Consider the following 57,671-nt stretch of genomic DNA (forward strand, 5'->3'; position numbering starts at 1 on the left):
GGGTCAAGGGCGACCGCCAGCGGGTGCTGCAGGTGCTGAAGAATTTGGTGGACAACGCGGTGAAGTTCACCATGCAAGGGCGCATTCAAGTGCGCGTACAGCCGGTAGGCGCAGGTGTTTTGTTTGAAATTGAAGACACCGGCATTGGCATTGCATCGGGTCGCCAAGCGCAAATTTTCAACCGCTTTGAACATGCCGATGTGCAAACCAACCGCCAATTTGGCGGCACGGGCTTAGGCCTGTCGATTTGCGAAAGTTTGGTCAAACTTCAAGGCGGGCTGATTGGCGTGCACAGCATTCAAGGGCAGGGTGCGCGTTTTTGGTTCCAGCTGCCCCTGCGCAGGGTGGCCGCGAAAGAGGGTCAGGCCGCGTTGGAAGTGGCACGCACGCTGGCCAGTCGCACCCTCAAGATCTTGTTGGTGGATGACAACGCCGTGAACTTGATGGTGGCGCGCTTGATGTTGAAAAAATGCTTTCCCAAATCCGACATCACCGAGGTGGCCAGCGGCGCAGCGGCCTTGGACCGTTTGCGCCAAAAGCCATTTGATGTGGTGCTGCTCGACATGGTGATGCCTGAGATGGATGGTTTGGACGTGGTGCGCACGATGCGCCGTGACTTTGCAGACCCCGTGCGCCAAATGCCTGTGCTGGGCCTGACCGCCAGCGCGAACCCGGTGGACCGCGACAAGTGTTTGGAGGCCGGCATGAACGACGTGCTCAACAAGCCCATCGACCAACAGTTGCTGATCGACAAACTGTCTGCACTTTTGGTCCTCACCGCGACAGGTCGTGCCGCATGACCACCACTTGGATTGAGCGGATTTTTCGTTGGGCCTTGCCGCTGCTGCCGCGACGCTTTCAAGAAGGCAAGTTGCCGTATCTGTATTTCTTGGTGTTGATCTTGATTGCTGCCATGGTGGTGCTGGCCATCGTGACGCCCTATCACAGCGGCATTCCCGTTCCTTTGGCGTTTGCATGTGTCTTGTTGCTTTTGCTCACGCTGTTCAGTTATGGGTTGGCGATCGAGGTTTGTGTCCACATTGCTGTGACCGCAGGCATGGTGCAAGTCTTGTATGCCGCGTGGGTGTCGGGCGGCATTTTCTCGCCGCGAATGGCTTGGATGGCGGTGATGCCGTTGGTGCCTTTTTATGCCATTGGGCGACGCGCCGGCATCATGTGGATGGGGATCGTGCTGGCCGTCGAATTGGGCATGACGGCCCTCAATGGGATGGGCTGGATGCCAGAAAAACTGGTGTTGGGATCGGCGCAAATTTGGTCGTCTTTTGCGACTTACACCGTGGTGGTGCTGATCATTGCCTCTGTGCCGTTTTTGTACGACAACCTGTATTTTCAAGCCTATCAGCAGCGCAAAAAACGCAACCAAGCGCTGGAAGAAAAGCGCCAAGAGTTGCTGCGCACCTCCGCCTTGCGCGAGCAATTCATCGCCACCGTGAGCCACGAATTGCGCACGCCCATGAACGCCATTCTGGGCTTCAATGCGGTGCTGCTCAAGCGTGTCAAAGATCGGCCTGAGGCGCTCAAAATTTTGAACCACACCCGCCAGTCGGCCGACCATTTGCTCACCGTCATCAACGATGTGCTGGACTACTCGCAGCTGCAAGCCGGTCAAATCAAAGTTCAGCCGGAGGTGTTTGCCTTGCGCGAGACGGTCAACACCGCCTTTGAGTTGTTTGGCCCGCGCGTGCACAGCATGCACCTGAGCTACAAGTGCGAGATTGACGCAGCCGTGCCCCATTGGGTGCGGGCTGATCGCCACCGGTTGATGCAAGTCTTGGTCAACTTGCTGGGCAACGCCATCAAGTTCACGCACCAAGGCCATGTCACCTTACGCGTTCAGCAACAGCCCTTGTGTGTGTTTTTCTCGGTCAAAGACAGCGGCATCGGCATCGCCGTTGAGCAGCAGCCGCATATCTTTCAGCGCTTTGTGCAGGCCGATGACGACATTCAGTCGCGCTATGGCGGCAACGGCTTGGGCTTGTCTATCACCCAGCGGTTGGTGACGCTCATGGGGGGGCGCATTGGTTTTGAAAGCACGCCCGGCAAAGGCTCCACCTTTTGGTTCACCTTGCCGCTGATCGAGGTCACGCCACCCAAGGTGGAACTGCCAGAGCCCGACTTGCCTTTGGCGCCCAGTGACAACAAGCTGCGTTTCCTGGTGGTGGACGACCATCCGATCAACCGACTGCTCGCCAAGCAAATCTTGAAAAATAGATGGAAAAACTGTGAATTGGTGGAGGCCGACAACGGCATCAAAGCGCTGGCCGCCTTGAAGGCACAAACCTTTGATGTGGTCCTGATGGACATGGTCATGCCCGACATGGACGGTATTGAAGCCACCATCGCCTTGCGTCAAACCTTTGACGACCCCGCCTGTCAAACGCCCGTGTTGGGTTTGACGGCCAACGTCAACCCGCAAGATTTAGAGCGCTTCAGCGCTGCCGGTGTGAACGCCGTGGAGCTCAAGCCGTTCGACGCGGTCAAGCTGTGTGACCACGTCGAGCAGCTGCTTACATTGAAAAAATCTTCCCAGGGTTCATGATGTTGTGCGGGTCCAAGGCCCGCTTGATGGTGCGCATCATGTCCACCGCACCTGCACCGGTTTCGGTCACCAAGAAGTCGATCTTGTGCAAACCAATGCCGTGCTCGCCCGTGCAAGTGCCGCCCAAGTTCAGCGCGCGGGTGACCAGTTTGTGGTTCAGTTCTTCAGCGGTTTCACGTTCGGCGGGAATGTTGGGGTCAATCAAATAACCAAAGTGGAAGTTGCCGTCGCCCACATGGCCGACCAAGAAATACGGAAGGCCGGAGGCGTCGGCCTCGACCACCGAGTCGAGCAAGCAATCGGCCAAACGGCTGATGGGCACGCAGGTGTCGGTGCTGATGGCGCGGCAGCCGGGCTTGCTTTGCAGCGCTGCGAAGTAGGCGTTGTGACGCGCGGTCCACAAGCGGGTGCGCTCTTCGGGGGTGGTGGCCCACTCGAACGATTGGCCGCCCAAGTCGGTGGCAATTTCTTGCACCGTTTCGGCCTGTTCTTTCACGCCGTTGGGCGAGCCGTGGAACTCCATCAACAACATGGGCGACTCAGCCAGTCCGAGCTTGGCGTAGGCGTTCACCATGCGCACGGTGTTCGTGTCGATCAGCTCCACACGCGCAATCGGCACGCCCATTTGGATGATGCTGATGGTGGCGTGCACCGCCGCTTCAATGCTGGGGAACGAGCAAATCGCCGCTGACACCGCTTCGGGCAGTGGGTACAAGCGCACCGTGATTTCGGTCATCACACCCAGCGTGCCTTCGCTGCCCACGAACAGGCGGGTCAAGTCGTAACCGGCGGATGATTTTTTGGCGCGGGTACCGGTGCGAATCACCTCACCGCTGGCCGTCACCACCTCGAGGGCCAACACGTTTTCACGCATGGTGCCGTAGCGCACGGCGTTGGTGCCGCTTGCGCGCGTGGCGCTCATGCCACCAATCGAGGCATCGGCACCGGGGTCGATCGGGAAGAACAAGCCTGTGCTTTTGATCTCATCGTTGAGTTGCTTACGCGTCACGCCAGGTTGTACCGTCACGGTCAAGTCTTCGGCGTTGATGCTCAACACCTTGTTCATGCGGCTCACGTCCACGCTGATGCCGCCTTGCACGGCCAACAAGTGGCCTTCCAGCGACGAGCCCACGCCAAAGGGAATCACAGGCACTTGGTACTGCGCGGCCAGCTTGATCGCGTCGGCCACGTCTTGCGTGTTTTCGGCAAACACCACGGCAGCGGGGGGCGGCACGGTGGTGAAGGCCGATTCGTCGCGGCCGTGTTGCTCGCGAATCACTTGGGCGGTGGAACAGTTCGCACCAAAGCGGGTTTGCAGCGCCGCGATCAAGGCCGCGGGCACCTCGCGTTGGGCAATGACGGGGGCCAAATGTTGGGGGGATGTGGGGGCGTTCATACGGGAATCTCCTAGGCTTTGTGCATTCTATGAACAACACGCCGTCCTTCAAGGCCGCGCGCGTGACAGGCACAATAAGTCCCTTCATTTGATGAGGGAACATTCATGGGCAATCGACTCACCCAAATCGCCACCCGCACTGGCGACGCGGGCACCACCGGATTGGGCAACAACCAACGGGTGTCTAAAAACAGTTTGCGTGTCCACGCCATGGGCGAGGTGGACGAGCTCAATTCCAACATTGGCGTGCTCTTGTGCGAAGACATGCCTGCTGATGTGCGCGATGTGCTGGTCGAGATCCAGCACCAGTTGTTCAACTTAGGGGGTGAGTTGTCCATCCCCGGTTTTGAGTTGCTGAAAGTTGAGGCGGTGCAAGCGCTGGACGATGCGCTCGAAACCTACAACGCGCAACTACCCAAACTCGAAGAATTCATTTTGCCCGCCGGCACCCGCGCTGCGTCTCTGGCGCACGTTTGCCGCACCGTGGCGAGGCGTGCCGAGCGTGCGGTGGTGGCTTTGGGTAACGAAGAAGCCATTCAAGAAACGCCGCGCCAGTACCTCAACCGCCTGAGCGACTTGATGTTCGTGTTGGCCCGTGTGTTGAACCGCCTCAACGGCGGTGACGATGTGTATTGGAAAAGCGAGCGCATGCAACGCACGGGAGCCTGAGCCATGTCTGTTAAGCCACCTTTCACCCCCCAAATTCGGCTGTACCAAAACTGGTTGCATGAAAACCGCGGCCTGAGCTTTGACAATTACGACGCGCTGTGGCGCTGGTCCACCACCGAGCTCGATGCGTTTTGGCAAAGCATTTGGGACTACTTCGACCTGCAGTCGCCCACCCCGCACCAAGGCGCGTTGGTGAAAAACGCCATGCCTGGCGGCCAGTGGTTCACCGGCGCGCAAGCCAACTACGCGCAGCAAGTATTCAGGCACGCCGATGCGGCGCATGCGGCAGGTTTTCCCGCCATCATCAGCGAGAACGAAAAGGGGCTGCACCGCGAACTCAGCTGGCCCGAACTCAAACGTCAAGTCGCCTCACTGGCGCTGCATTTGCAAGCCCAAGGCCTGCAACCCGGCGACCGCGTGGCGGCTTACTTGCCCAATATTCCCGAAGCCATGGTTGCCTTTTTGGCAGTGGTCAGCGTGGGCGGCGTGTGGAGCATTTGCGCCCCCGACATGGGCACCAACGCCGTGCTCGACCGCTTTGCCCAAATTGAGCCCAAGGTGTTGATTGCGTGCGACGGCGTGAGCTACGGCGGGCGCGACCACGACCGCCTGCAAGTGGTGGCCGACATGCGCGCCGCCTTGCCCAGCGTGCAGCATTTGGTGGTGTTGCGCAACCTCAACGACCAAGCCAGCCTGCCCGACAGCACCGACTTTGCAGACACCATTGCCCGCAACGATGCAGTCACCCAAAGCTTCGAGCCGATGTGGCTGGACTTCAACCACCCGCTGTGGATTGTCTATTCGAGCGGCACCACCGGTTTGCCCAAGCCCATCGTGCATGGCCACGGCGGCACGCTCATCGTGGCGCTGGCCTTGAAGGTCTTGCACAACGACATCGGTTGCAGCTACCACCCCAACAGCTTTGGCGAGCGTTACCACTGGTACAGCTCCACCGGTTGGGTCATGTGGAACGCGCAACTTAGCGGCCTGCTCAACGGCACCACCTGCGTCATTTACGACGGCAACCCTGGCGGCAGCAAAGACAAAACCGACTGGACCACCCTGTGGCGCTTTGCCGCCAACAACGGCGTGACCTTCTTCGGTGCCGGCGCAGCATTTTTTGCCAACTGCCTCAAAGCCAACATCGACCTCAGTGGTTTGCCGGGCCTGCAATCGGTGCGCGCCTTGGGCACCACCGGTTCGCCCCTGAGCGAAGACGCGCAGCGCTGGGGCACGCAGCAACTTGAGCGTTTGGGCACGCCCAACATTTGGTGGTGCAACATCTCTGGCGGCACTGACTTTGCGGGCGCTTTCATTGGCGGCAACCGCGAGCTGCCTTTGGTCCCCGGTGAAATGCAATGCCGCTTGCTCGGCTGTGCTGTGGAAGCGTGGAACGAGCAAGGCCAACCCGTGTTGGGCGATGTGGGCGAGTTGGTGTGCGCCCAACCCTTGCCGTCCATGCCTTTGTATTTTTGGGGCGACAAAGACAACGCCCGTTACCTCTCCAGCTACTTCGACATGTACCCCGCAGGCCACGGCCGACAGCCCGGCGGCGGCGATGGTCCTGCCAGCTTGGGCGGCGTGTGGCGACACGGTGATTGGCTCAAGATCAACCCGACCACCGGCTCTTGTGTCATTTACGGTCGCAGCGACGCCACCATCAACCGCCACGGCCTGCGCATGGGCACCAGTGAGTTATACAGCGCCGTCGAAGCCCTGCCCGAAGTGCTCGACAGCATGGTGGTCGACTTGGAGTACTTGGGCCGCGAAAGCTACATGCCCTTGTTTGTGGTGCTGCGCGACGGCGTCACCCTGGACGACGCCATGCAAGCCAAGCTCAACAACGCCATCAAAACCGCGCTCAGCCCGCGTTTTGTGCCTAACGAGATCTTTCAAGTGGCCGAGATTCCACGCACCTTGTCTGGCAAAAAACAAGAGCTGCCCATCAAAAAGCTCATGCTCGGCCAACCGCTTGAAAAGGTGGTCAACAAAGACGCCATGGCCAACCCCGCGTGTCTGGACTGGTACGTGGCTCTGGCGCACCGTCGCGCCGCGCAGCAGCCGGCTTAGGCTGCGCGCTCAATGACTTTTTCAAAGCCTTCCTCGGAAGGCTTTTTTTTCGGCAAATTGGCAAAGACATCAACTACTAAAAGTTACAAAATATTCGATTAAATTAGATTTTGTGATACTTAAGGTATATTTTTGTTCTTTTCTATATAAAATTTCATGAATCATCGTTTGGTCATTCGTCTACACCCCCCAAGGACGGCCGACGAAACCATCCCGATTTATGAACCGAACACTTGCTGCCCCCTTGCCCCCATTAATCCGACTCAGACGCTGGCTTGTCATGGGCGTGCTGACGTTCGGGGCGGTGTTTGGCGCATGGGCTCAGCAACAGCAGCCTGGGTTTGAGCGGGCTTTGGGGGTTGGCTACACCGCCCTCAAAGACCTGGCCCCTGAGCAAACGCGCTTGGTCTTTTATAGGCCCGAGGGCGATGGCTTGGGGGTCATCACCCTGCACATCGATGGGCGCTATCACACCTCCTTGCAAAACGGGGCCTTCTCCGCGCTGTGCTTAGAGCGCGCATCGGTCAACTTGCAAGCCCAGCCGGGTCGCAGTTGGGCACGGGCAGACCCTAATCGCGAGGTGTCACAAAACGTGGTCATGGTGGGCGGGCAAACCTTGTATGTTCGCTTGAGCGAAGCCTTGGCGACACGGCCTCGTTTGGATGTCGTTCCTGCCCATATCGGCGCACAAGAGGTGCAAATGACCCGTGAGCAAACGCACAGCGTGTCGCGTGTGTCTTTGGCTAAACCCTGTTTGCAAGTCACAGCACCCGCGTTGGCGTTTGCCCCTGAGGTGGTCACCCTCAGCGCGCAGAGTGCTCAAAATCCGGCCGAACTGGCGCAGTTGCTCAAGCGTCTGGAGGGGCAGTACCGCGGGTTCAAGTCTCTGGCCTTGCACATTGTTGGCCATGTGACGGACATGGACAGCGAGGCCAGCAACGAGCAACTGTCCAAAGAACTGGCTGGCGAGGTGCAGCGTTACTTTGCGGGCCATTCCACCCAGTTCAATCCCATCTCTGTTGAAGGCCGGGGTAGCAAAGATCGCCAAACAGCCCCCGGACAGCCCGCGCGTCGTGTGGAGCTGGGTTTGACCGTGTGGGAGCCTTGAGCATTTTTGAGTTCTAAAGTTAACAAAACTTAATACATGCATGTGGGTTATTTAGCAAGAATCGAATCAGGTCGAACATGGCGCCGCTTTTGAGGCGCCTTTTGAGAGTTACTTATGAACACGTCACACCTTAAAACAAGACCTCTAACCTCCCTCATGGTTGGGGTGCTGGTCGCGGTTCTGCTTGTCTTGGCCAGTTATTCAGCGCATGCCCAGTCCCAAGAGCGCTCGATTCTTCAGCCCTTGGGCGATCTTTACCGTTCGCCGCCACCTGCTCACCCGCAGTTGGCTCGGATTACCTTATACAGAGCGGAAAGCGCACTCGCCACAGGCGCTACCCGCGTGGTCATCAATGACCGTTACCAGGCTTCGCTTCAGCCCGGCGGCTTCACCGACTTGTGCATGAAGCCCTCGGTCGTCGATGTGGGCGTGAGCCTGCAAAAGTCAACACAAAACGCGCGTGAGTTGCCCGACAGTGCCCTGTTTGTCACCGCCAAGTCGGGGCAAGAGGTGTTCATTCGTGTGGTGGATTTGCCTCAAAACCGCTTGTCTTTGGTCAGCGTTCAACCCGAAGTGGCGTTTGTTGAGTTGCAAAAAACCCGTCGGCAAGTGCACTCCATCAGCCGCGTGCCGGGCGCGTCGGCCTGCGACCAAGTGACCGGCTCACCCGCCCCCAAAACGGTGGCCATCACGCTGAGCACCGATGCTTTGTTTGCCTACGGCCGCTCCGACCTCAGTGCCATCTTGCCTTTTGGTCGCGAACAACTCGACCGCTTGGCCGAGCGTCTGACCACCCGTTATGCCGATTTTGAGCAAAGCCAAATCCTAGTGGTGGGCCACGCCGACCCCGTTGGTTCGGTCGCCAGCAACCAACGCCTGTCCGAAGCGCGGGCCAAGACCGTGGCCGCTTATTTGGTGCGTGCAGGCGTCAGCGCCAACAAGATCAGCAGCGAAGGCCGTGGTTCCAGCGAGTTGGTTGACCGCGATTGCGCGCGGGTCGCGTCCCCCGTGAGCGTGGCCTGCAACAAAGTCAACCGGCGTGTGGTGGTTGAGTTGACGGTTCACGTGCGTTGACCCTCTAGGCTCAGGCGACGCAGCGAAGTCGCCTGAGTGGACGGCTAACCGTCAAAACGATAAATATTAAATTTAAGTACTCATTAATTGTTGATTTTGATGTTTACGATGTATTATCCAAATTGTAATTTATCCATCATAAGTACACACCATGTTAAGAAAATTAAACCAAGTCACATCGACTAAAGCGCCAAAGCGTACTTTTCGCAGTGTCCGCATTGATTTTTGAATGACCTTTAACAAAGCTTAATACAACGAATTGCCTCGTTTCGCAAGAATTTACGCCATTCGAGTCGTTTCACTTCTCTCTCATTTCTAGGCAGCCAAATCATGAGCACAACCTCCACTAACCTCTCCAGTACAAACCTCATTGCAGGCTTGTCTACAAGAGACTTGTTTGCGTTGGACAACCTGCGGGCTTTTTCCCCAGGTGTGGCCGTGTGCCAAGAAAGTGATGCCCGAACAAGCGGTGGTGCCATCAACGCGCAAGAAATACAAGACGGAACCGTGATAACGATCTCAGTGGCGGGCGGTGGTGCCAGAGTCGGCGACAGATTGCGAGTGGTCATTGACGGCAGCATTGCTGTCGATCACATCTTGACCGCCAACGACATCAACGGCATCAACGGCAGTTCGGCCTCCAAAGGCATCGCCAGAGTGACCGTGACTGCTGAGGTTTTGTTGGCTTTGTCGCAAGGCGCACATTACGTGACCTCACAAATCTCGTACCTCAGCGGTGCGTTTGCTGGCATGCACAGCAGAGTCAGCTTAGCCAGGGGTATTTTTAACATCGACACCGTTGGACCCGATGTGGTGGTCACCTCGTTGGGAGACGACCTCAAAACCGCAGCAGAAGCGACAGACCCCGCTGGCATCATGACCGTGCAAAGCGAGGCCAATGCCACCTCCACGGTCACCTTTGTGGGTCAAAACGGGCAAGTCATCAAAAACATCACCCACAACGGCACAGCCAAGCCTGTCGTGCTCACAGCCGCAGATTTGGTAACTTTGGGTAACGGCCCTGTTGAAGTGACCACCGTCACCAAAGACAAAGCCGGCAACATCATCACTAACCCCGACGTGGCAGATGGCGACTTCACGCTCGACACCATCGCTGCCGTTGCCGTGGCAGACGAGGTCAACGCCACAGAAGACGTGGTCAGCACAAGCGCCAACGTGGGCAGCAACGACACCAACAAAGACGGCTCAGAGACTTACAGCTTGGTCGGCAGCGCCACAGGCCTCTACGGCACGTTGGTGCTCGGTGCCAATGGCGCATACACCTACACCCGAACGGCTAACTTAGATGCCATTCAAGCCACCGTCACGGACACCTTCACCTACAAGGTCACGGATGCAGCGGGCAACACCACGCAAAGCACGCTCAAAATCAACATGGCCCCCGTCAACGACGCCGCGGTCATCAGTGGCAACGTGGCAGGTGCAGTGACTGAAGCAGGCGGCGTAGCCAACGCGATTGCTGGCACACCAACTGCTTCGGGCACATTGACCTCAACAGACGTCGACGGCACAGTCAATGCATTCACGGCAGTGGCATCGGGCACAGCCAGCACCAGTGGCTACGGCACTTACGCCATGACAGCAGGTGGCGTGTGGACCTACACGCTCAACAACGCCAACACGACAGTGCAAGCCTTGGCAGCAGCAGCCACGCTAACCGACACCTTCACAGTAACGGCAGCCGATGGCACGTCCAAGGTCATCGCCGTCACCATCACGGGAAGCAACGACACCGCCACCATCACCGGCACAGCGACAGGCGCAGTCACCGAAAACGCCGCCGTTAGCACCGTGGGCGGCACCCTGACCGTCTACGATGTGGACACAGGCCAAGCCGTCTTCCAAACGCCTGCCAGCTTGCTCGGGACCTACGGTTCATTCACCTTGAACACAACAACAGGTGTGTGGGCCTACACCTTGGACAACACCAAGCCAGCCGTGCAAGCGCTCATCGCTGGGCAACAAGTGACAGACAGTTTGTTGGTCAAGAGCCAAGACGGCACTGCCACACAAAACTTGCTCGTCACCATCACTGGCATCAACGATGCCACCCTCATCTCCGGCATCACCACAGGTGATGTGATCGAGGCTGGCGGTGTGGCCAACGCCATTGCAGGCACACCAACTTCCACGGGCACCTTGATCGGCACCGATGTGAATGGTCAAGGCCTAGCGTTCACTGCAGTGGCAGCAGGCACCACCAGCACGGGCGGCTACGGCACTTACAGCATGACCGCTGCAGGCGTGTGGGCTTATTCGCTCAACAACAGCAACACCGCTGTGCAGGCCTTAGCCACGGGTATCACACTCACCGACACCTTCACCGTCAGTGCGGTTGACGGTACGACCAAAGTCATCTCGGTCACCATCACTGGCACCAACGATGCCGCCATCATTTCTGGTGCCACAACGGGTGCCATCCTCGAAGGCGTTGTCAGCACATCCGGCACCCTCACATCCACTGACGTGGACGGCACCGCCAACGCGTTCACCGCAGTTGCAGCAGGAACTACCACCCTTGGCGGTTACGGCACTTACGCCTTGTCACCCGCGGGTGCGTGGACTTACAACCTGAACAACGCAAATGCCACCGTTCAAGCTCTCAGCCAAGGCGCGACATTGAACGATACGTTCACCGTGGCTGCTGCCGATGGCACGCAGCAAGTGGTGACTGTGACGATCACAGGCACCAACACAGCTGCAGTTATCTCGGGTACAACAACCGGATCAGTCATCGAAGCCGGTGGCGTGGCCAACGCGATTGCGGGCACGCCCACGGCCACAGGCACACTCACTTCCATAGACGTTGACGGGGTGAACAACGCCTTCACCGCTGTAACAACCAGCACCACCAGCACAAGCGGCTACGGTGCATTCACCATGACAGCTGCTGGTGTGTGGACCTACACGCTCGACAACAGCAACACCACCGTTCAAGCCTTGGCAGCCTCTGCCACGCTGACCGACACCTTCACCGTCACATCAGCAGACGGCACCGCCAAAGTGGTGACCGTGACCATCACCGGTGCCAACGACGCACCCGTGGTGGCTGCAGCCATCCCTGACCAAATCGCTGTTCTGGGTACTCCCTTCAGCTACACCCTGCCCGCAGGCACCTTCAGCGACCCTGAAGCCACGCTCACCTACACCGTCACACGCGGTGACGGCACGGCGTTGCCAACCTGGGTGACCTTTAATGCCGCCACACGCACCTTCAGCGGCACACCCACCGACACCATCGACTTCAACATCAAAGTCACTGCCAGCGATGGCACGGCCAGCATCAGCGACGCCTTCTTGGTGGGCATTGCCCCTGTGGCCAGCAGCGCGGCCATCACCAGCAGCACAGGGATTCAAAACAACTTCTTGAACGAGGGAGACACGGTCACCGCTACCGTTAACTTTGGTGAGAAGGTCTACATCACCGGCACGCCACAGATCACGCTCAACATGGGTGGCACGTTGGTTCAGGCCGACTACGTCAGTGGTTCGGGCACCAATGCCATTGCCTTTAGCTACACCATCTTGGCGGGGCAGACCGATGCCAACGGCATCAGCATCAATGCGAACTCGTTGGACTTGAATGGCGGCACGCTTAAGGACGCTGTTGGCAACAACGCCACCCAAAACTTTGCGTTGGTTGCCGACAACATCAGCTACAAAGTTGACACCTCGGCACCTGTGGCTGTGGCCGACGTCAACAGTGGCACAGAAGACATCACCACGTTGACGGGCAGCGTGGCCACGAACGACACCAGCAAAGACGGTAGCGAGACCTACGCGATGGTGGGCAGCGCTATGGGCACCAAAGGCAATTTGGTGCTTAACCCCAACGGCAGCTACACCTACACGCGCACAACCAGTGCGGATGAGATTTTGGCCAACCTTGATGAAACCTTCACTTACTCGGTGACGGATGCAGCAGGCAACACCACGCAAAGCACGCTCAAAATTACGCTGTCGCCGGTCAACGATGCGGCTGTCATCAGCGGAAACGTGGCCGGTGCTGTGACCGAAGCAGGCGGCGTGGCCAACGCCATCGCTGGCGCACCCACTGCTACTGGCACCTTAACCTCTGCCGATGTGGACGGCGTACCCAACTCGTTCATCGCAGCGCTCGCAGGCTCAGCGACCGCAGGCGGCTACGGCACCTACGCCATGACCGCTGCAGGCGTGTGGACTTACACGCTGAACAACGCCAACACGACCGTGCAAGCTTTGGCCGCAGGTGCAACCCTCAATGACACGTTCACCGTGAATGCCGCAGACGGCACGCCCAAGGTCGTCACCGTCACCATCACGGGCGCCAATGACGCTGCTGTCATTGCGGGAACCAGCACAGGTGCCATCACAGAAGATGCACCCACCAACACGGCCAGCGGCACACTGACAGTGACCGATGTGGATGCAGGCCAAGCGGCCTTTCAGACGCCTGCCTCACTCGTGGGCACCTACGGCACTTACACCTTAGACACCACAACGGGCGCTTGGGGCTACACACTGGACAACACCAAAGACTCGGTGCAAGCCTTGGCCGTTGGCCAGCAAGTGACAGACACTTTGGTGGTGAAAAGCCAAGACGGCACGGACACAAAAAACGTGGTGGTCACCATCACAGGCGTCAACGACGCCCCCATTGTCGCCAACCTGATCGCAGACACAGCTGGCCTTGAGGGCACAGCCCTGAGTTACACCGTGCCTGCCAACGCCTTCACCGACGTCGACAACCCCACGCTGTCCTACACCTTCGCTGTGGTTGACGCCAACGGCACAGCCCTCGCGACGCAGCCCACTTGGCTCTGCTTCAATGCGGCCACACGCACGTTCTCAGGCACGCCACCTGCGGGCGCCGCAGGCACGGTGTTCGTCAAAGTGACGGCCAGCGATGGCAGTCTGAGCGCCAACGACACGTTCAACATCGTGGTCACAGCACCCGACAACATCGCCCCCACCTTGGTCGGCAGCAACCCGAGTGACAACGGGTTCATGATGGCCGTGGGCAACAACATCATCCTCAACTTCAGCGAAGCTGTTGCCAAAGGCACAGGACTGATTCAGTTGTTCAAAGCCGATGGCACTTTGGTGCAAAGCTTTGATGCCGCCACCAGTCCATTGGTGACTGGATGGGGGGGGAGCAACCTGACCATCAACCCCACAGCCAGCTTGCTGGCCAGCACCGGCTACTACATCAAGGTCGCACCCACCGCCGTCAAAGACTTGGCAGGCAACGCTTATGCCGGCATTGCGGATGCGACCACGTTGAACTTCACCACAGCCGATGCGAGCGGTGCCATTGGGGTGCCTGCCAACGGCATCATGGCTATTGAAGACTTGTCCACCATCGGTGACTTCAACGGCGACGGCTACGACGACTTCATTGTGGGCGCAGGCATCAATGGCTCCTCAGAGGGTGCTGCTTTTGTGGTCTATGGCAATGCCAATGGCACCGTGCCTAACTTGAGTGCCGGCAGCATTGCCGCCAGTGCGGGCTTCAAAATTGTGTCGGGCCAGACGGGCGATTACTTGGGTATCGCGGTCAACAGTGCAGGCGACACCAACGGTGACGGCCTCGCCGATTTGGTGGTGACCGCGAAATATGGCGATGCGTCGTCTCGTGAATCGGCTTATGTGGTTTTTGGCAAAAGCAACGCCAGCACCGTGTTTGCGACAGGGTTGAACGTTGGCACGGGTTTCACAGCCAACATGGGTTACCAGATCAAAATCGATGAAAGCTATTGGGGGCATGCGGTCAGCAATGCAGGCGATGTCAACGGTGATGGCTTGAGCGATTTGCTAGTGACTTCTGATTTCAGTGCCTCACGGAATGTGTATGTCATTTACGGCAAAACAGGCAATCAATCCGTCACCCTGACGTCCTACACCCAGTTCACCCCCGACATGGGCTACAACGTTTTGAGCAGTAACGTGACGGATTTGGGGCAATCTGTCTATGGGGCAGGCGATGTCAACGGTGATGGTTTGGCTGACTTCATTGTGAGTGCGCCCAACAACGTGACCAATGGGCGTGGCATGGTCTATGTGGTGTATGGCAACAACACCGGCACGTCGGTTCAATTGAACGCCACCGATGGCATTGCAGCCAGCCAGGGTTACAGAATTTTGGGTGACACGGGCAACAACAGCTCGTATTCGCGTTTTGGTTTTGCCGTCTCCAGTGCCGGCGACGTCAACGGCGATGGCCTGGCCGATGTGATGGTCAGCTCACCATATCAACCCGGTACGGTCGGTGGTGCCGTGTATGTCGTGTACGGCAACAGCAGCGGCAACGTGTTGGACATTGACTTGGCCAACAACTCAGGCTTGCTTGCGGCTTCGCGCGGTTTCCAGATTTCCAGTGCACTGGTTGGTGACTTCCTCGGACCTTATGGCAAGGACATTGCCAGCGCGGGCGACATCAACGGTGATGGCTTGAGTGACATGATCATCAGTGGTCGTGACGACAACGGCAGCACCGCTGCCAGCACCTATGTGGTGTATGGCAACGCCAGCGGCACCAACGTGGCCATCGATGCCAGCGGCAACATCGCGGCCAGCAACGGCTTCAAGCTCAAAGGCGCCGTAGGTTTTGCCGTGGCCAGTGCGGGCGACATCAACGGCGATGGCTTGAATGACCTGTTGGTATCGGCCAGATTGGGCAGCACAGCCAGCTACAACGTGGTGCTGGGCGGCACGCAGTGGGTGACGGCTGCGCTGGACGGTGCAGGCGCCTTCGCGGGCACATCGGGCAGCGAAGCCTTGATCGGCTCTGCGGGCAACGACACCATCAACGGTGGTGGTGGTGTGGACCGTTTCTTTGCAGGCCGTGGCGACGACACCATCGTGCTGACGTCCAGCGACATCGCCAATTTGCAAAACAACAGCACGGGCCAGACCGCCAAGACCACGGTCAGTGGCGGCACAGGTTTTGACACGATTCGCCTGAGCGGTGGGGCCAGCCTGGACCTGCTCAAGGTCAGCAACGCGGCGGCCATGGGCATTGACGAGACCAGCCGCATCGAAGGCATTGAGCGCATTGACATGGCCACGGATACAGCGGCCAACGTGCTCAATATTTCAAACAAAGACGTCAACGACATGGCCGGGTTCAACCAAATTCGAATTGGCAGCGCCAGTGCGGACGGCAAGACCTGGATCAACTTGAACGGCGGCACGGCGCTGGCCGCGACCACGCGTTTTCATCAAATGGTGATCGACGGCGGCAGCAACGACACGGTGGCACTCACGGCCAATGGCGGCGCATGGTCCAACGTGGGCGTGGTCAGCAACGGCACGACCCAATACACCGTCTACCAAAACACCGCGACCAACTCGCAGTTGCTGGTGCAGCAGGGTGTGACGGTGGACACCCAAGCCCCAACCCTGTTGTGGAGCACGCCCGCCGACAACGACTATGTCAACACAGCCAATTTGGGCAACAACATCACGCTGCAGTTCAGCGAGAACGTGGTCAAGGGCAATGGCTTTATTCAGTTGTGGAACAAGACCACGGGCCAGCCCGTGCAAGCGTTTGACGTGAGCAGCAGCACGCTCGTCACCGGTTGGGGCACCAGCACCTTGACGATCAACCCCACAGCCAACTTGGCGGCTGCCACCGATTACTTCATCAAGATCAGTGACAACGCCATTCAAGACAGCGCAGGCTTGGCTTATTCGGGCATGAACAGCGACCTTCAGCTGAACTTCTCCACCCAATCTGCAAACAGCAGCTATGCAGTGCCTTCGTCCTTCACGAGTGCAGCTTCGACCGACGCGTATTTGCGCTCGGTGGGCACAGCCGGGGACTTCAATGGGGACGGTTACGACGACTTGCTGGTCGGTGTGGCGGGTTCAACGCAGTCGGGCGTGTATGTCATTTACGGCAATGCACTGGGTGAAGGCTTGAATCTGGACAAAGATCCGGTCATGAGCAACGGTGTGATTGCGGCCGACCAAGGCTTCAAAATTCATGGCGCTGATTACCTGGGCACATCGGTGTCTGGCATTGGCGACGTCAACGGCGACGGCTATGCCGACGTCTTGATCGGTGCCAGCTCAGACAGCCAGGGCGGTAGCAACGCCGGTGCGGCTTTTGTGGTGTACGGCAGTGCCGACCCTGCTGCGCTGAACCTCTCCAGTGGCACGATCGCCGCAGCGCGTGGCTTCAAGGTCACAGCAGGCTCCGCATACGGCACGCTGGGTGACAGCGTCTCTGGCGTGGGCGACGTGAACGGTGACGGTATCGGCGACTTCGTCATGGGCTATGCAGGTGCCAACGCCGGCGCTGGCAACGGCGCAGCTTATGTGGTGTACGGCAAAACCAATGCCACATCCTTGACCTTCGGCACTGATGGCAGCATTGCCGCGACAGATGGTTTCATGCTCACGGGGGCTGTGAGCGAGAATGCCGGCTTCTCGGTGTCGGGCGCCGGTGACGTGAACGGCGACGGCCTGGCCGATGTGATCGTCAGTGCCAACGGGGCATTGACGAATGCGGATGGCGCAACGTATGTGATTTTTGGCGGCGCAACGGGCGGCGACATGAGCGCGCTGGTTGCCGCAGGCAAAGGGTTCAAGATCGCGGGTTTAACCAACAGCACCGGCTACCAGTTGGGCACCAGCGTGTCCAGCGCCGGCGATGTCAACGGTGACGGTTATGCCGACTTGATCGTGGCCACCGACACGGACCAAAGCTACACCGCTGCCTATGTTGTTTACGGCGGCGCTGCCCCCACCAATGTGAGTCTGGCAGCCAGCACCATTGCCGCAGCAAAGGGCTTCCGCATTTTGGGCAACACCGCCAATGGCGCAGGTTTGGGCCAGGTCTCAGGTGCGGGCGACCTCAACGGCGACGGCTTTGCCGATGTGATCGTGGGTTCCACCAACGGTTCGTCTTATGTGGTCTACGGCAAAGCCACGGGTGCTGAAGTCAGTGTGAGCACGGGCATCATTGCCGCATCACAAGGCTTCAAGCTCACTTACTCGACCAACACCACCTCAACCACCGCCAAAGCGGTGTCGTTTGCGGGTGACTTTGATAGCGATGGCTTGACCGACTTGGTGATTGCCGATGCTACCGATTTTGGAAATTCTCAAACCTACAAAATCGTCTTCGGTGGCACGCAGTGGCTGACCACACCGGTCATCGGCAATGGCGCTGTCACAGGCACTGCAGCGTCTGAGGCCATCCTCGGCTCGACCGCCAACGACACCCTGACAGGCGGCGGCGGTGTGGACCGTTTCTTTGCGGGTAAGGGCGATGACACCATCGTGCTCTCCTTAAGCGATGCAGCCAACTTGGCTGACAACACCGTTGCAGCCGCGAAAGCTTCTGTGAACGGTGGCTCGGGGTTTGACACGATCCGCATGAGCGGTGGTGCCAGCTTGAACTTGAGCACCATCAGCAACGCAGGGGCCATGGGCTTGGAAGAAAACAGCCGCATCGAAAGCATCGAACGCATTGACTTGGCCAACGACACCACCGCCAACACCCTGATGCTGGCGGCCAGGGACGTCAAAGACATGGCGGGCTTCAACATCATCCACACCGGCTCGGTCAGTGCCGACGGCAATACTTGGAAGAACGTGACCGGTGCGGCGTTGAGCGACATCACCAAGTTCCACCAGCTGGTGGTGGACGGTGGCAGCAACGACGCTTTGACTTTTGCCGCCGACACCGGTTCATGGACCAACGTCGGTACTGCCACCCAAACTGTGGCCGCTACCAACAGCACCACCACTTACACCGTCTACCAAAACAACGCCACCAACTCCCAGGTGTTGGTGCAAGCGGGTGTCGGCGTGACCACGCCCCCCGTGCTGGTGTCCAGCACTCCGAGCGACAACGGCTACATGCTGACCTTGACCAACAACATCACGATGACGTTTGACCAAGTGGTGCAGAAGGGCACGGGCACCATCGGCATTTACAAGACTTCGGACAACACACTGTTAGAAACCGCCTACGACGTGGTCAGCAGCGGCTTGGTCACCGGTTGGGGCACGAACACCCTGACCATCAACCCGACCGCCAACTTGACCGCGAGCACGGGTTATTACGTCAAGGTGTCCAACACCGCTGTGAAAAACGCAGCGGGCGCGACCTTTACAGGCATCAACGATGCCACCACCCTCAACTTCAGCACGGCAGCGGCCGATGGGAGTGTGTCGGCTGGCACAAGCTATGTCGGTGCAGGCGGCAGTAATTTGGGCTTCACGGTTTCGGGCGCGGGTGACGTGAACGGCGACGGCTTTGGCGACTACCTCGTAGGTGCCCACGAAACACACAGTGCCTTTGTGGTGTATGGCAATGCCAGCGGCTTGGGCATGGATTTGGCGGGCGGGACCATCCCGGCTTCTAAAGGCTTCAAAATTTCGGGAGGCTATTCAACGGGCTACTCGGTGTCGGGTGTGGGCGACGTCAACGGTGATGGCTATGACGACGTGTTGGTGGGCATGAGGAGCTCCACCTTCGTACCCACGGCCTACGTGGTGTATGGCAACTCGATTGGAACCAATGTGTCGATCTACCCCAGTAATGAGATCCCATCCAGCTTGGGTTTCACAATTTCTGGCGCTCCCGGTTCGTATGTGGGTTACTCGGTATCGGGGGCGGGTGACGTCAACGGCGACGGCTTGGCCGATTTGGTCGTGGGCGGCCCGGGCTCAGGCGGCGTGCCCGTGATGTATGTGGTGTATGGCCGCGCAGGCAGTGCGGCTGTCAACCTGTCTTCGGCCACCATTGCTGCGAGCGACGGCTTCAAAGTGACCAGTCGAGTCGATAGCGGATTTGGCAGCATTGTGTCTGGTGCAGGTGATGTGAACGGTGACGGCTTGGCTGACGTGATCGTGGGTGCCAACATCATCGGCAGTGCGTATGTGATTTATGGCAACTCAACAGGCACGGCTGTTGACGTCATGTCTGGCTCAATCGCTGCAGGCAGTGGCTTCAGGATCGTGACGGCGCAAGGGGCTAATTCTTTTGGGCTCAGTGTCTCTGGCGCAGGCGATGTCAACGGTGATGGCTTGGCCGACGTGATGGTGGGTGACAGAGTCAACAACAGCGTTTATGTGGTGTATGGCAACACCATGGGGGCCACGGTGAACATCAACAGCACAGGCGGCATTGCCGCCAGCAGTGGTTTCCGCATTGCAGGCACGTCAGACAGCCTGGGTTTCACGACGTCAGCTGTGGGGGATGTGAACGGGGATGGCCTGGCCGACGTGTTGGTGGGGCCCTACCAGAACGTGGGTTATGCGTATGTGGTGTACGGCAATGCCAGCGGCAGCACGGTGAACATCTCCAGCAATGGCAGCATTAACGCGAGCAACGGTTTCAAGATCACAGGTGCCAGCACCGGTTACTTTGCCTATTCGCTGTCCGGTGCAGGCGATATCAACGGCGACGGCTTGAGTGACCTCATCATGGGGTCATTGGGCAATGGTTACAGCCTCGTCCTCGGCGGCACGCAGTGGGTGACGTCTGCCGTGACCGGCACTGGCACAGTCACGGGCGGTACGGGGGCCGAAGCCATCATCGGCTCGGCCGCCGCTGACACCTTGACCGGTGGCGGCGGTGTGGACCGTTTCTTTGCTGGCCAGGGCAACGACACCATTGTATTGACGGCCAGCGACGTGACCAACCTCGCCAACAACACGACGGGCCAAACGGCCAAGGCCACGGTGAGTGGCGGTGGTGGCTTTGACACGATCCGCCTGAGTGGCGGTGCGGGCTTGAACCTGAGCAGCATCAGCAACAGTGGCGGTATGGGCTTGGAAGAAAACAGCCGCATCGAAAGCATCGAGCGCATCGACCTGGCCACCGACACCACCGCCAACGCGCTGGTGCTGGCCGCCAAAGACGTGAAAGACATGGCGGGCTTCAACCTGTTCCGCACCGGCAGCGCCAGTGCAGACGGCAAGACTTGGACCAACGTGAATGGCGGCACCGCCCTGAGCGCGATCACAGCATTCCACCAACTGCAAGTGGACGGTGGCAACACCGACAGCTTGGTGCTCAACACGCATTTGGGTGTGTGGACCAACGCGGGCACCGTGAACAACGGCACCAGCAATTACACGGTGTACCAAAACGATGCCACCGACACGCAGGTCTTGGTGCAAGCGGGCGTGAGCGTGGTGAATGCACCTGTCATGTTGGCATCGAGTAACCCAGTGGCCAACGGCTATCTGATAGCGCTGGGCAACAACCTCTCGCTGACCTTTGACCAAGCCGTGCTGCAAGGCACGGGCACCATTCAGCTGTTCAACAGCGCAACGGGCGCTTTGGTAGAAGGCTTTGATGTGGCCAGCAGCTCGCTGGTGACAGGCTGGGGCACCAGCACGCTGACCATCAACCCGACCGCAGATTTGACGACCAGCACCAGCTACCACCTGAAAGTGACCGACAACGCGGTGCAAAACGCGGTGGGCAGCACGTTTGCGGGCATGGCCGATGCGACGACGTACCGTTTCTCAACGGCAGCAGCCGATGGCAGTGTGGCTGCGAGCGGTATCGCCGTTCAAGCCAACTCGGGCACTGTGGGCGTCACCAGCGCTGGTGACGTTAATGGGGATGGCTTTGACGATGACCTGGTCAACGTGGGTAGCACAAACACTGCTTATGTCATTTACGGCAATGCCACAGGTACACCGGCTGACCTGAGTGCCGGCACGGTTGCCGCCAGCAAGGGTTTCAAAATCAGCACGTACGCAGCCATGTCTGCTTCGGGCGGCGGTGATTTCAACGGCGATGGCTTGGACGATTTGCTGGTGACATCGAGCGGCAACACCTTTGTGGTTTACGGCAGCAGCAATGCCGCGTACACCGGTGTGAACCTCAGCAGCGCAACGCCCAGCATCGCATCGAGTTTGGGCTACCAAATTGCAACGGGTGGTCAGGTCGTATCGGGTGCAGGCGATGTGAACGGCGATGGTTTTGCCGATTTCATCACTGGAGGCGCCAACGGCAACATCAAAGTCATCTTTGGCGCAGCCAGTGGCGTGACCCCGTCGGTGACGGGTTTCAACATCACGTCGCAGTCACACAGCGTCCTTGGTTACATCTATTCTTTATCCGGTGCCGGTGATGTGAACGGTGATGGCTATGCAGACATCATTGTGGGTAATTACCCAAGCGCCAGAGCTTTTGTCATTTACGGCAATTCAGCAATGAATCAATCGCTGAACTTGAACACCAATAATCCCGCTCCCAGTGCAGGTTTCACCATTTCCTATGCTTCTGGATCCAACGAAAACTTGGGTCATGACGTGTCGAGTGCAGGGGACGTGAACGGTGATGGATTGGCTGATCTTTTGGTCACTACAAGCAACTCTGTTACTACAAGTTCTGTTTATGTTGTTTATGGCAATTCCAGTGGAACCAATGTCAGCATCACGCCTGGTTCGATCGCACCCAGCCATGGTTTTGTCATTTCAGGTCCTACGGGGAGTTGGTTTGGTAGCCGTGCCTCCAGTGCGGGCGATGTCAACGGCGATGGTTTGGCCGATGTGATTGTTCAGGGCCGCTCGGGTGATCCAGGTTTTGCTTATGTGGTGTATGGCAATGCAAGCGGAACATCGGTGAGTGTGACCAGTGGCTCGATTGCAGCAAGTCAAGGTTTCAAAGTGACAGGATCCGCACTCGGTCAGTTTGCAACCACCGTGTCCAATGCCGGCGACATCAACGGCGATGGTTTGGCCGATCTCATTGTGGGGGGCAACGGCGCGGGTGCGACGTACAGCGTCATCCTCGGCGGCACGCAGTGGGTGAGCAACGCGGTGTCTGGCACCGGCACAGTCACAGGCACCAGCGCAGCCGAAGCCATCATCGGCTCGACCGCCGCCGACACCTTGACGGGCGGCGGTGGTGTGGACCGTTTCTTTGCAGGCATGGGCAACGACACCATCGTGCTCGCGGGCACAGATGTGACCAACCTCTCGGCCGCCACAGGTGCTACACGCGGCACCATCCACGGTGGCGGCGGCTTTGACACTCTGCAGGTGTCGGCAGCCGGCGTGAACCTGAACCTGACTACCGTCAGCAACGCAGGCGCGATGGGCCTGGAAGAGAACAGCCGCATCGAAAGCATCGAGCGCATTGACCTGGGCGCCGACGCCGTCGCCAACACGCTGACGCTGACGGCGCGCGATGTGAAAGACATGGCCGGTTTCAACCTAATCCGCACCGGCTCGGTGAGTGCAGATGGCAATATGTGGACGGGCTCGGCGCTGGGCACGACCACCAAGTTCCACCAGCTGGTGGTGAACGGCACAGCCTCCGACACGCTGGTGTTGTCGCCAGATGCAGGGTTCTGGACCAACGCTGGCACGGCCAACAACGGCACCGACAACTACACCGTGTATCAAAACGCGGGCACCAACAGCCAGGTGCTGGTCAAGTCAGGCGTTGTGGTGACCAACAACGACTCGGTCGCCCCCGTGGTGCTCGACTTGAACCGCGATGGCCAGCTCAGCTACGGCCAAGTGACGATGGACGTGAACGGCGATGGCCAACTCGACCACACCGCTTGGGCCGGTGCACAAGACGGCGTGTTGGTGTGGGACAAATACCAAGACGGCGTCGTGCACGACAACAGCCAATACGCCTTCACGCAATACGGTGGCAAGACCGACCTGCAAGGCTTGGCTGCCGCGTTTGACACCAACCACGATGGCGAATTCGACGCCCGCGATGCCAAGTTCTCGCAGTTCTCGGTCTGGCAAGACGCCAACCAAAACGGCGTGAGCGACGTGGGCGAGGTGCACACCTTGGCTGAGGCGGGCATTGCCTCTGTCCACCTCACCAGCGACGGCGTGGCCCGTAACCCTGCCGATGGCGTACACGAAGCAGGGCGCACCACGGCCACGACCACCGACGGTCAAAACGTGTTGGTGGCGGATGCCGCGTTTGAGTTCCACACGGCTGCGGCGGCCAACGTGTTGCGCTTTGACGACGTGTTGCCTGCCCCCGATTGGCAAGCGCACGACATCACCAGCGCGCATGTGTCGTACTCGCTCAACAGCACCAGCGCTTTGACCGACGAGTTGATGCACAGACTCGCCGTTTAAGTTAAACCCAGGGTGTGTCCATTCAAAGAGCCCACGTCCTTCACACAGGGACGTGGGCTTTTTTACAACATTTAATACAACGAATTGCCTCTTTTCATAAGAATGCATGTCGTTCGCCTCCCTATCACTGTCACCCATTACAGGCCGTCACATCATGAGCACCACACCTTCTAGCCCCACAAACTTAAAACTTCTTGGTGGCTTGTCCATGAACACGCTGTTTCAGTTGGATAACCAGCGGTTGATTTTTTCCCCTGGCGTTGCTGTGTGTATGGAAAGCAATGCCAAAACCAGTGGCGGCGCCATCAACGCCCAAGAAATCGTAGACGGTACCGAGATCACCATCTCTGTGGCCGGTGGCGGTGCCCGCGTTGGCGACGTCTTGAGGGTGGTGATTGACGACAGCGTGGCCATCGATCACGTCTTGACGGCCAGCGACATCAACGGCATTGCAGGCAATCCGGCCACCAAAGGCATCGCCAAAGTCATCATCCCGCCAGAGGTGTTGCTGTCGTTGTCGCAAGGCAAGCATTTCATCCAATCGCAAATCTCTTACCTCAGCGGCCCCTTTGCCGGTATGGCCAGCGGTGTCAGCTTCGCCAAGGGCATCTTCGCCATCGACACCGTCGCTGCCATTGCTGTGGCCGACAGCAACACCGGCACCGAAGACGTCACCACCTTGACCGGCAACCTCAGCACCAACGACACCACCAAAGACGGCAGCGAGAGCTACGCCCTTGTGGGCAGCGCCACGGGCCTCTACGGCACCTTGACGCTCAACACCAACGGTACTTACAGCTACGCACGCACCGCCAACTTGAATGCCATCCAAGCAACGGCGGTGGACACCTTCACCTACAAAGTGACCGACGCCGCTGGCAACAGCACCACCAGCACGCTCACCCTCAACATGACGCCCGTGAACGACGCCCCCATCGTCGCCAACCTGATCGCAGACACCACCGGCACCGTTGGCACAGCGCTGAGTTACACCGTGCCTGCCAACGCTTTCACCGACGTCGACAACCCCACGCTGTCCTACACCTTCGCTGTGGTTGACGCCAACGGCACAGCCCTCGCAACGCAGCCCACTTGGCTCAGCTTCAATGCGGCCACACGCACGTTCACAGGCACGCCGCCAGTGAGCACCGGCACCGTACACGTCAAAATGACGGCCACCGATAGCGGGAACCTCAGTGCGAGCGATATCTTTGACATCGTGGTCACTTCACCTGAGAACATCGCGCCCATCTTGGTCGGCAGCAATCCGAGCGACAACGGTTACGTGGCCTATGCCAACGTGGACCAAAACCTCACCCTAACCTTCAGCGAAGTGGTCAAAAAAGGCACGGGCCTCATCAGCTTATACAAATCCGATGGCACTTTGGTGGAAAGTTTTGATGCGGCCAGCAGCAGCTTGGTCACCGGTTGGAACGGCATCACGCTGACCATCAACCCAACCGCTGATCTGTTGGCTGGTACCGGCTACTTCATCAAGATCGCGCCCACTGCCATCAAAGACTTGGCGGGCAATGCCTATGCAGGCATTGCGGATGCAACCACATTGAACTTCACCACGGTCAATGCCGATGGCAGCATCATCCCAACAGCGACATCGGGTACTGGTTATGTCGTCTCCAGCGCAGGTGACGTGAACGGTGACGGGTTTGACGATGTGATTGTGGGCGCTCCCACCCTGCAAAACGAACCCTACACGGGCTCATATTTGGCCGGCGGTGCCTATGTGATTTATGGCAACGCCGCTGGCACTTTGCCTGCTTTGCCAATGAACACCGCGACTGGCGTTAACGCGAGCATCGCTGCCAGTGTGGGCTTCAAAATTTCATCGGCCGTTAGTGCTGATTCCAGATTTGGTGCGACTGTCTCGGGCATTGGTGACATCAACGGCGACGGATTTGATGACGTGATGATGGGCGGTGGTGGCACCTCCGCTCGTGCCTATGTGGTTTACGGTGGCATCTCAAATACGGGTGTTTCGATTGACGCTTCGGCCAACATCAACAACAGCCAAGGCTTCAAAATAGCTTTAGCTTCGGGTTTTGATTCCACAGCAGCCTTTGGTTCAGTCGTGACGGGTCTGGGAGATGTCAACGGTGATGGTGTTGCTGATTTTGGCGTGCCAATCAGTCAGACTTATTCCTACGTTGTTTATGGCAACAAGACTAACCAAAGCGATCTCTTTGCCAACGATCTGAACACTTACGCCATTGACCCCAGTCGGGGTTACCGCATGGCTGGTTTGGTCACAGCTGTGGGGGACATGAACAAGGACGGCATTGCCGATGTTGTGTCGACCACCTACAACAGTCTCGATAACTCCTACGGCGCGGCGGTCTACTACAGCAATGCCAATGGCACCGCCAACACCACGAACGTGGCGTACAGCATCACAGGAACCATTTCGAATTCACCGATGAGACAAGTGACGTCGATGGGCGATGTGAACGGAGACGGCATCGCCGATTTGGCAATTTTGTCTACCAATCAAGTTTATGTGGTGTATGGACAAACCAGCACCACCAGCGTGGCGCTTTCTTCGCTCAGTCCGTCGCAGGGTTTCACTATTTCTTTACCAACAGGAAATAGCCAATACGACTGGATATCGTCGGCGGGCGATGTCAACGGTGACGGGTTTGCAGACGTGATCATTGGCAAGCAAAACAGTGGGGCCAATTACGCCATGGTGGTGTATGGCAATGCAACAGGGACCAATGTGCAGCTCGGCTTTACAAATGATAGTGGCACAAGCAACGTACATATCCTCAATGAAGACAGCATCGCCTCTTCGCAAGGCTTCAAGATTTCAAGCCCCGTTGGAGCGTCCATAGGCTACAGAGTTTCCAATGCAGGTGATTTCAACGGCGATGGTTTGGCAGACTTGATCGTAGGGGGCTTGCCCACTCAGGACGGATCGTTTGGCATTGTGTTAGGCGGCACCCAATTTGTGACCAATGCCGTGCAAGGCAGCGGCACGGTCAACGGCACCAGTGGCTCAGAAGCGCTGTTCGGTTCGACAGGCAATGACACCCTCACAGGCGGTGGCGGTGTAGACCGTTTCTTCGCAGGCGAAGGCAACGACACCATCGTGTTGACGGGCAGTGACGTGACGAATTTGGGCAACGTGGCAACCGGACAAACCGTCAAAGCCAGTGTGGATGGTGGCGGCGGTTTTGACACGCTCCAACTCAGCGGGGGGGCAGCACTGAACTTGACCGCCATCAGCAACGTCGGTGCCTTGGGCTTGGAGGAAAACAGCCGCATCGAAAGCATCGAGTGCATCGACATGGGCACTGACGCGGCAACCAACATGCTGACCCTCACGGCCAAAGACGTCAACGACATGGCGGGCTTCAACAACATCCACTTGGGCGGCACCACTGCCAGCAACGCAGATGGACGTGTGTGGACCAACGTGACAGGTACGGCCTTGAGCGCGACCACGAAGTTTCATCAATTGGTGGTGGATGGCTCCGCCAGCGATGTGGTGAACTTCACCAGTGAGACGGGTTGGACAAACGCAGGCATCGTGAACAACGGCACCAGCAATTACACAGTCTGGCAAAACACGGCGAAGAACTCACAAATATTGGTTCAGTCCGGCGTCACGGTGGCCAGCCCCCTGAGCTTCGCCTTGGGCACTGACACGGGCATCAGTGCGTCTGACTTCATCACCAAAAATGGCACGATGAATGTGAACTTGTCAGTGGCAACCGACACTTGGTCCTACTCGACCAACAGCGGCACGACGTGGACCGCCGGTTCTGGCACCAGCTTTGTGGTCGGTGCAGGTACCTACGCGGTCAACGCCGTGCAAGTGCGTGAAAACGGCGCGGGGGGTCAAACCATAGCCAAATTTGCCAATGCCTTGACCGTTGACATGGCGGCACCCACCGTGGCCGTCACCATGTCTGACGTCGCATTGGCATTGGGTGAAAAGTCCACCGTCACCTTCCAGTTCTCTGAAAACGTGGCGAACTTTGACATCAACGATGTAGCCATTCAAAACAGCGTAGGCGGTGCAGGCGCGGGCGGCTTGTCTGCCTTGACCAAGGTGAGCGACAGCAAATGGACAGCCGTCTACACCCCCACGACAGAAGCCAACACGACGGGTAACCAAATCGTGGTGGCCTTGAATGGCTACAACGACGTGGCGGGTAACAACGGTGCCTCGGGGCAGGCCACTTTCAGCGTCGACACCCGTTTCTCGACGTCTCTCACCGCGGGTTTTTATGGCACGACCTCGTCGAGCTCGAGTGCCAATGGCAGCGTCACCACCAACGCCGTCATCGTCGACTATTGGAATCCAGCATGGCAGGGCGATACGATCACGACGTATAAAAATGGCTCACAGATCGACTCATTCACCATCAGTGGCGCCACCAACAGCAAGTCGTTGGGTAATTTGGCCGCGAGCCCTGGCGATACGTTTTATTCCACCATCACGCACAACGGCACCACTTACAACTTGTTCAACATGATCAAGGTCAACCCAGGCACTGCCGGTCTCACCAGATACGACAGTCCCTTGGTGCTGGACTTGAACGGCGATGGCGTGCAGACGGTGGACATGGCGCAGGGCACGATGTTTGACTTGCAAGCCACAGGCGTGGCACAGACCACCGGCTGGGTTGACGCGCACGACGGTTTGCTGGCCATGGACTTGAACCACGATGGCAAGATCAGTAGCGGCGCAGAGCTGTTTGGCAACTACACCTTGTTGGCCAATGGGCAACAAGCCGCAGACGGTTGGGCCGCGTTGGCGCAGTACGACAGCACCGGCGACGGCAAAATGGATGCGCAAGACACAGCGTTTGACGCGCTCAAGGTTTGGCAAGACGGCAACGGCAACGGCCTCACCGATGACGGCGAATTGCGCAGCCTGAAAGACGTGGGTGTGACCCAAATCAATTTGGGCCACGACAGCACCATCACGCAGCAAAACGGCAACCTCTTGCAAGGCGTTTCTAGCTACACCACCACCAACGGCACAACGCATGAAGTGGTCGACGCTTGGTTCCAAACGGTGACCACCGCATTTGACGCTCAACAAGACGATGTGTTTGATGCGCGTGAGGCCCTTCCCTTACCCAAGGTCGACGTTGCGCAAGCGTCAGCGCCCATCGTGGTCACGCGCTTGGAGGGCGACAGTGTGTTGCGCTTTGACGACGTGCTGCCTGCCCCAGATTGGCAAGCGCACGACATCACCAGCGCACATGTGTCGTACTCGCTCAACAGCACCAGCGCTTTGACCGACGAGTTGATCCACAGACTGGCCGCTTAAACCGCGAGACAGGGGGCACGTTTGCCCCCCCTCATCTTTTTCACGAATTGGACTTTGACCAAGCCCAGTCGTGAACTTGCGCCCTGTTGTTTCTGTTTGTCACTGTACGTAAATTTCGGCATATTCGACAAAAAACTACATTTAAGTATTAATTTGTTGTTGATTTTGATATTTACGGTGTACTATCCTGTCTGCGATTAATTGGTGGTATTTTGTATTCAATATGGCGAAGGATGTACATCTAGTTGCCACTTCTCGAGTTGGAGATGAAGTCTAAGTACGCATGTAAATATGTGAGCTAAGTGCAACTAAATGCAGTAGTTTTAACAATATTTAATACCTCTTAGGTAGTCATTTCATAAGAATACAAGCCAGTTCCCAAAGACGTTCAACCCCCATCTATCAAAGGTTTGGTCCTATCATGAGCAAAACTATCAAAGCGCTTGTACAAAACAATGCAGGCGAAGTCACTGAAACCCTCAACGTGGTGCAAGGCGCCGGCGACAAAGGCAATCCTGCACGCTTAAAAGCCGTGCGTGGCGCCCGTTACCAGCTGGAAGACCCAGCCGCTGCCAACACAGGCCCCGACAGCGTGCGCACCAAGCGCTCGGCCAAGAACCTGCATGTCATGCTGGAGGGCAGCACCGAGCCCGATTTGATCGTCGAAAACTACTACGACGAGGCCGTGATGGTCGATGAAACGGGGGGCTTGTATGGCCGCGCCGAAGACGGCAATTTGTACGAATACATCCCAGAAGACCCGGTCGTCGCCAACTTGCCTGTGGCACTCGCTGATGGCGGCTTGCCCGTGAGTCAGGTGCTGGGCGGTGGTGCCGTGGCGTCGACGTTCCAATTGGCGGCCTTGCCCTTGTTAGCCGTGGGTGGCGGTGCTGCCTTGGGCGGCGGTGGCTTGTTGGCTGCGGCTGGCGTGTTGGGCGCGGCTGCCTTGGCCGGTAGTGCTAGCAAGACTGGCGCACGCACGGCGGGCTTGGGGGCCGCCCCTGATTTGTTGGACACCGCCGACACAGGGGTGAGCAAAACCGACAACATCACCGGCAACACAAAGCCTGGGTTTAACGTCGGTGTTGTGCCTGCGGGCGTGACCCCTCAGCTGGTGGTGGACGGCGTGGTGGTGGCCAGCCAAGCAACATCGGATGCCGATGGCAACACCATCTTGACACCTGTGGCCGCTTTGGGCGAAGGCAAGCACACCTTGGCGTTCAACTATAAAGACGCACAAAACGTGGTGAGCAACAACAGCCCAGCGCTGGAGGTGACCATCGATTCCCTGCCACCCACAGCGCCCGCAGTGGCCACCGCAGCTGAAATGGCCGATGGTGTGCTCAACACGGCTGACGCAGCAGACGGCACAGTCATCGTGGTGCCTCTGACCGGCACAAGTTCAGTCGCAGGCGACACAGTGACAGTCACCGTGGACGGTGTGGACACCAAATACGTGCTGACGGCTGCAGACGTGACGGCCAACAAAGCCTCAGTCACCGTGCCAAAAACCGTGCTCGATGCCGCTGGTCAAGGCGCTGCCACCGTCACCAGTTTTGTGACGGATGTGGCGGGCAACAAGAGCCCGCTCAGTGCGCCTTTGGCTTTGAACATTGATACCAAAGCGCCTACGGCGCCTGGTGCTGCCATCGTCAACGAATTTAAAAATGACGGTAGCGTGAACATTGCAGAAGCAGCAGACGGTATTGAGGTGTTGGTGAACATCAAGGTCACTGATGCAGTTGTGGGTGATGTGTTGACGGTCTATATCGATGGCTTGCCCACAACCTACACCTTGTTGGCCGCTGACGTGACAGCAGGCGCGGTCAAAGTACAAGTGCCTAAATCTGTCGTTGATGCTGCAGGCCAAGGCTCTGCCACGATCTACTCGACCCTGACCGATGCTTCGCAGAACGTCAGCCCAAACAGCCCGCTCGCCCTCATCAAAATCGACACCATCGCGCCCAATAAGCCCGGCGCACCCGTAGTGACTGAAAACGCGGGCGGCGGCATCAACATTGCCGAAGCTGCCGACGGCACCACCGTTGACGTGAGCCTGACTGGCACCAACGCGGTGGCCGGTGACAAGCTGAACGTCATCATCGACGGCACGGCAACGACTTACACCTTGTTGGCCGCCGATATCACGGCTGGCAAAGCCACGGTCAACGTGCCCAAGTCGGTATTGGACACGGCAGGTCAAGGTGCAGCCACAGTGACCGCGACCCTCACAGACGCGGCAGGCAACACCAGCTTGCCCAGCGACCCCACCCAGATCACCATTCAATCAGGCTTGCCCAGCGCACCGGTTGCGCCCGTCTTGCCCGAGGCCGCTGGCGGTGGCATCAACACCTCAGAAGCCGTTGACGGCACGACCGTCGAAGTCGGCTTGGCTGGCACAGGCGCGAACGCTGGCGATAGCGTCAACGTCATCATCGATGGCGTGAGCACGCCGCACACCTTGACCCAAGCTGAAATCGACGCTGGCAAAGCCATCGTGCCAATTTCAGCCGCCGTGATCGCAGGCGCGGGCCAAGGCCCAGCCAGCGTGACCGCGACGGTCACGGTGGCTGGTAATACCAGCGCACCCAGCACGCCAACGGTCATCAACATCGACACAACACCACCTGTTGCCCCAGCGGCACCGCTCGTTGCAGAAAACGCCAACGGTGGTGTGAACGCGACAGAAGCTGCAGATGGCATCGTTGTTGAAGTGAGCTTGGCCGGTACAGGCGCTGTGGCGGGCGACATCGTCAAAGTGATGGTTGATGGTGTTCCGACGCCTTACACCTTGCTGCAGGCAGATGTGGATGCCGGCAAAGCCATGGTCACCGTGCCAAAGTCTGTGCTTGACAACCCCGCCGTGGGCCAAGGCCCAGCGGACGTCAAAGCCACCATCACGGATATAGCCGGCAACACCAGCTTGCCTAGCCCAGTGACCACGATCACCATTGACACAACACCACCCGTTGCTCCTGCTGCACCCACCGTTGCAGAAAACGCCAACGGTGGTGTGAACGCGACAGAAGCTGCTGACGGCATCGTTGTCGAAGTGAGCTTGGCCGGCACAGGTGCTGTGGCCGGTGACATCGTCAAAGTGATGGTTGACGGCGTTCCAACGCCTTACACCTTGCTGCAAGCAGATGTGGATGCCGGCAAAGCCATGGTTACCGCGCCAAAAACTGTGCTTGACAACCCTGCCGTGGGCCAAGGCCCAGCGGCAATTACGACGACGATCACGGATGGCGCAGGCAATACCAGTGCGCCAAGCCCAGCGACCACGATCACCATCGACACAACACCGCCCGTTGCCCCAGCTGCACCGACCGTTGCTGAAAACGCAGGCGGTGGCATCAGTGCCACTGAAGCCGTAGACGGCACCGTGGTGGAAGTGAGCTTGACCGGCACCAACGCCTTGGCGGGTGATGTGGTGAACGTCATCGTCGACGGCGTGAGTACACCCTACACCTTGTTGACCGCTGACATCACGGCCGGCAAAGCCATGGTGCCTGTGCCTGCTGCGGTGTTGACCACCGCTGGCCAAGGCCCAGCCAGCGTGACAGCGACCATCACCGACGCAGCTGGCAACACCAGCCCACCCAGCCCAGCGACGAACATCACGATCGACACCGTTGCGCCGAACGCACCGCCAACCGCGCCCATCGTTGCAGAGAATGCGAACGGCGGCATCAATGCGGCTGAAGCTGCAGATGGCACCGTGGTGGAAGTGAGCTTGACCGGCACCAATGCGGTGGCCGGCGACAAAGTGAACGTCATCATCGATGGTGTGAGCACCTCGTACACCTTGTTGGCAGCCGACATCACCGCTGGCAAAGCCATGGTCTCTGTACCCAAGGCCGTTTTGGATGCGGCAGGCGAAGGTTCAGCCAGCGTCACGGCCACCATCACCAGCAGCGCAGGCAGCACCAGTGTGGCTAGCCCCGCAACCACGATCAACATCGACACCTTGGCACCTACCGCACCTGCTGCACCCGTGGTGGCAGAAAACGCTGACGGCGGCATCAACACAGCAGAGGCTTCGGATGGCACGCCGATTGAAGTCAGCTTGACTGGCACGAACGCGTTAGCTGGCGATGTGGTGAATGTGATCGTCGATGGCGTGAGCACGCCCTATACCTTGCTGCCCGCAGACATTACCGCTGGCAAAGCCACGGTGACTGTGCCTAAGACCGTGATCGACGCAGCAGGCCAAGGCCCTGCTGCTGTGACAGTCACCATCACCGACATGGCAGGCAACACCAGCTCGCCCAGCCCAGCAACGACGATCCAAATTGACACCGTTGCACCCAATGCACCTGCTGCCCCCGTGGTGTTGGAGGACACCAACGGCGGCATCAACGCGGTCGAAGCCGCAAATGGCACCGTGGTGGAAGTGAACTTGACGGGCACCAATGCGGTGGCTGGCGACAAAGTGACCGTCACGATTGACGGCACACCCACGACCTACACCTTGTTGCCCGCTGACATCACGGCAGGCAAAGCTTTGGTGACTGTGCCTAAGTCTGTGTTGGACAGCGCCGGTGAAGGTGCTGCCAGCGTGACAGCCACCATCACCGACATCGCTGGCAACACCAGCGCACCGAGCCCAGCAACGGCCATCAACATTGACACCACAGCACCCAACGCACCTGCTGCGCCCTTGGTGGCAGAAAACGCGAATGGTGGCATCAACTTCGTTGAAGCCGCTGACGGTACGGTGGTGGAAGTGAGCTTGAACGGCACCAACGCCGTGGCCGGCGACAAAGTGAACGTCATCATCGATGGCGTGAGCACGCCCTACACCTTGTTGGCTGCCGACATCTTGGCTGGCAAAGCCATGGTGACGGTGCCTGCAGCTGTGTTGACCGCTGCAGGTGAGGGCGCCGCCAGCGTGACGGCGACCATCACGGACGCTGCAGGCAACACCAGTCCGCCAAGCGTTGCCACGTCGATCACGATCGACACCTCAGCGCCTACAGCACCCGCTGCCCCTCTGGTGGCTGAAGCTGCAGGTGGCGGAATCAACGGCGTAGAAGCCGCAGACGGCACCGTGGTGGAAGTGAGCTTGACAGGCACAGGCGCCTTGGCGGGCGACGTGGTGAACGTCATCGTCGATGGCGTGAGCACGCCTTACACCTTGTTGGCCGCAGACATCTTGGCTGGCAAAGCCATAGTGACTGTGCCTGCTGCTGTGCTGACCGCTGCAGGTCAAGGCGCTGCCAGCGTGACCGCCACCATCACAGATGTGGCGGGCAACACCAGCCCATCGAGCCCCGCGACCACGATCAACATCGACACCGTGGCGCCCAACGCACCGGCTGCCCCTGTGGTGGCAGAAAACACGAACGGTGGCATCAACATCGTTGAAGCTGCCGATGGCACGGTGGTGGAAGTGAGCTTGGCTGGCACAGGTGCTATTGCTGGCGACAAAGTGAACGTCATCATCGATGGCGTGGCAACCACTTACACCTTGTTGGCTGCCGACATCACAGGCGGTAAAGCCATGGTGACGGTGCCTAAGTCTGTGCTTGACAGCGCAGGTCAAGGCCCAGCCAGCGTGACCGCGACCATCACCGATGGCGCAGGCGCAACAGGCACAGCCAGCCCAGCAACCACGATCACGATTGACACCGAGGCACCGACAGCAGCGGCTGCGCCTGTGGTGGCAGAAAACGCGAACGGTGGCATTAACGCGGCGGAAGCTTCGGATGGCACGCCCGTCGAAGTCAGCTTGGCTGGCACAGGTGCCGTGGCTGGCGACGTGGTGAACGTCATCGTCGACGGCGTGAGCACGCCTTACACCTTGCTGCCCGCCGACATCACGGCTGGCAAAGCCACAGTGACGGTTCCCGCAGGTGTGCTGACGGCCGCAGGCCAAGGCCCAGCTGCTGTGACGGCGACCATCACCGATGCGGCAGGCAACACCAGCCCATCGAGCCCGATCACAACGCTCAACATCGACACCTTGCCCCCGACAGCCCCTGCCGCCCCACTGGTGGCAGAAAACGCGAACGGTGGCATCAACGCCGCAGAAGCTTTGCATGGCACGCCTGTTGAAGTCAGCTTGGCTGGCACAGGCGCCTTGGCTGGTGACGTGGTGAACGTCATCGTCGATGGCGTTAGCACGCCTTACACCTTGTTGCCTGCCGACATCACCGCTGGCAAAGCCACGGTGACGGTGCCCGCTGGTGTGTTGACGGCAGCAGGCCAAGGCCCAGCTGCTGTAACAGCGACCATCACCGATAGCGCAGGCAACACCAGCGATCCGAGCCCAGCAACGACGATCAATATCGACACCTTGCCGCCAACAGCCCCTGCCGCCCCACTGGTGGCAGAAAACGCGAACGGTGGCATCAACGCCGCAGAAGCTGCAGACGGCACAGTGGTTGAAGTCAGCTTGGCTGGCACAGGCGCCGTTGCTGGCGACGTGGTGAACGTCATCATCGATGGCGTGAGCACGCCTTACACCTTGTTGCCTGCCGACATCACCGCTGGCAAAGCCATGGTGACGGTGCCCGAAGCGGTGCTGACGGCTGCAGGTCAAGGCGCTGCTAGCGTGACAGCCACGATCACCGACATCGCTGGTAATACCAGCGGACCCAGCCCAGCGGCGACGATCAACATCGACACCCAAGGTGGCGGCGCTAACGCCAGCGTGACTTTCACAGGCTTGAGCATCGACGTGCCAACTTTGACCGTGGGTGACTCCAAAGACACGGGCAGCAGCACGACCGACTTCATCACCAACGACCGCACCTTGACTATTCAAGGCACGGCGTCTGGTTTCAGTAACTTTGGTGCAGCGGCCAACGACAAAGTGTGGGTGCAAATCTTGGCACCCGACGGCGTGACGGTGGTGGCCGAAGGTGGCGTGGTGCCCGACGGTTCAGGCGTGTTCACATTCAGCAACCAAGGCATCAGCTTGCCCGACGGCAAGTACACCATCAAGACCTCGGTGGTGGATGGTTTGGGTAACCTCGTCAAAGCCGGCGACATCCAATCTTTGGTGATTGATGGCAGCGGCAACAGCAACCCTGGCAACGCACCAAGCACGGTCGACGGCAACACGGCTGTGACCTTCAGCGGCTTGTCGATCCACGACACGGCCCTCGGCTCGATCGACTCAGGCAGCAGCACGACCGACTTCATCACCAGCGACAACACCTTGGTGATCGAAGGCAACGTGGCGGGCTTCACCAATACCGGTGGCACCGCAGGCGACCAAGTGCGCGTGCAAATTTTTGCAGCCGATGGCACAACCCTCGTGGCGGAAAAGTTTGTCACCCCAGACAGCAACAACCACTTTGCGGTTGACAACAAGGCCATGTCTTTGGCCGATGGCAAATACACCCTCAAAACCGCCATCGTCGATGCCGCAGGCAACTTGGTGAAGGCGGGCAACACGCAAGCGTTGGTGATTGACACCAACGACAACGGCACTAACCCGGGCAGCAACCCCGGCAACCCCAACCCTGTGGACCCGAACGCGGGCGGAACAGTGACGTTCTCTGGCTTGACCATCAACGGTCTCGACAGCGTTGACACGGGCGCCAGCAGCACCGACTTCATCACCAGCGACAAGACGCTGCTGATCACCGGCACAGTGACGGGTTACAGCGCAGCAGGTGGCGGCATTGGCGACAAAGTGTTGGTGCAAATCATGGCGGCCGATGGCGTGACCGTGGTGGCACAAGGCTTTGTGACACCCGATGTATTCACTGGCCAATACACCTTTGACAACAAGGGCAACGCGTTGGCCGATGGCAAATACACCATCAAAACCTCCATCGTCGATGCAGCGGGCAACACCGTCAAACCTGGCGACAGCCAGCCTTTGGTGATTGACACCAACAACGGCGGCACCACCCCAGGCAGCAACCCCGGTAACGAGAATGGCCAGCCGAACTCGTCCGTGGACAGCAACACGGGCGTGACGTTCTCGGCGTTCTCCATCATCGACGCGACCAAGCAATCGGCAGACACCGGTTCGAGCAGCACCGACTTCATCACCGGCGACGCCACCTTGGTGTTCAAAGGCACGGCTGCAGGCTTCACCACCGCAGGTGGCGCAGCAGGTGACCGCGTGCTTGTGCAAGTGTTGGCGGCTGACGGTGTGACCGTGGTGGCCGAGAAGTATGTGACGCCAGATGGCAGTGGCAACTTCATGTTTGACAACACGGGCAGCATCATTGGCGATGGCAATTACAACGTCAAAGTGGCCGTGGTCGATGCGGCTGGAAACGTGGTCAAAGCGGGCACCACGCAGCCTTTGGTCATCGACACCAGCGCCACCATCAACCCTGGCAATGCGAACGGTGTGGACACCAACACCTCCGCCACGTTCAGCGGCCTGAGCATCAACGACACTGCCAACGGTTCGAACGACGATGGCACCAGCACAAGCGACTTCATCACGACAGACGCGACCTTGATCTTTGCAGGCAAAGTCACCGGCTTCACTGCCACAGGTGCCACAGCCGGCGACAAAGTGTTGGTGCAAATTGTGAACAGCAGTAACGTGGCGGTGGCGCAGCAGTTTGTGGCGCCAGATGCCAACGGTAACTACGCGTTTGACAACAAGACCAACACCTTGGCTGATGGCAACTACACCATCAAAACGTCTATCGTGGATGCCGCAGGTAACACCGTCAAAGTGGGCGACAGCCAGCCTTTGGTGATCAGTGCCAGCGCGGGCAACACGGTGAACATCACCGGCATCACCACCGACAGTGGCGCGAGCGGCACCGACTTCATCACCAACGACCCAACCTTGGTGGTCACCGGTAACGTGACAGGCTATGTACCCGCCTCGAACAACCAAGTGCATGTGACGGTGTTGGCCGCCAACGGCACCACGGTGATCGTGGACCAATTTGTCACGCCGAACGCCTTGGGTGTTTGGACGTTTAACAACAGCGCCAACACCTTGCCCGCTGGCAACTACACCTTGCGTGCCGAGTTGGTCAGTGCCACCCATGTGTCGTTGGGGGTGGTGAAAAACCAGGCTTTGGTGATTGAAACCGCGGCCACGCCAGATGTGAATTTGACCTTCTCTGGTTTGACCATTCACGACGTGCCTAACGGCTCAACCGACACAGGCTCCAGCAGCACCGACTTCATCACCAGCGACAGAACGTTGATGATCGAAGGCAATGTGTCGAACTTCAACGCCGCGCATGTGGCGGCGGGTGACAAGGTGTTGGTGCAAATTGTGAACAGCACGAACGTGGTGGTCGCGGAGCAATACGTGGCACCCGATGCCAGCGGCAACTACACGCTGGACAACCGCAGCAACAGCTTGTTGGATGGCGACTACACCATCAAGACGTCTATCGTCTCGGCGGCAGGTAACTTGATCAAGGCGGGCGACACGCAAGCTTTGACCATCGACAACCAGGCCCCGACAACGCCAGCGACCGCGCCCAGCAGCTACGCCGACAACGTGGGCACTATTCAAACCCCCACCAGCACGGCGGCAACGACCGACGACACCACGCCCGGTTTGAACATCGGCACCGTGCCAGCTGGCACAACGCCCAAGTTGTATGTGGATGGCGTGGCGGTGGCAGCGGTCTACGACCCTGTTGCAGGCTCATTGACACCCACCACGCCATTGAGCGTGGCCCCGCATGCTTTGACCTACACCTTGACCGATACAGCAGGTATGGAAAGTTTGCCTAGCCCAGCGTTGAACGTGACCATCGTCGGCAACCCCGTGTTTACCAGCGGCGCGACGGCCAGCGCTGTTGAAAACCTCGCCACCACGGCCACGGTGTACGACGCGCAAGCCGATGCAGACACAGGCATCACCTACACCTTGACCGGCGCAGACGCCAGCAAGTTCGCCATCAACGCCAGCACCGGCGTGGTGACCTTTGTGACTTCGCCTGACTTTGAAGCGCCGACGGATGCAGGGGCTAACAACGTGTACGACATCACGGTGCGTGCCACGAACACGGCCGGTGCGTTCACCGACAAAGCGGTGGCCGTGACCGTGACCAACGTGAACGACAAGCCTGTGTTGAGCTTCGGCTCGAACGTCAACTATTTCGAAAACGCTAAACCCGCCGCCATCAACTTCGGCATCACCGTGGCAGACCAAGACAACACGACGCTGACCAGCGCCAAGGTGTCGATCACCGGTGGTTACGTGGCCAGCGAAGACGTGTTGAGCTTCACCAATGACGGCAGCACCATGGGCAACATTGCAGCCACCCAAGTGGGTGGTGTGATGACGCTGACCTCCGCAGGCGGCACCGCCACGCAAGCGCAATGGCAAGCGGCTTTGCGTGCGGTGACTTACAGCAACACGTCGGACATTCCGACGGCTGCAGCGCGCACCATCAGCTACGTCATCAACGACGGCGCGTTGGACTCGTCTGCGCTGACGTCAACCGTCAACGTGATCCCTGTCAACGATGCACCCGTGCCCGTGTTCTCGAATGTGGACAGCCATGTGCTGACTACCAACACGGTGCCCACCTTGGCCATCACCGACAGCAGTGCCACGGCGACCTTGAACAACGCCAACACCACCTTTACCTTGACTTTCAGCGAAGCGATTGATGCGGCTACCCTCACAGCGGCCGACATCACCGTGACCAACGGCACCTTCGTGTCGTTGACGCAAGACCCTGCCTTCCCCAACAAGTGGACCGTGGTGGCCAAAGCCCCCACGGCTGGGTTTGGCGTCATGGCGGTCAGCGTGGCCGATGGCGTTTATCAGAGCCTCAACTGTGTCGACGGTTTGGGTGGTGCAAGTACACAAGCCTATGGTGTGGGAAGCCCAGACACCATCATTGTCGGCACCGCCGGTGCGGACATTTTGTTGGGTAGCGATGCTGACGACACCATTACCCTCAACGGCGGTGCAGACAAAGTGTTTGCCGGCGCAGGCGATGACGTGATCACGATCAACGACGGCAGCTTCTCAGCCCTAGCGGTTGTTGGCAACGGCATGAAAATTGATGGTGGCCAGGGCATCAACACCTTGGTGTACGACGTGACAAGCGGTTCTCTTGACCTGACCGATGCCACGGTTGCTGCGAAACTGGCTCACATCAGCTCGATTGACATCACGGGTTATGGCGATAACGTCTTGACGCTAAGCGTTGACAATGTGCTGGCGCTGAGCGACTCGAAAATTATGGTTATCAACCAAGACTCCACTATTGCTGCCAGTAGCGGCGTTCGCTTAGTCAATCTCCTTAGCTGGGAAGGCGCTGTAGCTGGTAGTTTGCCCATTTCAGGAGAGGAATTGGCAAACACTTATGGCCAAAACTACGGTTTTGACCCCTACAGTGGATATCTTGAGTTAAAGAAAAATGGCGTGACTTTGTATATCAATGCAGAAATTACTCTGGCCGACGCACCGACTTCCACCACCACCCCTTACGCCGGTGGCGTGACCAAAGCCGCCACCATCGACAGCTTGTTCGGCACCAGCTTCACCGACGTAGAAACCGCCTTGGCGACGCCCCAAACCTTCAAAGGTGTGGCGGTGACGTTCGCAGGCAGCGCGGACGAAGTGACGACTTTGGGCAAGTACCAATACCTCAACGCCAGCAACGTGTGGACGGACGTGGCAGCCGGTTTGACGGATGCCAATGCGATTTACTTGGACCGCGCCACACAAATCCGTTTCTTGGCAGCCACCGGCAACTCAGCCATGGTCAAGCCAGATATGCAGGTGCGTTTGGTTGACAGTTCGGTGGCGGTGCCAGCCAATGGCGCATTCACCGATGCCAGCGTGAACGGTGGTACCTCGGCATTCAGCGGTCAAGCCATCACCTTGACGGACCATGTGGTGGCCCGCATCACCGACAACGCGGCTTCAGTGGCTGCCAACGGGGGCGCGGTGACTTACACGTTGACCTTCAGTGGCGCGGTAGATCCAGCGACCGTCACGATGGCAGACATTGACGTCACGCACATGTCCAGCACAGGTGCGATGTCGGGCGGTGCGGTTAGCAACTTTGTGTACAACGCAGGGGCGCAAAACTGGACCTTCACTGTCGATGCACCAGCCACGGGCAGCGGCACCACTTTGGTCAGCTTGCAGGATGGCAGCTACATCAGCGCAACCGGCACAAGCGGCCTGGGTGCCACGGTGGCGCAAACCTACGGCACCGCAGGTGCGACAGACTTGGCCGTGAACAGCCTCACCCTGTCGGCCACGGCCTCGGGTGTGGAGGTGGACACGACCCAAGTGGCCACGTTTGAAACCCTTCAAGGCACCAACACGGTGGACATGACGGGCGGCGGCATCAACATCATCAAGCTTGACTTGCACGCGGTCATGCAAATGCCCTCGGCGCTGGACAACGCAGCGACCACCACCGTCAACGAAAGCCACACCATGGTGATCAATGGCGACGGCACCGGTGCGCAGGGTGCGTCAGATGTGTTGCAACTGGTGGACGGCGCAAGCTGGACCACGGCGGCCACCCTTCTGACGGCGGCAAGTTTGACCAGCACGTATGGCAATGACTTCACGTTCACTGCGGGTCACCAGTACACGCAGTACACCAACGGCGCGGCCACGCTGTTTGTGGATGAACAGATGTATCTCAAAAATCTGTAATTGAGGTCCGTGGGCTTGGTGCAATGCCAAGCCCACTTGGATGTACGCATCCATAGGGCTGTCACTGAATCGCGCGCATCAGTGAAGCCAGTGTTACAAAAAAATCACCAAAAGCACCTTTTACGTTTTGGGCCGATTTATTTTTGTATTTGCCAGTTAAAAAATACCTTTTTTCCTGTTACTAATTTTGTTAAAACTCGTTAACAAGAGTCATAAAGTAAACACTATTTGGCTGTGAGCGGTTAAAGTAGCGAGCGATAAGAAGAAGTAATTAATTATCAAAGCTGTCTGAATAAGACATAACTCGTAAAAGCATGAAATGTGTCAAAAATCAATTCGTTTCAGTACGTGTTGATACACAAACTGGAGGCACGCCATGAAAGAAGAGAAATCCAACAACTCGTTGTATTCACAAGGCTATTGGTCAGGCTTGGCACGCACAAGAGCCACGCTCAAGGGCGCCACCCGGGCTTTCACCAAGATTTTCAAGAACGGCAATTCCCAGGCCGTTCGCATCCCTGCGGAGCTGGGCTACAGCGCATGGGACATCGATTTGGTCATCGAGCGCCACGGTGACGAGCTGCACATCAAACCTGCCCAACGCCGCATGGGCAACGTGCTCGAAAAACTCAACAAGTTCTCTCCCAACTTCATGTCGAACGTATGAAACCCAAATACATGCTCGACACGCACATGTGTGTCTACCTGATGAAAGAACAGCCCATCGCCGTGGTGGAGCGTTTGGCGCCTTGCTACGTGGGCGATGTGGTGATCTCAGCACTCACTTTGGCTGAGCTAGAGCTCGGTGTGGCGAGCTCGGGCCGAGAGTGTGCGCAAAACCGCTTGGCACTCGACGGCTTCTTAGAAGACGTGTGGGTAGCGCCCTTTGGTGGCGAGGCCGCCCGAACGTATGGCGAGGTGAAGTGCCTGGCCGTTGACAGCAAGTTAGACCCAGTCGATCAACGTGTGGCTGCCCACGCGCTGTCGCTGGATGTGACGTTGGTCACCAACCACGATGCGGATTTCGCAATGTATCCGGGCCTGCGGGTCGAAAACTGGGTGAAATGAACATGAAAAAAATCTTGGGTCTCGCATGTTTGGTGTGGGCAGTCAGCGCAAGCGCGCAAAACGTCCAACCCGTTCAGGCGTATCAGCAAAGCTACGCGGACAACACCACGCCTGGGGTGACCAACCCACTGGGTGGGACTTTCAAAGTGCCCCGCCTGGTTGTGCCCCAGCAGGGGCGCGTGGTGTTTTACCGCAACGCCAATGTCAGCACCAAAAAGGTGGCCAGCGTGTACATAAACGGCACTTACCACGCCTCGTTGCAGCGCGGTGGTTACAGCACCATTTGTTTGCCCCCCGTTAAATTAGACGTAGCCGCTCGCATGCAACAAAACGGCCTTGACGTGAGTGACGACTACGACATCGTCAACGTGCTCGTGCTGCAAGGCAGCCAAGACGTGTTTGTACGCATTTCCGAACAAAGCAACGGCCGCGCTGTCATGGAAGCTGTCAAAGCAGACATGGCCCTGCCCGAGCTGGTCAAAACCCGCGAGCAACAACACACCATCTCGCGTGTGGCCGAAGCCGTGCCCTGCCTTGAAGACGCCGCGCCTGTGGTCAAGCCACAGCCGCAAGAGCCCGTGTTCTACACACAAAACATCACCTTGGGTGCTGACGCTTTGTTTGCCTTTGGCAAATCGGGTATCAACGACATTTCCGACCAAGGCCGCCGCACCTTGGATCACTTGATTGACCGCATCAAGACCGAGTTTGGCAACGCTGACCGCGTGCACATGCACGTCGTGGGCCATGCTGATCCTTTTGGCAACCCCGAAAGCAACTTGGTACTGTCCAAAGCCCGCTCCGCCACCATCAAAGAGTACTTTGTGCGCGGCAGCTTGCGTGCAGACCGCATCACCACCGACGGCAAAGGCTCGGCAGAACCCATCGTGACTTGTTCACAGGTTCAAAACGCAGCCAGCATCGATTGCAACAAACCCAACCGTCGCGTGGTCATCACCGTGAAAGTGGAGCAAAAGCTCGACGAGATGACCGAGCACAAAGCCGAAGTGCAAGAAGTCAAGCCTGAGCCCAAACCCGAAGCCAAGCTGGAGCCCAAGCCCCAAACCAAGGTGCGTGATGGTGAGGCCAACGACGCTCAAAAAATGCCCCAACGTGGCAAGCCCGGCAAACCCCTTCGCGTCGTCCGTCCCGCGAAAGCCAGCAAAACAACAGTCCCCCTCAACTGATTGAAAGAACACCATGCTCAAACAGTACAAAATTTTGGTCAATGAAGGCAAGGGCTCGGACAACGCGCTCATCACCGTGCCCGCAGGAGCAGGCGCCCGTGGCAACCCCACACGTATCACCGCCAAGCCAGACACCCGCTACGAACTGCAAGACGAGCTCAAAGGCAAAGGCCTGGGCCCCGACCAAGTGCGCGGCAAACGCGTGGGTAAAAACCTGTACCTCATGTTTGAGGACAACGGCAAACCCGACATCATCATCGAGGGCTACTACGACCCCGTTAACTTGCAGCAAGTACCCACCATCGTGGGCAAAGCCGAAAACGGTTCGATCTACGAATACATCCCGCACGACCCCGAGCTGAGCAGCATGAGCACCACGCTCAAAGACGGCACCACGCCCGCCATGCTGTCGTTGGGTGGCGGCCCTATTGCCGGCGGCGCGTTTGAATTGGCTGGTTTGCCTTTGGCAGCAGCGGCTGTGGCCGGTGGCGGTTTGGGAGGACTAGGCTTGGCGGCCGCTGGGTTGGGGGCGGCGGCTTTGGGAGGTGGGGGAGGCGGTGGCGGTAGCAGCGGCGCTGGTTCAGGCGGTGGTGGTACGGCTGTGGCACCTAACGGTGGTGTTGCGCCAACGATCACCATCGCAACGGATAAAAACAACGACGGTGTAGTTAGCAAAGCAGAATTAGACAATGCGTCCACATTTACTGTCACAGCAGGGTTTGATAAAACCAAAGTTGCTGTGGGAGATAAAGTTGTTTTCACGGATGGAAGTTCACCAGCAGTTGTGAAAACAGTGGTGCTAACACAAGCGATGATTGATGCAAGCGCTGTGACGGTGCAGTTTGATAAGCCTGTTGAAGGTGCAACATTAACGGTAAGTGCACTTATTCAACGAGATGCCACTAATTCTGCAAGTGCGTCAGACAGTGCCAAACTTGACACGACTTCAGCCCCTACTGGCTTAATCACTGGGGTTGAAATAACCACAGATACTAACAACGATACTTACGTTAATAAGAATGAAATTGGCTCAGCCACAACTTTTGATGTGAAGGCTACGTTTACCAAAGGCAATCTTGCGGCTGGTGATAAAGTGGTTTTTAATGCGGTCGAAACATTGGGGAGCAATAGTTCTACAAAAACCCCCATCGTGGTAGTTTTGACAGCGACCGATATCAATAACGGATACGTAACAACAAACGCGGAAAAATTTAGTAAATCGGCAGAAGGCGCAAAATTCACCGTAACGGCCACACTTGAGAATGCTGCTGGCAATTCCCAAGCTGCCTCAACTGTTCTGTCTGACTTTGCAACATTGGACGCCACATCTCCTTTGATAACGGGCGTCAGTGCTGCTTTAGATCCAGCCAGTGATGGTGGTCTAGTTAATAACCAAGGCGTTGTGGGGGTTCAACTTTTAAAGGTGACTGAACCAACTGAAGCTGGTTCTTATATTGAGTCTATTAGATTAAAAAACGAGACTACTAATAGCTATACCAATGTTTTGAAATCGAATGGCAAATGGGATACAGCGAACTTAGCTGTTGGTAAATATACGCCTGAAACTACTATCATAGACGCAGCGAAAAATACTTCTATTATAAACGGCACATCATTTATTGTGACTGATATTGAATTGGTCCCCGAACAGAATACAGTATCTGAAAAAGGGCCTACCGCAGCGGGCTTGTCCGTACTTTCTAACGATTCGGACACATACAAGAAACTAGTAAATGAATCTTCTGATGGCTTGCTTACTGTGGTTTCTGTACAAAATAGCAGCAACCTCTCCAAAACTATAGCAAGCGGAGGTTTTGTATTGTTGCAAGGTAAATATGGTGAGTTGAAGATTTTTAGTTCAGGGGCGTATGAATATCAAGCCGATGCAGCAAACCAAACGCAAGCGGTCGATGACGTGTTTACTTACACGGTCAAAGGTGTTGAAGGTACAGTGAAGTCAACGACCCTCACAATAACCGTCAACGGCGTCAACGATGCAGCAACTTCAGGGGCTACAGACAGCAACGGCGCTAATATCAACATTTTTATGAATCTATTGGGGGCAGCTGTGACAACCGTGCCACAAATAGCCGGTTCAAAGTTAAATATCTCAGACCCTGATACAGATGAAAGTTTTTTTAAAAATCTTTCAACAAACACATTGATAACTAGCACGGACGTTGGGGGTCAAAAGTTCTTTGGTGGATATGGTGGTACGTTTCAAGTCACATTGGACGCGACAGGCAACAATTACTCACACAACTACTCTTGGGGTTACGCATATAGCAAATCAGTTGTCGGTTCAGGAAGCATCATTCATGACTTATTGACTTTAACTTCAGTCGATGGAACAACCAGCCAAACACTTCATACTGTTATTGGGCCTACAAGTGCAAGTCAGCATGACTATTACTCTGCAACGGCAACTGGTTTAAAAGTGTCAGGACACGATAACGTTGTCATTGATACATTATTTTTGAAGAGTGACAGTTTGGTATTGGATTTAACCGCTAATCAGATCAAAGGGATGGACCGTATTGACATTACCGGTTCAGTAACTAGTGGGACAAATCCACTCTTTAACACCATCAAGATCGACTTGGCTTCATTGACAAGCATGGGCGGTAATCAACAGGCCCTCTTCATCATTGGTGACACTGGAGATAAGGTCCAGTTGGTGGGAACGGGTTGGTCCCTCGACAGTACCGGACCTGCTGGCTACAAGTCTTATTCCAACGTCGGCAATGCTGCTTACAAGCTGTATCTAGAAACTGATCTTTTGGTTGCGTAGTTCACAGCTTTTCACCTGCTGAGTGCCAAACCCACTCAAAATCAACAAAATCACTAAAAATGCCTTTTCTGTTCACAGAAAAGGCATTTTGCTTTTTTAGGTTACAATTTTTAATGAATAAGTAACAAAAACAACTCTTTCAACCAAACTATGAACACCAAACGTAACTTACTGACACAAGCGGCTGTGACCATGGCGCTGTGTGTTTGGGGCGCAAGCGCCCAAGCGCAGTCGTTCACTGACGTGGTGCAAAACGCGCTCACCATCTACCCCAGTTTGATCTCTGCCAAGGCCAAGACCGATGCGGCGCGCTCAGACATTGAGCGCGCACGCGCCGCCCATTTCCCGCAGCTCAGCATGGGCTTGGCACGCAACAGTTATGGCTCAGGCAAGTTGCCTGAAACCAGCAGCGTGAAGAGCAACGCCGCCACGCCGTCTGCGCGTTTGAACCTCTGGTCGGGTGGCCGTATTGAGGCCGATGCCCGTCGCTCGGAGGCATTGACCGAGGGCAGCGAGTTTCAAGAGGCGGTCACGCGCGATGACGTGGCACAGTTGGCCGCAGAGGCTTACATCAACTGGGCGCGCACGTTAGAGATGGCCGATTTGGCCAAGAGAAACTTGGAGTCGCACCAAGTCACGCTCAGCGACATTCGCAAAATTGTGGATGTCGACGCGGGTCGTCGTATCGACCTAGAGCAAGCGCAGGTGCGCCTAGACAACGCCAAGCTCATCAAGCTGCAGCGCGATACCGATTTAGCCCAAGCCCGCCAGCGTTTGAGCCGGTTTTGGACCGAACGATTGCCCACCACCCCTTCGGGTTTGACCGAGTCGCTGCGCAACGGTGGGCGTTTGTACCAAGTGCCCAGAAGCATTGACGAATTGCAAAACGGAGGCTTAGAAGACTTGCCGGCCATTGCCCAGCAACGCGCTCAGGTGCAAGCCGCACAAGCTGCGGTCGACATGGCCAAGGGCTTGTATTGGCCGACGGTGGACTTGAGCGTGACACGCCAACCCAACCCTTTCAACGTGAACGCCAGGGCAGAGCCACAAATGGACACCTTCACCCAAATACAGCTGAACATGCCGCTGTACAACGGTGGCTCCACGTCGGCCCAAATCCAAACCTCGGTGAGTCAGTTGCAAGCGGCGCAGTTCGCTTTAGAAGAAGCCCGTTTGCTGGCCCGTGAAAAAGCCAGCTTGGCTTGGCACGAGTGGGCCTCTGCCCGCGACCGCGCCACGCAAGGCGCCGAACAAGCCCGCGTAGGCGACAAGGTGGTCGATGGTTACCGCCAGCAGTTCCGTTTGGCGCGTCGTCAGTTGCTGGACTTGTTGAACATTCAAGCCGAAGCCTTTGGCTACCAAAGCGCCGCCACCTCGGCCTATTACGACGAGCAGATCGCACGCACCCGTTTGTTGGCGTCTATGGGTGACTTGGCCCGACGCTTCGCCCCTTAATTTCTAGTTAGACAGTTATGCGTACTCCAGAAAAATCTGACGGCTCATCCGACACCTTGTTGGTGTGTTTGGCCATGGTGGCCAAGCATTTGGGCCACTCCGTGCATGTGCCTGCCATGCGCCAAGGCTTTGCCTTGGACGACCAAGGTCGCATTCCCCTTGAGGCCTACCCCGACTTGGCGCACCAGCACGGTTTGATCGCCGGTTGGAGCCGCAAGCCCTTGGCGGACATTCCGAGCTATGTGTTGCCCGTGGTGGTGTCGTTGGTGGACGGTCGTTCGTGCGTGCTGCGCTCACACGACGGCAAGATGGCCACGGTGTGGTGGGCCGAGGGCGGCATGCAAGACGAGCAAGTCAATTTGCAACAGTTGCAAGGCTTGGCCCGTGACGAGGTGTTGGTGGTCAAGCTGCAGCCCAAGCGCAGCGACCAAACCTTGGCACCCATGCAAGGCGCCGCCTTCAACTGGTTCTGGGGCACGCTGTGGCGCTTCCGACATTTCTATGTGGAGTCGATGGTGGCCACGGTGGTGGCCAACGTGCTGACCTTGGCCAGTGTGTTTTTCACGATGAACGTGTACGACCGCGTGGTGCCTACACAGGCCTACGCCTCGCTGTGGACGCTGGCCATTGGAACGGCCATTGCCATCGTGCTGGAGTTCATCATGCGTTGGCTCAAAGCGCGATTGGTGGACTTGGGCGGCAAGAAGGCCGACTTGGCCATCAACGCCACGCTGTTGCGCGAGGTGATGGGCATTCGCCTTGAGAACCGCCCGCAGTCGGTGGGTATTTTTGCCAGCTCCATGCGCGACTTTGAATCGCTGCGCGACTTCTTCTCGTCGGCCTCCTTGGTCGTGTTGGCCGATATGCCATTTGTGCTCTTGTTCTTGGGCATGATCGCCATGGTGGGTGGGCATTTGGTGTGGATTCCTGCGCTGTCCATGCCCGTGTTGATCGCACAAGGTTTGTGGGCACAAAGGCCACTCATGAAAGCTATGCGCGCCAACATGAAAGAGTCGGGCGACAAGCAAAGCGTGTTGGTCGAGTCGGTGCTGAATTTGGAGCTGCTCAAGGCCCACAACGCCGAGAGCTATTTGCAACGCCGTTGGGAAGACTCCAACAAAGCGGGCTCAGATTCGTACAAAGAAATTCGCTCCTTGACCAACTGGATCATGGGCTTCACCACCGCTGTGTCACAGCTCGTGACGGTGGCGATGGTGGTGGTGGGTGTGTACATGATTCACGCCAACATGCTGACGCTGGGCGGCTTGATCGCTTGCGTCATCTTGGCCGGTCGCGCCATTTCGCCGCTGAGCAGCGTGATGTCGCTGGCCGCGCGCTACCAACAAGCCGTGTCGTCATTGGAAACTTTGGATGGTTTGATGAAGCGTCCCCGCGACCGTGACATCAAGCGCACCTATGTCACGCCCGAGCACATTGCCGGCGGCTTGGAAGCGCAAGCCTTGGAGTTTGGTTACCCCGGTGAGCACAACATTCCGGTCATCAAGCGCTTGTCGCTCAAGGTGGCGCCAGGTCAGCGCTTGGCGCTCTTGGGGCGCGTGGGCAGCGGCAAGAGCACCTTGCTGCGCTTGATGGCGGGTTTGTACACACCACTCGCTGGCAGTGTGCGTTTGGACGGCGTGGAGATGCAACAGATCGAGCCTGCCGAAGTGCGCAGCTGCATGGGCTACGTGGGCCAAGATCCACAACTGTTCATGGGCACCTTGCGTGAAAACATGGTGTTGTCGGAGGCTTGGATCAGCGATGCCAAGATCATTGAGGTCTTGAAGTCTTTGAATATGTACGACTTGGTGGCCTCTCACCCCCGCGGATTGGACATGCCCATCACCGAAGCTGGTGGCGGTTTGTCAGGCGGTCAACGTCAGTTGTTGTCCATCGCCCGCATGATGCTGCGCGATCCGCAGCTGGTGTTCATGGACGAGCCAACGGCAAATATGGACCAAAACACCGAAGCCCACGTCATCGCTGTGCTGGGTGCGTGGCTGAAGGGCCGCACCTTGCTGATGTCCACCCACCGTCCACAGCTGTTGGAGTGGGCCGACTTGATCGGTGTGATCGAAGCTGGCCAATGCGTGGCCATCGGCCCCAAACAAGAAATGATTGACAAGTTGTCGCGAGGCATCGACGTGAAAACGGCAGCCGCGCAGCGCTAAGGAGTTCTGACATGAGAAGCAAACAATTCGGAATCAGCACCGTCGAGGACGACGAGCGCGAAGCCAGTCGAATCTTGGTATGGGCAACGGCGGCCACCTTGGTGGCGGCCTTGCTTTGGGCTGGCTATTTCAGCTTGGATGAGATCACCCGCGGGCAAGGCAAGGTCATCCCTTCCAGCCGAGAACAAGTGATTCAAAGCTTGGACTCTGGCGTGTTGCGCGAAATGCTGGTGCGTGAGGGCGATGTGGTCGCCAAAGACCAAGTGCTGTTGCAAATGGATGACACCCGTTCTGGCGCGGGCTATCGGGAGGCGAACGAAAAGTACCTGTCGTTGCTGGCCATTGCCGCGCGTTTGCGTGCCGAGGCCAACAACACAGCGCTCTCTTTCCCGCCACAGTTGCAAAATGAAAAGCAATTGGTGTTGCAAGAGACACAAGCCTACGAGGCCCGCAAACTGGCACTGTCGGAGTCTTTGGTGGCGTTGGATGCGTCGTTGTCGGCCATCACCCGCGAAATCACCATGACCGCGCCTCTGGTACAAGGCGGTGTGATGTCAGAGGTAGAGCTGTTGCGTCTCAAGCGCCAACAAGCGGATCTGTTGGGACAACGTGCCGATCGCAAAAACCGCTACCTCACCGACGCCAACAACGAGTTGACCCGTGTCTCGTCTGAGTTGTCGCAGACCAAAGAAAACGCCTCAGCGCGACAAGATGCGTTCAGGCACACCACCATCAAATCGCCCATGAAGGGCGTGGTTAAAAATGTGCAAGTCACCACTTTGGGCGGCGTCATTCAAGCGGGCCAGCCCATCTTAGAAATCGTGCCCACCGAAGACGAAATGTTGGTCGAGGCTTACGTCAAGCCATCGGAGGTGGCGTTTTTGAAAGTCGGCCAAAAAACGGTCGTGAAGCTGAGCTCGTATGACTTCAACAAATACGGCGGCTTAGACGGCGAGTTGGAGCACCTGAGCCCCGACACCCTCAAAGACGAACGTCAGCAACGTAAACCCGGTGCCAACCCCGCCGACATGGAAGAAGGTTTCTACCGCATCTTGGTGCGCATCAAAGACCCCAACCGCGTGCGCAAAGGCTTGAAACTCGAACCCACCCCCGGCATGACCGCGACCGTGGAAATCCGCACCGGCCAAAAAACCGTGTTGGAGTACCTGTTCCGGCCGCTGCAAAACGTGTCGCAGGCGTTGCGCGAGCGATGATGTTCAAAGCGCGTTTGCAGCCATTGCAAACGCGCTTTCCTGCATTCACGTCAATACGGCCAGTGTTGCTTCTGGCGCTCGGTCCAATATTTTGAGCAAGGTCTTGGCGGCACCCGTTGGGCAGCGCTTGCCTTGTTCCCAATTACGAATGGTGTCGAGCGACACGTCAATGCGCTGAGAAAACTCAAGCTGAGTCAGCCCTAAACGGCGACGTACGCGTCGGGCAAATTTGGCGGCATCACCCATGCCTTCCGCATCGTCAAGGCTTTGTTGCGCAGCGATGTCGGCGTCACGGGTGCCATCCACAAACGCTCTGCGAATTCGTCCCTTGGGAAGTGATGATGGGTTTGAAAGATCGACTTTAGTGCGTACGGTTGTCATAAGCTTTGACCTCTCGTGAGTTGGCTTTGCGAGCAGAAATGATGCGAGCACTTGTGCCCCTGAGGGCGTAAATCACAACAAAGACGCGAGTAGCGATGCGTCCATGCAACTGAAAACGTGTTTCGCCGTAACCCCACCGACGGTCAATATCGACTTGGCGTTTGGGATCTAAAAATGCATGGGTGACATACGCAAAGTCGAAACCACGTTCTGTAAAGCATGCATCACTTTTGGCATCGTCCCATTCAAATGCGGTAATGTGATGGTAGTTCATTGGCCTACTCCTGTCAAACCTTGATGGAGGCTAAAGACAGACGTGCTGAGGCGGGCGAGTCAGGCTCAATAATTTCTGTAGCGTGAGCGACTCCTCTTATGTAACGGCTGGATAAAGCGCGACTTAACATCCACCCATGAACCTACCCGCCCCCACCCTCGAACACCTGTGTGACGTCGCTGTCACGATTGACGCACCCGTTGAAGTCGGCCAAACCGCGATGGGCATGCGTCGCATGATTCCCATCACGGGTGGCACGGTGACGGGGCCGCAGATGCAGGGCCGCATCGTGCCGGGCGGAGCTGACTTTCAGTTGATAGTGGGCGACGGCACACAAGCGCATTTAGATGCACGCTACGTGCTGGAGTTGCAAGATGGCAGCCGCGTGTTTGTGCAAAACACCGCGTTGCGCGTGGCGTCTGCCGAAGACTCCGCCAAGATTCGGCGTGGCGAACCCGTGGACCCTGCGCGTGTTTACTTTCGCTGCCAACCCAAGTTTGAGGCCACCCACCCCCAATGGGCTTGGCTGGCCGAGCACCAGTTCATTGGCGTGGGTTTGCGCTTACCTGACGCAGTGCATTTGAGTTTTTACAAAGTCTGCTAACCACCGTGTCTCTCACGGTATTCGACGCATCGGAATAAAAAAGAGGCCTTGGAAAACCAAGGCCTCTTTCACATGCGTCACCGTTTCATCACAAGCGGTTAGGCAACCAAAGAGCAATGATCGGGAAAGCGATCAAGATGATGAGGCGCAAGATGTCGGTGATGACGAAAGGAATCACGCCCTTGAAGATGGTCATGAAACTCACGTCTTTCACCACACTCTTGATAACAAAGACATTCATCCCCACCGGCGGATGAATCAGCCCCAGCTCCACCGTCATCACGATGATGATGCCAAACCAAATCGGGTCGAAGCCCAGTTGCAAGATGACGGGATAGATGATGGGCACGGTCAAGATGATCATGGCCATCGCGTCCATCAAGCAGCCCAGCACCAAATACATCACCATGATCATGGCCAGCACGCCGTAGCGGCCCACGCCCAAACCGGTCAAGAACTCGGTGAGTTTTTGCGGCGTTTGGGTGATGGTTAAAAAGTAGCCAAACAGCAGCGCACCAATCAACACAGTGAACACCGCTGCCGAGGTGCGTGTGGCTGAGAGCAGCGCTTCGCGAATGCCGGCACGGTCCAACTTGCCGCGCAGCACACCCAGCAAGAACGCACCGCTGGCACCCACACCACCCGCTTCAGTGGGCGTGAAGAAGCCGCCGTACAAACCGCCGATGACGAACAAGAACAAGACCAAGGGCGCCCACACGTCTTTCAAACCGCTGAGGCGTTCAGGCAAAGACTTGCGCTCACCCGCAGGCAACCAGTCGGGGCGGAAGTACACGATCAGCATGATGGTGATGACGTACATGGTCATCGCCAACAAACCCGGCACGATGCCCGCCATGAACAGCTTGCCAATGTCTTGCTGGGTCAAGATGGCATAGACGGCCAATACGGTGGACGGTGGCAGCATGGCGCCCAAAGTGCCGCCTGCCGCAATCACGCCGGTGGCGAACGACTGGGGATAACCAAAACGGCGCATTTCAGGGTAAGCCACGGCCGAGAAGGTGGCTGCGGTCGCTACGGATGAGCCGCAGATGGCCGCAAAGCCACCGCAGGCCAACACGGTGGCTACACCCAAACCACCACGCAAGTGGCCGATGAAGGAATTGGCCGCACGGAACAGCTCGCGACTCACCCCCGACACCGACACAAACGCGCCCATTAGCATGAACATCGGAATCACCCCAAAGGTGTAATCCGTCACAGTGCGCATGGAGGTTTGGCCGATCAGCTTCAGGGCGGGGCCGGTGCCCGCGATGTAGCTGTAGCCGACCACGCCCACCAAACCCATGGCCATACCCACAGGCACGCGCAAGAGCATCAGCACAAACAACACAACAAAGCCGATCACGGCGACGGCATCGGTACTCAGTTCCATTTTTTATTCACTTGTTTTCATTTCAGGGTGGTCTTCCAAAGCCTCGGGCTGGAAGATCAGTCGCCAAGTCCGGATGCCAATCAACAACACCGCACACACATCACCCATCCACGCCACGGCGAAGAAGGGCCACGTGGGCAAGTTCAAGTCGTAGGTCAGCACGTTGTCGATGTAAGTCATACTGACCTTGTCGAACAGCATGATGGTTTGCACCGTCACCACAAACAGCAGCACCAGAGTGGCAAACACGTCGATGTATCGGCGCATCCGCGGGCTGGCCGAGGTCCAGAGTAAATCCACAGTGATGTGGCTGCCGCGATAACTGGTGGCGGCGATGCCCCAGAAAATCAAAATGCCCAGCAGCAAACGACCGAAGTCGTAGCTGTCGGGAATCGAGGTGTCAAAGAACTTGCGCAGCACCACCGAGATGAAGATGTTGGCTGCAACGATGCCGACAAAGAGCGCAGCCATCCATTCGATGCCATCGATGATGCGGTCGAATGGATTTTTGCGAGGCGCAGATTCAGTGCTCATGCCGCCCTCACATGCCCGACTTGTACTTGGCCAGCGATTGCTTGAAGGCGCTCATCACAGCGGCAGGGTCTTCGCCTTTTTTCTTCACGTCTGCGGCCCATTGCACTTCGACAGGGGCCACGGCTTGCTTCCAAGCGTTGAGTTGGTCGGGTGTGAGTTTGTAAACCTCGCGGCTAGGGTCGGCCGCCAATTTGGTGTGGCCGGAGATTTCAAAGTCTGCCCACGCAGTGCCCACTTTTTCGGCCCACTCGCTGTTGCAATGGCCGTCGACGGCTTTCTTTTGGTTGGCCGACAAGGCGGCGTATTTGTCTTTGTTCATCACCCACACAAATGGCGTGGCGTAGAAAGGCACATCCATGTGGTACTTCACCACTTTGTCGATGCCAAACAAGGTCATCGAACCCCAAGGGAAGGTGATGGCCTCGGCCACGCCGCGCTCCAGCATGTCGCGCGATTCTGGGGCCGACGCTTGCACGTTGGTGCCACCCAGCATGGTGATGACTTGACCCACCGTGGCGGTGGCTGGGCGCACTTTCATGCCCTTGATGTCGGTGGGCAAGACAATTTTCTTGCGTGAGTGGAAGGCACCGGGGTCGTGTGCGAAGGCGAAGCAAAAGTGCACATCTTTCATTTCTTTGGCCGCGTAGTTGCGGTACCACGCGTCAATGGCGGCAGAGCCGGCCTTGGCATTGGTGATCATGAAGGGCAACGACGCTGCTGCAAAGATGGGGAAGCGGCCAGGCTGGTAGCCAGGGTTGACGTATGAGAAATCAGAAATGCCGTCGCGTGCCATGTCGTAGTGGTCAAACGCTTTGCCCAGTTGTTCCGAGGGGAACAGGGTGGCGCTGATCGTGCCGCCCGAGGCGGCTTTCAAGCTTTCGCCCCAAGCTTGTAAAGCAGGGTTGAGGGCATGCTGTGCAGGCACCCAGCTGGCCATTTTGACCATGACCGGTTTGTCTTGCGCGTGAGCTGCACCAAAGGTGAGGGCGGCGATGGCGGTGGCGGCCAGAGTGCGTGAGAGTTTGACTTGCATGGGTTCCTCGCAAAAGAAGTGGACGAAAGTTAAGGGATACAAAGCTCGAAAAAAAGCCTTTTTGAGGCAGCTTGAAAGTTATAAGTTGTAATCGTTTTGAGTGGCAGTTTCTACAGGTGTTTCCCCGTGTCACCGAGGTGGCACAGGGGGAACATGGGCGCTTGGACGGACGCGTGGCATCCAGCGTATGGGTTGTGCTTTGACTTCGCGCGCGGGCGCACCGTGTGCGCGCAGCGTTTGGTCTAAGGCGATGCCGGCTTCGTCGCGCAACGCGGCTTCGCGGGCTTGGTCAATCGCGTGGGCGCGCTCGGCGGCGCTGTCAAACGCAGCGCCTTGCGCCAAGTGACGCAAGATGTGCAGCAGGTTGTCGCGCCCGCGGTCGTGGGTGCCGCCGTAGCCTTTGATGAGCCGTCCGCATTGGGCCAGCGACAGGCCCAATGCCGAGCTTTGCGCGCTGGCGTGGGTCACGGCGTTCAGCCATTCGTCGATCAAGGCTTGTTCTTCGGCGTAGCGGTGGCCCCGTACGCGCAGCCAAGTCAGGCTGGCCAGCAAGCGCAGCATCACCATGCCAAACACGCTGTGTGTGCCCACTTTGATGGGGAACGCCAAGGGCTGCTTGCCGCGCACGACGCGGGCGTTGTCCCAGCGCGTGAGCGTTAAGGCCAAGGGCTTGGGCAGCAGCGCTGCAAATTCGGGAATGCCGGGTTTGAAGTGGTCAAACAGCTTCACCACATCGTCGTCTTTGGCTTTGACCTCGCCGCGCACACGGGCCCAACGGCTGGCGCGGCTTTTGAGATCGGAGACCCGCACGATGTCGTCAAACGCCATCCACAAGGCCAGCCAGCGGGCGGTTTCTTGGGTGACGGCCGATTGGCCGGTGGGCTCGGTGGCCAGCACGGTGCGCAGGCGCTGCACGTACAGGTCCACATAGGCAGCGCCTTGGTAGTCCATGAGCCGGTCCACGCCCAAGGCCAGCATCTCGTGGGTGGCGGCGGGGAACTGACTGGCCAGGCTGCTCGGCAACTCGGGGGCTGCGTTGGCGAGGGCTGATGTGGCCTTGCCTGCTGCGTTGATTTTTGGTGCTAACACTGCATCCACGTAACGCGATTGTGTTTTTTGGTTTTCTACCGCGTCCCATGCCAAAGCAAAGCCGCGCAAGCTGGCGCGTTGGCTGGCGTTGAGTTGGTCGGTGGGTTTGCCGTTGGCAACGGCGGCTTCGTAGTCGGCACGTTGCAGCGGCAGCACACCGCTGGCCGCGATGCTGCCCAGCATCACGGCGCTGACCACCGTGCCTGCGTCGCGGGTGAGGCTGGCCATGTCCAGCACATGGCTGGCGCGGCTGTGTTGTTGCAGCAGTTGCACCAGCGCGGCGTCGTCCAAGCGGCCGTCACCCATTTGCATTTTTTCTTGTGTGGTCAAGGTACGGTTGCTCGCGCTGATGAGCAAGGTGCGGTCGGCCGAACTCAAGCCGTTGCTGATTTGCCGTGCGGTCTCTAGCAGCTCGGACGACACCAGCAAATCAAGGCGACCTGGCAAGGGGTTGAGGCCAAAGACGGGTTTGCGTCCGCCCAGCTCACGGCTGTGGGTGGGGAACACTTCGAGGTAATACGTGGTGGCGCCTGTGCGCTGCGCCACGCCGGGGATGGAGGTGGCTTGCGCGGGGTAGCCCGCGTGACGCGCGGCATCGATCAGCCAATCGGCCAACACGCCGCCGCCC

At 57.8% G+C, this 57,671-nt stretch carries 24 protein-coding genes (2 of these 24 cut by a window edge); 17 read left to right on the plus strand and 7 right to left on the minus strand.

Annotated elements, in window-relative coordinates; translation table 11 throughout:
- Together B9Z42_RS11855 and B9Z42_RS11860 are read left to right on the plus strand one after the other, a co-directional pair.
- Nucleotides 1-800: the 3' end of a hybrid sensor histidine kinase/response regulator gene (locus B9Z42_RS11855; RefSeq protein ID WP_158235949.1), read on the plus strand. The gene continues 928 nt to the left of window position 1, outside the view; the window shows 800 of its 1,728 coding nt (coding positions 929-1,728); its start codon lies off the left edge, out of view; its stop codon occupies nucleotides 798-800.
- Complete coding sequence (locus B9Z42_RS11860) at nucleotides 797-2,560, plus strand: ATP-binding protein (RefSeq protein ID WP_100133604.1); 1,764 nt, start codon at nucleotides 797-799, stop codon at nucleotides 2,558-2,560. The genes B9Z42_RS11855 and B9Z42_RS11860 overlap by 4 nt, the downstream gene beginning before the upstream one ends.
- On the opposite strand, the gene B9Z42_RS11865 is transcribed toward B9Z42_RS11860, so the two are convergent.
- On the minus strand, nucleotides 2,529-3,956 hold the full coding sequence (locus B9Z42_RS11865; RefSeq protein WP_100133605.1) for an FAD-binding oxidoreductase: 1,428 nt from the start codon (nucleotides 3,954-3,956) through the stop codon (nucleotides 2,529-2,531). The genes B9Z42_RS11860 and B9Z42_RS11865 overlap by 32 nt on opposite strands.
- Before the next feature lie 105 nt (nucleotides 3,957-4,061).
- On the opposite strand from B9Z42_RS11865, the gene B9Z42_RS11870 reads away from it, so the two are divergent.
- From B9Z42_RS11870 to B9Z42_RS11945, 14 genes are all read left to right on the plus strand, one after another.
- Nucleotides 4,062-4,625, plus strand: a complete 564-nt coding sequence (locus tag B9Z42_RS11870) for a cob(I)yrinic acid a,c-diamide adenosyltransferase (RefSeq protein ID WP_100133606.1) — start codon at nucleotides 4,062-4,064, stop codon at nucleotides 4,623-4,625.
- A 3-nt stretch (nucleotides 4,626-4,628) separates the two neighbouring features.
- Nucleotides 4,629-6,695 carry an acetoacetate--CoA ligase gene (locus tag B9Z42_RS11875; protein WP_100133607.1) on the plus strand — a complete coding sequence of 689 codons (2,067 nt, stop codon included), beginning with the start codon at nucleotides 4,629-4,631 and terminating at the stop codon, nucleotides 6,693-6,695.
- Between the two features lie 244 nt (nucleotides 6,696-6,939).
- Entirely contained in the window at nucleotides 6,940-7,803 is an 864-nt protein-coding gene (locus B9Z42_RS11880) for an OmpA family protein (protein ID WP_158235950.1), read from the plus strand.
- Nucleotides 7,804-7,959: 156 nt separating this feature from the next.
- A complete protein-coding gene (locus tag B9Z42_RS11885) occupies nucleotides 7,960-8,877 on the plus strand; it encodes an OmpA family protein (RefSeq protein WP_158235951.1) in 918 nt (305 codons plus the stop codon).
- 330 nt (nucleotides 8,878-9,207) lie between these two features.
- Nucleotides 9,208-23,964, plus strand: coding sequence for a VCBS domain-containing protein (locus B9Z42_RS11890; protein ID WP_100133610.1), 14,757 nt, complete (start codon nucleotides 9,208-9,210; stop codon nucleotides 23,962-23,964).
- A 154-nt stretch (nucleotides 23,965-24,118) separates the two neighbouring features.
- Nucleotides 24,119-29,266 carry an S-layer family protein gene (locus B9Z42_RS11895; protein WP_158235952.1) on the plus strand — a complete coding sequence of 1,716 codons (5,148 nt, stop codon included), beginning with the start codon at nucleotides 24,119-24,121 and terminating at the stop codon, nucleotides 29,264-29,266.
- A 421-nt stretch (nucleotides 29,267-29,687) separates the two neighbouring features.
- Nucleotides 29,688-41,849, plus strand: a complete 12,162-nt coding sequence (locus tag B9Z42_RS11900) for an S-layer family protein (protein WP_100133612.1) — start codon at nucleotides 29,688-29,690, stop codon at nucleotides 41,847-41,849.
- A gap of 430 nt (nucleotides 41,850-42,279) precedes the next feature.
- A complete protein-coding gene (locus B9Z42_RS11905) occupies nucleotides 42,280-42,516 on the plus strand; it encodes an antitoxin (RefSeq protein ID WP_100133688.1) in 237 nt (78 codons plus the stop codon).
- Nucleotides 42,513-42,917 carry a type II toxin-antitoxin system VapC family toxin gene (locus B9Z42_RS11910; RefSeq protein WP_100133613.1) on the plus strand — a complete coding sequence of 135 codons (405 nt, stop codon included), beginning with the start codon at nucleotides 42,513-42,515 and terminating at the stop codon, nucleotides 42,915-42,917. Before B9Z42_RS11905 ends, B9Z42_RS11910 begins: the two co-directional genes overlap by 4 nt.
- A 2-nt stretch (nucleotides 42,918-42,919) precedes the next feature.
- The gene (locus B9Z42_RS11915) at nucleotides 42,920-44,104 is read left to right on the plus strand and encodes an OmpA family protein (RefSeq protein WP_233203631.1); all 1,185 of its coding nucleotides are present in this window, start codon (nucleotides 42,920-42,922) and stop codon (nucleotides 44,102-44,104) included.
- A gap of 13 nt (nucleotides 44,105-44,117) precedes the next feature.
- Nucleotides 44,118-46,895, plus strand: coding sequence for a VCBS domain-containing protein (locus B9Z42_RS11930; protein ID WP_158235953.1), 2,778 nt, complete (start codon nucleotides 44,118-44,120; stop codon nucleotides 46,893-46,895).
- A gap of 150 nt (nucleotides 46,896-47,045) precedes the next feature.
- On the plus strand, nucleotides 47,046-48,350 hold the full coding sequence (locus tag B9Z42_RS11935; RefSeq protein WP_100133617.1) for a TolC family protein: 1,305 nt from the start codon (nucleotides 47,046-47,048) through the stop codon (nucleotides 48,348-48,350).
- Between the two features lie 17 nt (nucleotides 48,351-48,367).
- Nucleotides 48,368-50,521 carry a type I secretion system permease/ATPase gene (locus B9Z42_RS11940; protein WP_100133618.1) on the plus strand — a complete coding sequence of 718 codons (2,154 nt, stop codon included), beginning with the start codon at nucleotides 48,368-48,370 and terminating at the stop codon, nucleotides 50,519-50,521.
- Between the two features lie 11 nt (nucleotides 50,522-50,532).
- Nucleotides 50,533-51,735, plus strand: a complete 1,203-nt coding sequence (locus B9Z42_RS11945; RefSeq protein ID WP_100133619.1) for an HlyD family type I secretion periplasmic adaptor subunit — start codon at nucleotides 50,533-50,535, stop codon at nucleotides 51,733-51,735.
- Between the two features lie 45 nt (nucleotides 51,736-51,780).
- On the opposite strand, the gene B9Z42_RS11950 is transcribed toward B9Z42_RS11945, so the two are convergent.
- Both B9Z42_RS11950 and B9Z42_RS11955 read right to left on the minus strand, forming a co-directional pair.
- Nucleotides 51,781-52,041, minus strand: a complete 261-nt coding sequence (locus B9Z42_RS11950) for a DNA-binding transcriptional regulator (protein WP_233203632.1) — start codon at nucleotides 52,039-52,041, stop codon at nucleotides 51,781-51,783.
- A 55-nt stretch (nucleotides 52,042-52,096) separates the two neighbouring features.
- On the minus strand, nucleotides 52,097-52,390 hold the full coding sequence (locus tag B9Z42_RS11955) for a BrnT family toxin (protein ID WP_100133621.1): 294 nt from the start codon (nucleotides 52,388-52,390) through the stop codon (nucleotides 52,097-52,099).
- A 136-nt stretch (nucleotides 52,391-52,526) separates the two neighbouring features.
- On the opposite strand from B9Z42_RS11955, the gene B9Z42_RS11960 reads away from it, so the two are divergent.
- A complete protein-coding gene (locus tag B9Z42_RS11960; protein WP_100133622.1) occupies nucleotides 52,527-52,994 on the plus strand; it encodes a DUF3237 domain-containing protein in 468 nt (155 codons plus the stop codon).
- Nucleotides 52,995-53,082: 88 nt separating this feature from the next.
- Here the strand turns inward: B9Z42_RS11960 and B9Z42_RS11965 are convergent, their stop codons facing one another.
- The 4 genes from B9Z42_RS11965 to B9Z42_RS11980 all read right to left on the minus strand — a co-directional run.
- A complete protein-coding gene (locus tag B9Z42_RS11965; RefSeq protein WP_233203633.1) occupies nucleotides 53,083-54,387 on the minus strand; it encodes a TRAP transporter large permease in 1,305 nt (434 codons plus the stop codon).
- Nucleotides 54,388-54,390: 3 nt separating this feature from the next.
- The gene (locus B9Z42_RS11970) at nucleotides 54,391-54,921 is read right to left on the minus strand and encodes a TRAP transporter small permease (RefSeq protein WP_100133623.1); all 531 of its coding nucleotides are present in this window, start codon (nucleotides 54,919-54,921) and stop codon (nucleotides 54,391-54,393) included.
- Between the two features lie 7 nt (nucleotides 54,922-54,928).
- Nucleotides 54,929-55,954, minus strand: a complete 1,026-nt coding sequence (locus tag B9Z42_RS11975) for a TRAP transporter substrate-binding protein (protein ID WP_100133624.1) — start codon at nucleotides 55,952-55,954, stop codon at nucleotides 54,929-54,931.
- Nucleotides 55,955-56,083: 129 nt separating this feature from the next.
- Nucleotides 56,084-57,671, minus strand: partial view of an indolepyruvate oxidoreductase subunit beta family protein gene (locus B9Z42_RS11980; protein ID WP_100133625.1) — the 3' portion only. 44 nt of this gene lie beyond the right edge of the window; 1,588 of the gene's 1,632 nt are visible here — the last part of the coding sequence; its start codon lies beyond the right edge, outside the window; the stop codon is at nucleotides 56,084-56,086.

Source organism: Limnohabitans sp. B9-3, assembly GCF_002778325.1.
Taxonomy (GTDB): Bacteria; Pseudomonadota; Gammaproteobacteria; order Burkholderiales; family Burkholderiaceae_C; genus Limnohabitans; species Limnohabitans kasalickyi.

What these genes read in the sequence shown, in the direction of transcription:
- B9Z42_RS11865 (WP_100133605.1), bottom strand. Translation starts at nt 3,956, where the DNA reads ATGAACGCCCCCACATCCCCCCAACATTTGGCCCCCGTCATTGCCCAA.
- B9Z42_RS11945 (WP_100133619.1), top strand. Translation starts at nt 50,533, where the DNA reads ATGAGAAGCAAACAATTCGGAATCAGCACCGTCGAGGACGACGAGCGC.
- B9Z42_RS11970 (WP_100133623.1), bottom strand. Translation starts at nt 54,921, where the DNA reads ATGAGCACTGAATCTGCGCCTCGCAAAAATCCATTCGACCGCATCATC.
- B9Z42_RS11975 (WP_100133624.1), bottom strand. Translation starts at nt 55,954, where the DNA reads ATGCAAGTCAAACTCTCACGCACTCTGGCCGCCACCGCCATCGCCGCC.
- B9Z42_RS11960 (WP_100133622.1), top strand. Translation starts at nt 52,527, where the DNA reads ATGAACCTACCCGCCCCCACCCTCGAACACCTGTGTGACGTCGCTGTC.
- B9Z42_RS11885 (WP_158235951.1), top strand. Translation starts at nt 7,960, where the DNA reads ATGGTTGGGGTGCTGGTCGCGGTTCTGCTTGTCTTGGCCAGTTATTCA.
- B9Z42_RS11910 (WP_100133613.1), top strand. Translation starts at nt 42,513, where the DNA reads ATGAAACCCAAATACATGCTCGACACGCACATGTGTGTCTACCTGATG.
- B9Z42_RS11915 (WP_233203631.1), top strand. Translation starts at nt 42,920, where the DNA reads ATGAAAAAAATCTTGGGTCTCGCATGTTTGGTGTGGGCAGTCAGCGCA.
- B9Z42_RS11930 (WP_158235953.1), top strand. Translation starts at nt 44,118, where the DNA reads ATGCTCAAACAGTACAAAATTTTGGTCAATGAAGGCAAGGGCTCGGAC.
- B9Z42_RS11955 (WP_100133621.1), bottom strand. Translation starts at nt 52,390, where the DNA reads ATGAACTACCATCACATTACCGCATTTGAATGGGACGATGCCAAAAGT.
- B9Z42_RS11900 (WP_100133612.1), top strand. Translation starts at nt 29,688, where the DNA reads ATGAGCAAAACTATCAAAGCGCTTGTACAAAACAATGCAGGCGAAGTC.
- B9Z42_RS11965 (WP_233203633.1), bottom strand. Translation starts at nt 54,387, where the DNA reads ATGGAACTGAGTACCGATGCCGTCGCCGTGATCGGCTTTGTTGTGTTG.
- B9Z42_RS11895 (WP_158235952.1), top strand. Translation starts at nt 24,119, where the DNA reads ATGAGCACCACACCTTCTAGCCCCACAAACTTAAAACTTCTTGGTGGC.
- B9Z42_RS11890 (WP_100133610.1), top strand. Translation starts at nt 9,208, where the DNA reads ATGAGCACAACCTCCACTAACCTCTCCAGTACAAACCTCATTGCAGGC.
- B9Z42_RS11935 (WP_100133617.1), top strand. Translation starts at nt 47,046, where the DNA reads ATGAACACCAAACGTAACTTACTGACACAAGCGGCTGTGACCATGGCG.
- B9Z42_RS11875 (WP_100133607.1), top strand. Translation starts at nt 4,629, where the DNA reads ATGTCTGTTAAGCCACCTTTCACCCCCCAAATTCGGCTGTACCAAAAC.
- B9Z42_RS11940 (WP_100133618.1), top strand. Translation starts at nt 48,368, where the DNA reads ATGCGTACTCCAGAAAAATCTGACGGCTCATCCGACACCTTGTTGGTG.
- B9Z42_RS11870 (WP_100133606.1), top strand. Translation starts at nt 4,062, where the DNA reads ATGGGCAATCGACTCACCCAAATCGCCACCCGCACTGGCGACGCGGGC.
- B9Z42_RS11860 (WP_100133604.1), top strand. Translation starts at nt 797, where the DNA reads ATGACCACCACTTGGATTGAGCGGATTTTTCGTTGGGCCTTGCCGCTG.